Raw genomic sequence first — 56,890 nt, 5'->3', positions numbered from 1 at the left:
TACTGTTCAGCCAGTGCGGGCGCAGCACGGCGATCGCGTAGATGCCGAGCGTCGTCACCCAATAGAGCGGCACGATACGGACCAGGCGCTTGCGGAAAAACGTGCGGCCTTCGCCTGGTGCGACCCACGACATGATGAACCCGCTGATCACGAAGAAGACGTCGACGCCGGCCTGACCGAATGGCAGCACGTGCATGTGATAGGCGACGACCGCGAGGGCCGCGAATGCACGGGCGGCCTGGATATTGGGAAAGAACGCGCGGGGTGGCATGCCGTCGTTACGCATGTGATCCTCCAGACGTGGCTGCTTGCGGGGTCGCCGGGGAGCGTCGCCGGCCGGCGGCGGCCCGGGATGCGCCGATTGCGCCGGACGCCCGACTCGTCCCGCGCGTCGAACGCGACACGCCAGCGAACTGCATCGCGCACAGCAACGACACGCTCGACAGATGACGCGTGTAGCTACCCAGATCGGGCTCGAACAGCATCGATACGGCCGCGTGCCCGATGACGAGCGCGGCGAGCACGTCGCGACCGGCGCCGCCGTCGCCGCGCGCGCGGCGCCATACGGCGGCCAGCGCGATCCAGACGAACGCCTGCATCGCGAATTCCTTCGGCCCGGGCGAAAACAGCACCGGCAGATTCAGGCGCAGTACCGCATACAGGTAGTCGACGCAGAACGCGACGAACGAAACCGGCTCGAGCGGGTTGCGGAAACTGGTGCGCGCGCCGAAAGGCGATTGGTAGGCGAGATAGTCCGACGCCATGTCGCGCGGATGCAGCAGCAGGTAATACACGTCGTTCGGCAGCAGGAAGATCGCGAGCGGCACGGCCGGAATCAGCAGCATCCTGCGCGGCCACCCGCCGTGCCGGAACAGCAGCACACCGACCGCGACCGCGAGGATCAGCGCGAAATAGCTGCGCACGATGGCTGCGTACGCGCCGTACAGCACGACTGCGGCCGCGATCGCGACGAGCGTGGTGCGGCGCTGCGCGATTCGGGCGAGGACGATGGCCATCAGCACGACGAGCGTGTCCTTGCTCGCGACGAACAGGTTGAAGAACACGCACGGCGCGAGCAGCACGATGCACGCCGCCATCGATCCGGCGCGCGTACCCTGGCCGAGCACGCGCCAGATGCAGAGCGCGCCGATCGACGCGACGAACAGGTGTGTGCCGGTCGTGCCGAGCGCGGCATAGACCTGCGCGACCGCGTCGAACGACGTGCCTTCGTAGGTGCTCGCGCCGCCGATCTGGCTCTGGATCTTCTCCGCGTCGCGAAACACGAACTCGGGCAGGAACGCGCCGGCTTTCGCATAGATGACCCAGTACGCGAGCACGGCCAGCGCGGCGATCGCGCGTATCAAGCCGCGGCTGAGCCGCGGGCCTGCGCAAAGCAGCTTATCCAGCATGACGCAGCTCCGTTGTTTGTGCGGCGAGTCGATGCCGGCGCGCGAGCCGTGCGACACTCAGCGCGAGCATTGCGGCGATCGCGACGCTCGTCGCGAGATGAGCGAATGCGGCGCCCACGACGCCTTCGCGAGCAATCAGTTGCGACGCGAGCGGCAGATACAGCAGTGCGATGGCCGTCAATGCGACCAGCACGATGCTGCCCGCACGCACCGCAATGGCGGCGGTCCACAGGACGTCCGCCGCCGCGCGCAGCACGAACGACGCGAGCAGTACCGCGAGCAGCGCGGCATGACCGGCGTCCGCCGGCTGGTGCGCGAACGCGAACAGATCGCGGCAAACGACCGCGATGGCAGCCGACGCGAGCAGCGTTACCGCCAAGCTGGCTGCCACCGCGCGTCGCACTTGCCGGAGAAACGCGCCGGGCGTGTCGGCCAGTGTGCGCACGAAGCGCGGGCCGGCCGTCGCGACGACCGTCGCGAACGCGACCGTCTGCACGGCATTGGCGATCGACCACGCGAACACGTACTGGCCGAGCGCGTCGGCGCTCACCTGGCCGCCCGCGACGAAGCGTTCCGCATACTGCAGCGCCGCGAGGAGCACGCCCGCCGCATAGAAGGGCAGCCCGCGCAGCCAGACCGGCAGTACGCTCCCCGGATGAGCCTCGCACCCGGGAAAACGGATGCCGTGTACGCGGCGCGCGAACGTGTCGATCCGACGCAGGCATGCGACCACCACGCATGCGTTGACCGCGACCCAGATCGCAAACACCGTCTCGATCGATTGCATCGCGCCGGAAAGCAGTCCGGCGCAAGCGATGCCGGCCCATGCGCCGGTGCGCACGAACAGCAGCAGCGAAGCGGCGCGTGGTTGGTGCAGCGAGAACAGCCATCCGTTTGCCTCGAACGCCGCGTGCTCGGACAGCGCGACAAGCAGCACGCTCCAGGCAAGCGATGCCGGCAGCCCGAATCGTGCGAGCAGCGCGGCGGCGGGCTCGTTCAGCGTCGCCACGGCAAGCGCGGCGGCGAGCAGGACATAGAGCGCGCCATAGACGACGCAGAGGCGACGCGCGTGAGCGATCGCCGGCATCGGGTTGGTTTCGCTCAGGCGGCGGTTCAGTTCCGGACTGAAGCCGAGGCCGAGCACTTTCGACGCAATGACCGATGCGGCCACCGCCAGCCCGTACGCGGCAATCGCGTCGAAGCCGAGCGTGCGCGCGACGACGATCGCGAGCGCGAATTTCAGGCCGAGCGCCGAGAAGCGCAACAGAAGGCGTGTCAGCATCGTCCACCTTCGTCGATGCCGCCTGCGGCGCGCAGCGTATCGATCACGCGCACGCGGGCCGCACGGATGCCGGCGAAGCCGGTTTGTGCGGCGTCCCAGAACGCGGCCGTCGCGCCGGGCGCGAAGATCGTATCGAAGACGTCGGCGGGGTCGAAATCCGCGCCGTTGGCGACCCAGTCATTGAGCCGCATGTCCGAGTAGGCGCCGAAGCCCTTGCGTTCGTAGCTGACGTGGAACGCAGGGACGCCGTGCAGGATCGATTCGAGCGCGCCGTGCAGCCGCACCGACACCGTGACGTCGGGCCGGTCGTGCTCGAGCAATGACCTGAGCGGCACCGGTGTTTCGCGGATGCCGAGGCTGCGGTAGTACGCGAGATCGTCGTTGCCTCTGCCGGTGCTCTGTACCGCGAAGCTGATCCGGCACGATGCGTTCGCCTGTTTGACGAGCCGCCGGATCGACGCGTCGTAGCGTGCGCGTTGCGCGGCGGACCACGCAGGCGCGCGGCGCAGCACGAATGCGATGTGCCGCACATCGTGATTCGCGCGCGCCGCGCGCTGCAGGATCGCATCGCTGCGATGCTCGAAATCGAGCACGGCGAGATCGGGGGCGCGACGCGTGTTCGGATTCTCTGCGAGGAAGGCTGCGGAACGGTCATCGCGAACGAACACGGTGTCGAATCCGGCAAGCAGCGAGCGCTGGTGGGCGCCGACCGGATGGGCCGACAGTACGGGCCCGATGCTCTGCGGCAGATACACGGCTGGCTTGCCCGATGCGCGCGCCGCGCGCATCTGCAGCAGGTGCCCGGCTTCGAGCTTGAGCGCCTCGACGGGATTGCGCGCGCGCAGGTATCCACCGCCGACGCCGACGATCAGGTCGGCCCGGTCGAGCAGTTCGACGGTCGGGCGCAGCCGGCCATTCGCGCGCACGGGCAGCGCGGCGCGGGCGGCCGCTGTGAGCCGGCGCCAGCCGCGATCGGCAAGCACCGGGGCCGGGCGCACGTCGTCGTGGCCGGCAAACGACGCGGGATCGGCGGCGACGACCGACACGCGTGTCGCGTCGCCGAACGCCTCTCGCAGCAGCGAGACGGACAGGTCGACCAGCAGGCCGTCGCCGGTGTTGCAGGCGCTGTACGCGTGCAGCAGCGCGACATGAGGGGATGAAGTCATGCGGGGTGTCCTTGTACGAGTGCGCGATACAGGTCGTGCGTGTGCCGCACCATCGTCGCGGCGGAGAATTGCGCGAGCGTCGCCGCGCAGTGGTCGCGCATGGCGTCGCGTCGCGCTGCGTCGCGGGCGAGCGCGACGACGGTGCGGGCGAATTGCGTCGTGTCGTCGTCGTTCGGCACGACTTCGCCGATGGCGTGCCCTTCGACCAGTTCGGTTACGCCCGCAACGCGCGATGCGACGATCGGTACCTGGGCGGCCATCGCTTCGAGGCACACGTAAGGAAACCCTTCATAGCGGCTCGGCAGCGCGAACAGGTCGAATGCGGAGAAATATCGGCTGGCGCGATCGACCGGGCCGACGACATGAAGATTCGGCGGCACGTCGTCGGCCTCGGGGCCGGCCGCGGCCGCGAAGTCGCCGGGGCCGATCGCGACGAGGCGCACGTCGAGTCCGCACTGGCGATAGACGCCGCGCGCGATCCGCACGAGCCGGTCGACGCCTTTCTGGTGGCTGAGGCGCCCGACGAAGCCGACGACGATCGCGTCGTCCGGGAGGCCCAGCGCCTGCCGTGCGGTGCGGCGCGGCAGTGTCGCGGACGCCGCGACACCATTGGAGATCGTCGCGACGCGATGGGCGGGGATGCCGAGCGCGTCGTGCAGATGCCGCGCTTCGTCGCGCGAGACGGCGACGATCCGGTGCGAGCGGAAGTGGCCGAGCAACGCTTCGATCGTGCCGTACACGCGGCGCTGCAGGCCGCTCAGGGTCGGGTTGAGCGTGTAGATCGCGTGCGGGGTATACACGTGCCGCCACGGGCCGATGCACAGACGCGCGACTGCGCCGGCCTTCGAACTGTGGCTGTGCACGATGTCCGGACGAATCCGCAGCAGGCACCGATACACGTGCGCGACGGCCCACGCATCGCGCCAGCCGACGGCGCGATGCATGGGGACATGGTGCACGCTCGCGCACAGCGCCAGCACGCGCGCATCGAGGATCGTGCCGTCGAAGCGCGGGCCGCGCGGCACGATCAGGTGAAGTTCGACGTCGCCGGTTTTGCTCAGTCCGTCGATCAGGTCGGCAAGATGGACGGCCACGCCGCCGCCCGCCGCCTCGACGACGAGTGCGACACGAAGCGGTCGAATGCGGGGTGCGCGCGACGGGACGGATGTGCCGGCCGCTGGCGATGCGGCGGGGCGCGTTGCTTGACCAGCGGCTCGGCGTTCGAGGTGTCGGAGATCGTTCATCGCGGTGCGCCTCGCCGAAAGCGCGCGACGAGCGAGCGCAGCGACCGTCCGATCGACAACGTCAAGCCACGACGCGGTGGCGTGTAGCAATACTCGGTGTAGCGATACGCGCCATAGCGCGAACCGTAGCGGCCCGAGCGCGGATCGACGCCGTTGAGCAGCACGCCGCTCGCATCGACGCCGTTGTGCGCGAGACGCCGGATCGCTTCCCCGAGTTCGGCCACGCGCGTCGACGCCGCGCGGGCCGCGAGCAGCACGGTGCCCGCATGGCGGCCGAGCACGACGGCGTCGGTGACGGCGAGGATCGGCGCGGCATCGATCACGACGCGGTCGTAGCGGGCCGACAGCGTGTCGAGCAGCGTGCCGACACGCTCGTCGACGAGCAGTTCCGCCGGATGCGCGGGGATCGCGCCGGTCGGAATGAAGTCGAGGTTGGGGATCACGTCGCGGCGGATCGCCGCGTCCGGCGTCGTGGTGCCGGACAGCAGCTCGGCGAAACCCGCCTCGCGCCCGACGCCGAGCGCGTCGTGCAGGTAACCGCGGCGCAGGTCGCCGTCGACGAGCAGCACGCGCTCGCCGTTGGCGGCCAGCAGCGCCGCGAAGTTCGACGCGACGAACGACTTGCCGGCGCCGGGCACGGGGCCCGTCAGCAGCAGCACGTTGTTGGGCGCGCGCTGCATCGCGAAGCGCAGCGCGGTGCGCAGGCTGCGCAGGCTTTCGACTGCCGGGTCGTGCGGCTGGAGCACGCTCAGCAGGTGCGGCCCCGGCAGCCGTTGCGCGCTGCGCCGGGCGACCTGCCGCTGGCCGGACGATGCCGGAACGGTCGCATAGACGTCGATGCCGAGCGGCCGCTCGATCTCGTCGGCGCTGCGCACGCCGCCGAACAGATAGTCGCGCACGAACGCGAGCGCGACGCCGAGCGCGAAACCGAGCAGCGCGGCGGCCGCGATCACGACGGGCCGGTTCGGGCGCACCGGGTCTTCGGGTGCGATGGGCGTGTCGACGAGCCGGACGCTGCCGGTCTTGCCGGCCTTGACCAGTTCGAGCTGCTGCGCGTTGGCGAGCAGCGCCGTGTAGAGATCGGTGTCGACCTTCACGTCGAGCATCAGGCGCACGGCGTTCTGCTGCAGGTCGGGCAGGCGGCCGACCTGGCGTTCGAACGACTGCTGTTCGCGTGCGAGCGTCGCAATCTGCGCGTCGAGCGCGATCATGTCGGGATGGCCCGGCGCGAAACGCGCATTCATCGCGTCGCGCTTCTGCTCCAGTTCGAGCCGGCGCGTTTTCGCATCGGCCGATTGCTGGAGGATCAGCTTCGCTTCCTCATCGAGGTCGATCGCGCCGTTCGCATTGCGCATGTCGGTGTAGCGCTGTTCGGCGTCCTGCAACTGCTTCTTGAGCACCGGCAACTGCGCGTTGAGGAACGCGAGCGATTGCGCGGCGTCGGCGGACTTGCGCTCGATGTGCTGGCGCACGTAGTGGCTCGCGAGGGCCTGCAACTGCGCCTGCACGCGCTGTGGGTCGGCGCCGCGCAGCGTCGCGACGATCACGCCCGATTGCTTGATCTTTTCCTGGACGTCGAGCCCGCGGCGCAGCGCGTCGATCGTGCCGGCACGCGATTCGCGCATGAGCGTGAAGCGGGTGTCGGGAAGCGCGTCGATGCGGGTGACTTCGATGGCGATCGGGCCGTAGGCGGTCGCGAACGATTCCGGGTGACCGAACGTACCCGTGACCGGCTTGGGCAGCGCGGCACCCGTCAGCCGGTAGCGCCACGAGTCGAGCAGCGAGAGTTCGAAGCGCTCGCCTTCGAGCGCCTTCGGCACATCGAAGCGCGCCAGTGTTGCGCTTTCGGTGCCCCACGCATAGCCGCCGATGCCCAGCAGGCCGGGGCGTGCGATTCCCGTGTTGAAGCGCGACACGAATTCGCCGATCACCGGGAAGCGCTTCGGCTGCACGACGATGTAGCTGCGCAGCTCGTCGACCGCACGCGTGACGACGAGCCGCGACGCGAGAATCTGCGCCTCGGCCGCGGCGCTCGACTTGATGTCGAACAGCGACGACACGTCGCCGAGTGCGCTCTTGGCGGCCGACGTGTCGCCGCTGTCCTCGACCTGCACCATGATGTCGGCCTGGTACTGGCGCGGTGCGAGGAACGCGTACAGCGTGCCGGCACCCATGCAGGCGGCGGTGACGGCGGCGATCAGCCAGCGTCGGGAAACGAGCACGTCGATCGCGCCCGCGAGATCGAGCTCGGCGTCGCGGTCGTGCGCATGCTCGTGGGAAGGTGTGGATGTCATCGGTTCGAATCGGAAAGGGCAAGTGTGGGAGGGGCGGCCGGCGCGATGCGCGCGCACCATGCGTCGACGCCGCATTCGATGAGCCGCAGGCTGTGCTCGAACGACGCGCGCGGGCCCAGATAGGGATCGGGGACGTCGAAGCCGTGCGCGCGGCCGGTGGACGGATCGGGCATGCCGAGCCGGAACACGCGGCCGCGCATCGCCGGCAGGCGGCGTTCGAGCCGCTGTTGCTGGTCGGCGTCCATCGTCAGGATCAGGTCGGCGCGTATCGCGAGCCCGGGCGGCACGCGGCGTGCGCGGTGCGCGGCGATGTCGAGGCCGCGCTCGCGCATCAGGTCGACCGCATGCGGATCGGCCGGCTGGCCGTCGCGCGCGCCGAGGCCGGCCGATTGCACGTCGACGCCCGGCAGCCGCGCGCGTAACAGCGCTTCGGCCATCGGGCTGCGGCAGACGTTGCCGATGCACACGACGAGCAGCGTCGAGAGCGCGCTCATTTGACGGCGAGCGCCGCGGTGGCGCTGGTATTGACGCCCGGCAACAGCAGGCTGAGCACGCGGCTGAAGCGCACGAGGCCGTTGCCGTCGACGTAGACGATGTCCTTCGGCTGCAGCTCGAACTCGTTCGCGAGCACCATCGACACCGGCGAGCGCGCGTCGAGATGGAACACTTGCGGGCTGTCCGTGCCCGATCCGCGGATCACGAACATCTGGGCTGCGTCGGCCGTGCCGGCGTTCACGCTGCCGGCCTGGGACAGCGCGTCGGACAGCGTCAGGCGCCCGTCGCGCAGCGGCACCGCGAGCGACGGCTTGTTGACTTCGCCCATCACGTACACGCCGTAGTCGCTGCGGGCCGGCACGTGAAGGAGATCGCCGGCGGCGAGCACGACGTCGGCCGGATTGCGGCCGTTGCGCAGCATCCGGCTCAGGTCGAGCGGATAGGTCACGCCGTCGCGCACCAGCGTCATGCGGCTCTGGTCGGCGGCCGGACTGAGGCCGCCCGAGCGGCCCAGCGCCTCGTACAGCGTCATCGGCACGTCGTTGACGGGCTGGGCGCCCGGCGTGCGAACCTCGCCGTCGATGTAGACCTGCTGCGAGCGGAACGACGCGACGCGCAACGTCACCTGCGGGCCGCGATACACGCGCGACAGCGCGGCGACGATCCGCGCCTGCGCGGCGTCGGCGGTCAACCCCGCGACGTGCACGGTGCCCGCGAACGGGAACGACAGGTTGCCTTTCGGATCGACGACGAAGCCGGATGCCGGATCCGCCGCGCGCGGCGCGTTCTGCGGCGCGGGGCCTTGCGACGCCGCGAGTTCGGGGTGGTCCCACACGGTGATCTGCAATACGTCGCCGGGGCCGATCCGGTATGGGCCGGGCGATGCGACAAGCCGATCGGACTGCACGGTTTGCCGGCTCGCCGATTGCGCATCGAGTTCGCGAATCAGGCCGGCATCGATCGGCGTGATCCGGAACGCGGGGGCACCGCTGGCGGCATGCGCGTCTGCCGCGTCGGACGGCGGGCTCATCCGCATGCCGGGCGCGAGAACGCAGGCTGACAGCGTGACGCTTGCGGCCATGGCCAGCAGCAAACGCATGCAACGCGGATGGGAGGTATCGGATCGCTCGGGTGTCGGGTTTGTCATCAGTTATCCTTAGTGATGGGCGGCGCTTCGAAAGGCGCGCGTTGCGTGCAGGTCAGTACGCGTTGTGATGCACCCAGCCGCGCAGAACGGTGGCCGAGACGATCCGCATGTCGAGCGAGAACGACCAGTTGCGCAGGTAATGGAGATCGGCCTCGACGCGGCGCTGCATCTTCTCGATCGAGTCGGTTTCGCCGCGCAGCCCGTTGATCTGGGCCCAGCCCGTGATGCCCGGCTTCACGCGATAGCGATGGATGTAGCCGTCGACGATCGGCTGATACAGGTTGTCGTGCTGGAGCGCGTGCGGGCGCGGCCCGACGACGGACATCTCGCCGCGCAGCACGTTGACGAACTGCGGCAGTTCGTCGAGGCTCGTGCGGCGCAGGAACGCGCCGATGCGCGTGACGCGGGGATCGCCGCGCGTGGCCTGCCGCACTTCACGGCCGTCGTCGTGCAGCCGCATCGTGCGGAACTTGAGGATCGTGAAGGTGTGGCCGTTCGCGCCCTGGCGCTGCTGCCGGAACAACGCAGGGCCCTTCGACGAGAGACGCACCGCCGCCGCGATCGCGAGCAGCAGCGGCGCCGTGCCGATCAGCACCGCGGCCGCGAAGAGGCGATCGAAAACGGCTTTCTGAAGCAGCGCGCGGGACGACAGCGGCGACGCAACGAGATTGATCGCCGGCGCGCCGACGAGGTCGACCATGCCGCCGTCGAACATCGTCATCGCGCTGACGTCAGGCATGAGCCGGATGTTGACGAGATCGTTTCGAAACGCATCGATCACGGCCATCACGGTGCGCGTGTCGCCAATCGGCAGCGCGAGCCAGACTTCGGAGATCGCGTGCGCGCGTACGTGCTGCGCGAACGCGTCAAGCGCATCGAAGTGCGGGACGTCGGCGCGGACATCGGGGCGGGCATGGTCGGGATCGAATGTGGCGGCGGCGCGGAATCCCGCCGACGGCATCCGCGCGATCCGGTCGCGCACCGCGTCGCAATGGGCGCCGGTGCCGACGATCGCGACCGGATGGCCGCCTGCGGGCGGATGCCCGATCCGCCCGAGCGTTCGGCTGGCGACGAGCCGAGGCACGCAGAGCGCGGCGCCGCTTGCGGCCGTCCAGAGGAGGTACCAGTTCGCCGGGATGCTCGACTCGGGCGCCAGCGTGTGCATCACGAGCGCCGCGCAGCCTTGCGCGAGCAGCCACGCGAGTACGGTGAGGATCGCCGCGCGGCGTTTCGTCCGTCCGTCCGGCATCCGGTAGATGCCGAACGCGGGGAACAGCATCAGCGCGAACGTCGCCGCGCAGGCGACGGCAGCCAGTTCGGGCGATCGGTCGGTGCCTGTATCGGGCAGCACCAGTGCCGCGGCCAGCGCGCCGATCGAGATCAGCGCGACATCGGACACGCGTGCGAGCGATCCCCCTGCGACGGGCGACTCGTGTGCTTGCCGGATTTCGAATGGCGTATCCATATACCCCTGCCCCTGTCGATTGGTCGGATGGGCGGTGCGTCGTGCGTTTTCGATGCCGATGCGTTGCCACCCCCGGATCGGGCCGAGGGGCGGCGGTCTTGCAGTGCATGGGATGGGCAATCGATGGACGACGACGGCGCCTGACTTTGTCGGCCGGTTGCGCGCGTGCATCGGCAGTTTTGGCCGTGCTGTTGCGGGCGAATGTTTGCGAAACGTTGCAATCGACTCGACCGTGTCAATTTTCGGTAAGCAGGGAGGTGATTTAAATAGAACGCCTACTAAATGGGACACGTGAGGCTTAGTACAGGTACGAATGATTTGAGAGCACGTCCTATGGTCAATGTTTTTTGACAGACAAGTCGCGTCCGATGCTGGCGATGATCAGCGAGGAGGAAACGGGGGATGCCGCGTGCGAAGCGGCTGGGGGAGGGCGTGAAAGCGGCTGAGCACCGCGATGGGACGGAGCAAGCGGCAGCCAGAGGACGCAGGACGTGTCACAACGAAGAAACGGCGCCGTCCCGATGTCGACAAAGTCGACCGGGCCGGCGCCGTGACGGCGCGCACGCGGGCGCGCCGGATCGCGATCGCTCGGGCGTTACCCGGCGCGGAAAATCTCCGCATACGCACTCAACGCCGGCACCCCGCCGAGATGCGCATACAGCACCTTCGACCCCGGCTCGAATTCTCCGTTGCGCACCTTGTCGATCATCCCGTGCATCGATTTCCCTTCATAGACGGGATCGGTCAGCACGCCTTCGAGCCGCGCGCACAGCCGGATCGCTTCCAGCGTGCCGTCGTTCGGCAGGCCGTATTCCGGGCCGGCATAACGCGTGTCGAGCACGACGTCCTGTTCGTCGATGCGGCGCCCGAGCTCGACGATTTCAGCGGTATGCCGCGCGATGCGCGTGATCTGCGCATGGGTCTTTTCCGGTGTCGCCGACGCGTCGATGCCGATCACGCGGTCCGCGCGCCCGTCGGCCGCGAAGCCGACCACCATCCCCGCCTGCGTGCTGCCCGTCACCGAGCACACGACGATGTAGTCGAACTTGAAACCGAGCTGCGCTTCCTGCGCACGCACTTCTTCTGCGAAGCCGACGAAGCCGAGCCCGCCGAGCGGATGCTCGGAGCAGCCGGCCGGCACCGGATACGGCTTGCCGCCCGCCTGCCGCACGCTTTCCATCGCCTCTTCCCAACTGCGGCGAATGCCGATGTCGAAGCCGTCCGCCACGAGCCGCACGTCGGCGCCCATCATGCGCGACAGCTGGATGTTGCCGACCCGGTCGTACACGGGGTCGTCGTAGTTGACCCAGTGCTCCTGCACGAGCACGCATTTCATCCCGAGATGCGCGGCGACGGCCGCGACCTGGCGCGTCTGGTTCGACTGGACGCCGCCGATCGATACGAGCGTGTCGGCGCCCTGCGCGAGCGCGTCGGGGATCAGGTATTCGAGCTTGCGGGTCTTGTTGCCGCCGAACGCGAGGCCGCTGTTGCAGTCCTCGCGTTTCGCATACAGCTCGACCTTGCCGCCGAGGTGCGCACTCAGGCGCTTGAGCGGCTGGATCGGGGTCGGGCCGAACGTCAGCGGATAACGGGGGAAACGTTGCAGGTTCATCGACTCGGGTCTCCGGAAAGGCAGGGTGGGTACGGGAAGGCGCAGTTTCGGCAAGCGCCGGCACGCGGCCTCCCGATGGAAAAATGATAGGCAAGCACGCACGAAATGAGCTTGCGAAATAAATGCCATCGGCCTACGTTGATAATGAATCGGGCGATGTAGAAGCAATTACGGATCGAAGAATTGGAGAGTGACGCAATGAAATTAAGCAGAAATGCCGTGGCGCCGGCCGACGCGGCGCCCGCGCTCGACCGCATCGATCGCGCGATCCTCAGGCAGCTTCAGCAGGACGCGTCGATCTCGAACGTGAGCCTCGCCGCGAAGGTGAAGCTGAGCGCGCCGGCGTGCCTGCGGCGCGTCGAGCGGCTCAAGGAGATGGGGATGATTCGCGGGATCGTCGCGCTGCTCGACCCGAAGCCGCTCGGGGCCGGCATGCTCGTCGTGATCGGCTTCGTGCTCGACCGGTCGACCCCGGAGGCGTTCGCCGCGTTCGAGAAGGCCGCGCAGAAAGTGTCGGGATGCGTCGAATGCCACGTCGTGACCGGCGAGTTCGACTACTTCATGCTGGTGCGCACGCGCGACAACGAGAGCTTCAACCGGCTGCATGCGGAGCAGCTGATCTATCTGCCGGGCGTGCGGCAGGTGCGTTCGTTCATGGTGCTCAAGGAGATTCTGTCGACGCACGCGTTGCCGGTGTAGTGGGGTTCGGCGGCGGGTGGTGTGGCGCGCGAGGCATCAATGACCGTCGGTGGTCACGACATGCAACGGCCGATCCATGCAAAAACGCCGCGCAGGTCGCGCGGCGTTTTTGCGTCAGCGTTGCCAGGGCGGCGTATCCGGCGATGTGTCGTGCCGGTAGCGTTCGCGCGCGGCCCGCACGATGGCCGGGTCGATCTCGTGCCCGTCCGCCAGCGCCTTCAGCGCCGCGAGCACGATGCTTGCACGATCGACCTCGAAGAACGCGCGCAGCGCGTCGCGCGTGTCGCTGCGGCCGAATCCGTCGGTACCCAGCGTCACGTAGCGGCGCGGCACGTACGCGCGGATCAGTTCGGGCACCGCGCGCACATAGTCGGTCGCGGCGATCACGGGCCCGCGCGTCGCGGCGAGCGCGCCGGTGACATAGGGCGTGGCGTGCGGGTGGTCGTCGTCGAGCCGCGCGCGACGCTCGGCCTCCATCCCGTCGCGCTGCAGTTCGGTGAAGCTCGTGACGCTCCACACGGCCGCATCGATGCCCCAGTCTTCCTTCAGCATGCGTTGCGCGGCGATGACTTCGCCGAGGATCGCGCCCGCGCCGAGCAACTGCACTTGCGCGGTCGCATGCGATTCCGCCGCCAGCGGATACATCCCGTTCAGGATTCCTTCGCGCAAGGCTTGCGCATCGCCGCCGGGCAGCGAAGGCTGCGCGTAGTTCTCGTTCGTCACCGTCACGTAATAGAACACGTCGCGCTGCTGCTCGACCATCTCGCGCATGCCGGCATCGACGATCGTCGCGACTTCATACGCGAACGCCGGGTCGTACGCGCGGCAGTTCGGAATCGTCGATGCGGCGAGGTGGCTGCTGCCGTCCTGGTGCTGCAACCCTTCGCCGCCGAGCGTCGTGCGCCCGGACGTCGCGCCGACGAGGAAGCCGCGCGCACGCTGGTCGGCGGCGGCCCAGATCAGGTCGCCGATGCGCTGGAAGCCGAACATCGAGTAGTAGATGTAGAACGGCAGCATCGGCAGGTCGTGCACGCTGTACGACGTCGCGGCGGCGATCCACGACGAGATCGCGCCCGCTTCCGAAATGCCTTCCTCGAGAATCTGGCCGCGCGTGTCCTCGCGGTAATAGAGCATCGAGCCGAGATCCTCCGGCTCGTAGCGCTGGCCGAGCGGCGAGTAGATGCCGACCTGCCGGAACAGGCTCGCCATGCCGAACGTGCGCGCTTCGTCGGCGACGATCGGCACGACGCGCGGGCCGAGCTCGCGATCCTTGATCAGCGCGGCGAGCATGCGCACGAGCGCCATCGTCGTCGACATCTCGCGGCCGGCCGCATCCAGCGCGAACGCACCCCAGGCCGGCATCGAAGGGACGGTCAGCCCGTCCGATGCCGCCATCCGCCTTCTGGGCAGATAGCCTCCCAGGGCAGCCCGGCGGGCATGCAGGTAACGCATTTCCGGGCTGTCTTCCGCTGGCTTGTAAAACGTCAACTGCTCGACGTCGCTGTCCGACAGCGGCAACCGGAAGCGGTCGCGAAACGCTTTCAGATCGTCGACGTCGAGCTTCTTCTGCTGATGGGTCGTCATCCGGCCCTGGCCGGCCGCACCCATCCCGTATCCCTTCATCGTTTTCGCGAGGATCACCGTCGGCTGGCCGCGGTGCGCGAGCGCTCGCGCATACGCGGCGTGCAGCTTGCGCGCGTCGTGGCCGCCGCGGCGCAGGCGGTCGATCTCCGCGTCGGTGAGCTGCGCGGCGAGCGCTGCGAGCGCAGGGTCCTGGCTGAAGAAGCGCGCGCGGTTGTATGCGCCGTCGTTCGCGGAGAAGGTCTGGAACTGCCCGTCGACGGTATGGGCGAACGCGCGTGCGAGTGCGCCGGCGTGATCGCGCGCGAACAGCGGATCCCAGTCGGAGCCCCACAGCACCTTGATCGTGTTCCAGCCGGCCCCCGCGAATTGCGCCTCGAGTTCGTCGATCACGCGGCCGTTGCCGCGCACCGGGCCGTCGAGCCGCTGCAGGTTGCAGTTGATCACGAACACGAGGTTGTCGAGCCCCTCGCGCGCGGCGAGCGACAGCGCGCCGAGCGATTCGGGTTCGTCCATCTCGCCGTCGCCGAAGAAGCCCCACACGGTGCGGCCCGCGGTGTTCGCGAGGCCGCGATGCTGCAGGTAGCGCATGAAGCGCGCCTGGTAGATCGCGTTGATCGGGCCGATGCCCATCGAGCCGGTCGGGAACTGCCAGAAATCGGGCATCAGCCACGGGTGCGGATACGAGCACAGCCCGGGCCCGGTGATTTCACGGCGATAGTGCGTGAGGTGGTCCTCGCCGAGAAAACCTTCGAGATACGCACGTGCATAGACGCCCGGCGACGAATGCGGCTGGAAGTACACGAGATCGCCGCCCGGGCCGCTTTCATCGCCCGCGCCGGCCCGCGCTGCGCGGAAGAAGTGGTTGAAGCCGACTTCGAACAGGTCGGATGCCGACGCGTAGCTCGCGATGTGGCCGCCGAGCTCGCCGTACGCACGGTTCGCGCGCACGACCATCGCGAGCGCGTTCCAGCGCAGCGCGGCGGACAGCCGTTCCTCGAGATCGGCGTCGCCCGGATAGGGCGGCTGCTCGTGCGCGGCGATCGTGTTCACGTACGGCGTGACCGGGCCGCGCGGCGCCGCGAGCCCGCGGGTGTGCGCATGCGCGGCGAGCCGGCCGAGCAGGTACTGGGCGCGCTCCTTGCCGACGTGCGCGACGACGGCGTCGAGCGCCTCCAGCCATTCGGCGGTTTCTTCAGGGTCGGTGTCGTTGTGAGCGCCGCCCGCGCGCCGCGTGGCGTCGATACCGTTCGACAGGTCCGTCATCGCAGGTCTCCCGCGCGCCGGTCGGGAGCGGCGCGCATCAGTGGCAATCGGTCGGATCATGCTACCCGCCGATCCGCAAAATATGCGTCTGATTTCATTCGGATTTCACGCGCCGATAGTGTAAATATTCCGGTTGTGGCCACTCTTCCGGAATATTTCGACCATGAGTTCAAACCCGCGGCGGCTCGACCGCATCGACATCGGCATCCTGAACCAGCTGCAGCAGAACGCGCGGGTCACGAACGCGGAACTCGCGCGTGCGGTGAACCTGTCGGCCACGCCGTGCTTCAACCGCGTGCGCGCGCTGGAGAAGCTCGGGCTGTTCCGGCAGCAGGTCACGCTGCTCGACCCCGAGCCGCTCGGGCTGCGGATCAACGTGTTCATCCAGGTCAGCCTCGAGAAGCAGGTCGAGGACGCGCTGCAGCGCTTCGAGGAAGCGATTTCGCAGCGGCCCGAGGTGATGGAGTGCTACCTGATGTCGGGCGACGCCGACTACCTGCTGCGCGTCGTGATGCCCGACATGCGCACGCTCGAGCGTTTCATCATCGAGCGCCTGACGACGATCCCCGGCGTATCGAACATCCGGTCGAGCTTCGCGCTGAAGCAGGTGCGCTACAAGACCGCGCTGCCGCTGCCGGCGGCGGGGCTCACGCTCGTCGATCCGGACGAAGCGGCATCCGACTGGAGCTGAGCGGGGCGTCGCAGGCGCGCCTGCCCGCTTTTCGGCTGCCGGCTGCAGTCGGAACCATGACAAAGCGCCGACGATTGCCCGACGCCGTCGAAAGGGGCCGCGTGCGGCACGACGGATCGCTGCCGCGGCGGCGCGCAGGGCGCTTGCATCGTCACGACGCCGCGCGGGACGATCGCGTATGCTCGTCCCGTCAGCGGCAACGGCGGCCGCCGTTGCCGGATCAATCGTGTGACGACCGATCAATGAGCGAGGGCATGATGGCTAGACAGACGATGGCGGAATACCTGGCGAAGACGCTGGCGGCAGCGGGCGTCGAGCGCATCTGGGGCGTGACGGGCGACAGCCTGAACGGCCTGTCGTTCAGCTTGAGCCAGATCGGCTCGATCCGCTGGATGCATACGCGGCACGAGGAAAGCGCCGCGTTCGCGGCCGGCGCGGATGCCGCGTCGACCGGGCGGCTCGCGGTGTGCGCGGGCAGTTGCGGCCCCGGCAACCTGCACCTGATCAACGGCCTCTACGACTGCCACCGCAATCATCAGCCGGTGCTCGCGATCGCCGCGCACATCCCGTCGACCGAGATCGGCCTCGGCTACTTCCAGGAAACGCATCCGCAGGAGCTGTTCCGCGAGTGCAGCCATTTCGCCGAACTCGTGACCAACGCATCGCAGTTCCCGCGCGTGCTCGCGCGCGCGATGCGCACCGCGATCGACGAACGCGGCGTCGCGGCGATCGTGCTGCCGGGCGACATCGCGCTGGGCGACGGCCCGGACGAAGCGCCGGCATGGAGCGAATCGGCGCCGCCGTCGATCCTGCCGGCCGACGCCGATCTCGACCGGCTCGCGGCGCTGCTCAACGCGTCCGACGCGGTCACGCTGCTGTGCGGCAGCGGCACGCAGGGCGCGCACGACGAGGTGGTCGCGCTGGCCGACACGCTCGGCGCGCCGGTCGTGCATGCGCTGCGCGGCAAGCAGTTCGTCGAATGGGACAACCCGTTCGACGTCGGGATGACGGGGCTGATCGGCTTCAGCTCGGGCTATCACGCGATGGAATCGTGCGACACGCTGCTGATGCTCGGCACGGATTTCCCGTACCGGCCGTTCTATCCGTCGAACGCGAAGATCGCGCAGATCGACTGGAAAGGCTCGCAGCTCGGCCATCGCGCACCGCTCGCGCTTGGTCTCGTCGGCACCGTGAAGGAAACGATCGCGGCGCTGCTGCCGCGCCTGACGCGCAAGACGCAGCGGCGTTTCCTCGAGAATGCGCTGAAGCACTACGCGGCCGCGCGCAAGGGGCTCGACGATCTCGCGGTGGCCGAGCCGCCGGGCCGCGCGATTCATCCGCAATACCTGACGAAGATCGTCGACGAAGTCGCGGCGGAGGACGCGATCTTCACGGCCGACGTCGGCACGCCGACGCTGTGGGCCGCGCGCTACCTGACGATGAACGGCAAGCGGCAACTGCACGGTTCGTTCAATCACGGCTCGATGGCGAATGCGATGCCGCAGGCGCTCGGCGCGCAGGGCGCGCATCCGGGGCGGCAGGTGGTGTCGCTGTCCGGCGACGGCGGGCTGTCGATGCTGCTCGGCGACCTGCTCACCGCACGCCAGCTCAAGCTGCCGGTCAAGATCGTCGTGTACAACAACAGCCTGCTCGGCTTCGTGTCGATGGAGCTGAAGGCGGCCGGTTATCTGGACACGAACGTCGACCTGAGCCCGACCGATTTCGCGGCGATCGCGAAGGGCGCGGGCATCTTCAGCGTGCGGGTCGAGCACTCGGAGAACGTCGAGGAAGCGCTGCGCACGGCGTTCGCGCATGACGGGCCGGCCGTCGTCGACGTCGTCACGTCGAAGTACGAGCTCGCGATGCCGCCGAAGATCGAGCTCGCGCATGCGAAGGGCTTCAGCCTGTTCATGCTGCGCGCGATCCTCAGCGGGCGCGGCGACGAGATCGTCGAGCTGGCGAGAACCAACCTGCGGTGAGACGGGCCGCGCACGGGGCGGGCGTCGGCCGTTGATCCGGTACGAATTGATCAGGGGAATCAGGGTCAATCTTCACGTCGCCTTAAGTTTGCGTTTCCTAGAATCGATTTGATCGTCGCGCTTCCTGCGACGGACCGATTCGTCCAGGAGGATGCGCATGCCAAAGCCCCGTGTCGCCGTAGCCCTGTTCCATGAAGTCTTCGGCGCGTCGTTGCCGGTGGCGCAATCGCTCAAGGGCCGCCCATGATCTGGCCGAACGCGTGGCGTGTGTCGGCACTGTTCGTGCGCGAGTGGGTCGGCCGTCCGGCCGCGGTGGGCGCGTTGTGCCCGAGTTCGCGGCAGCTGGCGCGCGAGATGGCCGACGCGGTGCCGGACGGCGATGGGCTCGTCGTCGAACTCGGCGGCGGCACCGGCGCGATCACCGCGGCCTTGCTCGAACGCGGCGTCGCGCCACGGCGCCTCGTCGTGGTCGAGCGTTCGCCGGCGTTCGTCCAGCACCTGCGGCGACGCTTTCCGGGCATCTCGATCGTGTCGGGCGATGCACGGCAGCTCGAACGCCTGCTGCCGCCCGATGCGCGCGTCGACGCGATCGTGTCGTGCCTGCCGCTGCGCACGTTGCCGCGCCACGACGTGACGGCGATCGTCGGCCAGTGCCATCGCGTGCTGTCCGCCGACGGCGTGATGATCCAGTTCACGTACGACCTGCGGCCGCCCGGCCGTCACCCGCTCGGCGATTCGGCATTCGTTGCCTGCGACAGCCGGATCGTGTGGGCAAACATTCCGCCAGCGCGCATCGTGACCGTGCGCAACATCGCCGCCGAACACGCGGAATGACGCCGCAGCACGCGCGGCGCCCGATGGTGGCGCCTCGCCGTCGCCTTTCATAATTCATTCGACACCTTCCAGTTTCCATTCACATTGCCGTCACATCGGGTTCCTACCATCGCCTTTCATTTCGAAAGCATCAACGGCGGGGAGAACCGGCACCATGAATCGAATCAAAACGGCGGCGCTGCTGTGCGCGGGCGCCTTTGCGCTCGCCGGCTGCGGCAGCGATGACGGCCCGACCAGCACGTCGCCCACCCAGCCGCCCGTTCAGACGGCCGCGCGCAACGTGATCTTCTTCCTCGGCGACGGCATGGGGATGACGACGCTCACCGCCGCACGCATTTACGGCGTCGGTGAAGACGGCGCGCTCACGATCGATACGCTGCCGGAAACCGCGTTCGTGAAGACCTATTCGAACGATGCGCAGGTGACGGACAGCGCGCCGTCGATGTCGGCGTACATGACCGGCGTGAAGACCAACAACGAAGTGATCTCGATGTCGCCCGACACGAAGGCGATCGAGCCGAGCGCGAGCCTGACCGGCAATTGCGGCGCGAACAACGGCAAATCGGCGACGACGCTGCTCGAGATCGCGAAGGCGAAGGGCATGGCCACCGGTGTCGTGACGACCACGCGCGTCACGCACGCGACACCCGCCGCGACCTACGCGCACGTGTGCCATCGCGACGCCGAGAACGACATCGCGGCGCAGCTCGTGCCGGGCGGCGCGGGCTACAACGGTGCGCTCGGCGACGGCGTCGACGTCGTGCTCGGCGGCGGCACGCAATTCTTCGTGCCGAAGGACGGCGGCGGCAAGCGCACCGACGGGCGCAACCTCGTCAACGAGCTGAAGGCGAAGGGCTACGCGTTCGCGCAGAACCGCGACGACCTGCTGGCGGCCGATGCGACGAAGAGCGGCAAGCTGGTCGGCCTGTTCTCGTCGAGCCACATGAGCTACGACCTCGATCGCGGCGCGACGAAGGAGCCGAGCCTCACCGACATGGCGACGCGCGCGCTCGACGTGCTGCAGAAGAATTCGAACGGCTATTTCCTGATGGTCGAAGGCGGCCGGATCGACCACGCGCTGCACGACACCAATGCGAAGCGCGCGCTGCAGGACACGGTCGCGTTCGACAACGCGATCAAGGCGACGATCGACAAGGTGCGCAAGACCGATCCCGACCTGAAGAACACGCTGATCGTCGTCACGGCCGACCACGACCATACGCTGGTGCTGAACGGTTATGCGGCGCGCACCGGCAAGACCGAAGCGGGCAAGGCCGGCGTGCTGGGCGTGCTGCGCAACTACCAGACGGGCGCGGTCGCGAAGGACGCGGACGGCGCGCCGTACACGATCATCGGCTTCGGCAACGGCGAGAACCGCGTGCAGGGCAGCCGCGCGGGCACCGCGCTCACCGACGCGGTGACGGGCGCCGACGACTATCGCCAGGAGGCGGTCGTGCGCATGGACAAGGGCAACGAGACGCACGGCGGCACGGATGTGTTCCTCGGCGCGATCGGCCGCGGCGCGGATGCGTTCCACGGCGTGATCGAGAACAACAAGGTCTTCGAGCTGGTGCGCAACGCGGTGCAGCTGTGAGCGCCGACTACACGGGTACAGGGGAATACAGGATGTCGACCATCAAGTGCATCGCGGCGGCGCTGGCCGTCGCGGGTTTCGCATGCGGCGCGGCGCAGGCCGCCGGCCAGGCGAAGAACGTGATTTTCTTTCTCGGCGACGGCATGGGGCCGACGACCGTGACGGCGAGCCGGATCTACAAGGTCGGTGAGTCGGGACAACTGACGATGGAGAAGCTGGCGCGCACCGCGCGCATCAAGACCTTCTCGAACGACGCGCAGACGACCGACAGCGCGCCGTCGATGGCCGCGTACATGACCGGCGTGAAGATGAACAACGAAGTGCTGTCGATGTCGTCCGACACGCGCGCGGTTGCGCCGGGCAGCGACGCGAACGGCAACAAGACGGTCAACAACTGCGCGCCGGGCAACGGCCAGCCGGTCGCGACGCTGCTGGAACTGGCGAAGGCGCGCGGCAAGGCGGTCGGCGCGATCACGACGACCGAGCTCACGCACGCGACGCCTGCCGCGACCTATTCGCACATCTGCCATCGCGACGCGCAATACGACATCGCCGCGCAGGCGGCGCCGGGCGGCGCGGGCTACAACGCGGCGCTCGGCGACGGCGTCGACGTGCTGATGGGCGGCGGCCGCAACCACTGGACGCCGTTCGATCCGGTGGCCAACAAGCGCGGCCGCGCCGACGGGCGCAACCTGCTCAACGAGATGAAGGCGAAGGGCTACACGGTCGTCGCGACGAAGGATCAGCTCGCGCAGGCCGGCAACGGCAAGCTGGTCGGCCTGTTCAGTTCGACGAGCCATCTCGAGTACGAGCTGGACCGCGTCGCGGGCAAGGGCGAAGGGCCGTCGCAGCCGAGCCTTGCCGAGATGACGTCGAAGGCGATCGACGTGCTGTCGAAGAATTCGAACGGCTATTTCCTGATGGTCGAAGGCGGCCGGATCGATCACGCGCTGCACGGCACCAACGCGAAGCGCGCGCTCGAGGACACGGCGGCATTCGACGAAGCGATCCGCGTCGCGCTGTCGAAGGTCGACCTGTCGAACACGCTGATCGTCGTGACGGCCGACCACGACCACACGATGACGATCAACGGTTATTCGAAGCGCGGCAACCCGATTCTCGACATCAGCCGCAACTATCGCGACGGCCAGCCGAGCAAGGACGCCGACGGCAATACCTACACGACGCTGGTGTTCGGCAACGGCGCGAACCGGCCGAACGTGCGCGCGTCGGTCGATTCGGCCACCGCGACGAACGATGCGTATCTGCAGGAAGTGGGCGTGCGGATGGGCGGCGCGGGTTCGGAAACGCACGGCGGCGGCGACGTGATGCTGTTCGCCGACGGCGCCGATGCGAAGGCGTTCAAGGGCACGATCGACAACACGAAGGTGTTCGGTCTCGTGCGCTCGGCGTTCGGTTTCTGAGGCGGGTGATGGCACGATGAACAGGAACGCGCGATGAAACGCCAGATCTTCTGTGCGCTCGCCGGCGGGATGATTGCGCTGCCGGCTTGTGCAGCGGCCGATCTCGACGCCGTGCTGCTGCACGAGAGCCGCACGGTGACGGCCGACGGCGTGACGCGCACGACGCTGTATCGCGAACGGATGGTGCGGCGCGACGGGCACGTGTGGGTCGAACGCGTGCTGCCCGCCGCGTCGGCCGGCGGCGGGCAGGGTGACGATCACGATCATGACCACGATGCGGGCCCGGGCCGCCGCGCCGGCGTGCAACCGGCGGCCGCCCACGCGGGCCACAGGCATTTCAACTTCCAGGCGGCTGCACGGCATGTGACTTACGACGGCAAGACGGCCCGCATCGAGTACGTCGATGCGGCGAACCGGACGGTCGTCAGCGTGCCGCCGGCCGAGTACGAAACCACGGGTTTCGACGGCTCGTGGGACAACGCGTACTACGTCACGCCGCCGTCGCAGCTGAAGCGGCTCGCGGTCGCGAAGCGCGGCGACGCGCCCGGCACCCTCTGGTACGAGCAGGCGGTCGATACGCCCGGCGCGCGCGGCGTGAACCGGATCCTGTGGAGCGAGACGCTGCAGGCGCCGCTGTCGGTCGAATACCGGAGCGCCGACGGCCGCGTCGTGCGCAAGCTGACGTTGACACCGGCGCCGGCCGCGCGGCGCGAGCCGCCGCCGTGGACGACGCTCGCCCGCTACGCGCGCAAGGAATACGCCGACTATCTGGATTGACCGGCGGGCGGCGACGCGCTACCGATGACCCGACGGCTTCGGCCGATCGTGCGATGCGTACGCGGGGTTTGCGGTCAGGCCGGCCGGTATTGTCATCGCGATACGGCCGGGCGCTGGCCGCTTTTTTCTTTTTCCGAAGTCGTGTCACCCGACAGGGGCGGCCGACGATCCGCTAGAACCGCGCGCCGTCCGGCACGCGCGTTGACGGCCGCGATGCGACCCGCTTGATGAAGCGGTCGAGCGGTGTCGCATAGCCGCGCGCGATCGCCGCGCTCAGCACTGCCGACAACGCCAGATACGCGATCAGCAACAGCAGCCGGGTGTCGCCATGCGTGGCCGACGGCGGCCAGAACGTGCGCAGCCCGCCGAGCACGATCAGGTGAAACAGGTACAGCTCGTAGCTCAGCGTGCCGGCCCGGCGCAACGGCGCGAGCAGGCGGCCCGGCGCGCGCGTGCCGTTGACGTGCGCGCCGATCAGCAGCACGGCCGTGCCGAGCGCCATCGCGGTGACGCCGGCGACGTGGCTTTCCGCGATCGGCCAGGCCAGATACAGCGCGGCCATCGCCGCCGCGACGAGCCCCTGCACGAGCGGCGCGGCGAGCCGCTGCCAGCGTTTGCGCTCGGCCAGCAACGCGGTGCAGCAGCCGATCGCGATCCCGTCGAACGACGCGAAGTACGCATAGAGGAACCCGCCTTCGTCGCCGGCATGCGTGAAGCGGTACACGGGCCCGATCGCGGCGATAACCACCCAGAACGCGACCAGCCGCGCATCGCGGCGCAGCGCGATGCACAACAGCGGAAACGACAGGTAGAACACCTCTTCGACAGACAGCGACCACAGCACGCCGAGCGCGTAGTTGACCCACCCGTATGCGCTGATCAGCACGTTCATCCAGAACGTCAGCGACGCGAGATTCACGAGCCAGAACGACACGGCGATGCCCTCCGGCGCGTGGTTCCGGAAGATCGGCACGCCGGCCGCCGCGAGGCCGTTGACGAGCGCGAGCAGCAGGAGCAGGCACGGGACGATGCGCGCGACGCGCGACACGTAGAACGCGCGCACGTCGACCGCGCCGAGGTTGCCCCAGCGGTGCCGCGCATTCGACGTGATCAGGTAGCCCGAGATCGCGAAGAACATCGTCACGCCGTAGTTGCCGTTGCGCACCACCGCATGCACCGTTTCCCAGCCGAATACGCGCGCGAGCGACGTCTCGCGCAGCGAGTAGGGGATGTTGAAGTGATGCAGCAGGACGAGCACGATCGACATCCCGCGCAGCAGGTCGATCCGCGCGTTGCGCGGGCCGGCGCTCATTGCGGCCTGCCCGGTTCGGCGAGGGCGGGCAGCGTCGCCAGGAACGTGTCGCGTGCGCGCAGGCCGGCGTTCGGCGTCCGCCGCTCGTCGTCCTGTATCAGGTACGCGAACGCGAGCGTGCGTGGCCCTTTGGCCGCCCAGCCGACGAACCAGCCGTACGCATGCGACGCATCGTACTTGCGCCCCGGCGACCCGGTGCCCGTCTTGCCGTGCACGATCCAGCCGCCGGGCCGCGTGTCGATCAGCGTGATGCGCTCGGTCATGTCGTACGCGTGCGCGCTGACGGGCAGTGTCCGGTTCGCGATCTTGCGCATGAAGCCGACCTGTTCGAGCGGCGAGATGCGCAGCGATGAATTGACCCAGGCGCCCATCACGCCGTTCAGTTCGCCCTGCGGGCTGGTCGCGTCCGCGTTGCCGTAGCCGAATGCGCTCGTGTATTGCTGGAAGCGCGCCTGCCCGAGCGCCTGGGTGACCTGCTGCGAGTACCAGAACACCGACAGCTTCATCCAGCGCGCCGGATCGGTCGGCTCGCGCCACGGCGCGCCGCCCCAGTCGGGGTAGCCGGTGTGGAAATCGAGCGTCGGTGTGTGCGCGTCCTTCAGGACGCCCGCATCGAAGCCCATCAGGCTGATGGCGACCTTGAACGTCGACGCGGGCGTGACGCGGGTCGCGCAGTCGCCTTGCTGCACGAGCACCTGGCCGGTGGTGGCGTCGGCGACGACGGTGCAGACCGGGCGGGCATGGGAAGTCGCGGCGGCCAGAAGGCCGGCGGCGAAGGTGAACAGCGCGCGGCGCCAGTGCTTCAAGTGACACTCCTCGGGGATGGGCGGCAGGCGCACGGCGCGGGTGAAAGGCGGCGGGCCGTGCGTAATGAAGGCGACGGCCGGCATCGAGGAAGGCGGGGATGGCGGCCGTTGCGCAGGCCCACAGTGTATCGACGGATCGTCGTCCGTTGACCTGTCACGGTTGACGGGGCGATTGTGCGCCTGCTTGCTGTCCGTTGCGGCGGCGCCGGCCGGTCACGCGTGGCGGCGCGCATGAAAAAGCCCGCCGGCAGGCTTGCGCTTGCGGGCGGGCGAAGACACCTCGGGCCGACCGGCGCGGGTGTCGCGTGAAGAACGGAGAACCGGGTTGCGTCAGAACTTGTGGCGCAGCGCGAGACGCACGGCCACCTGGTTCGACGTCGACGACGGCGCGTCGGTGCCGGGGATGAACGCGTTGTCGAGGATCGAGTTCGTCTTGTCGCCGGCGATGTGCTGGTACGCGGCCTGCACGTACACGTCGGTGCGCTTCGACAGGTTGTAGTCGGCCATCAGCCCGACCGAGTGGATCTTCGGTTTCGCGTCGCCGGTCGACGCGTCGTATTTCTCGAGCGACAGCACGTACTGCGCGCCGACCATGAACGCCGGCGTGACCTGGTACGAACCGTTGACCTCGAAGTTCTGGTACTTGATCGCGCTGACCGTCGCGCCCGGTGCGATGATCGCGCCCGGCGTGCCGAGGTAGCCGTTGCCGGTCGGGTTCTTGTAGTTCGAGTTCGTGTACGCGAAGCCGACCGTCGCGGGCCCGAACGTGTAGTTGATGCCCGCGCCGAACACGCGCATGCGCTCGGCGATGTAGCTCGCGTCGTTCGCGGTGATCGCGCCGGCCGAGCCGTTGCCCGGATGGTTCGCCTGCAGGTACGCGGCGCCGATCAGCAGCCCGTTGTTCTGGTATTGCGCGCCGAAGCTGTACGCGCGGTTGTCCGAGAAGTTCGTGCTGTTGCTGAAGCTGTACGCGCCGCCGAACGTGAAGCCGCCGAAGTTCGGGCTCGCGTACTTCACCGTGTTGTCGAGGCGGAACGAGTTGTCGGTGTTGTCGTTGTCGAACGGGTGCGCGAGCAGGTAGCCGCCCCAGTTGCCGTTGGCCGTGGTCGGCGCGAGATAGTCGACGACGGAGTCGTACTGGCGGCCGAACGTCAGCGTGCCGTACTGCGCCTGGCTCAGGCCGACGTACGCCTGGCGGCCGAACATGCGGCCGCCCTGGTTGAGCCGGCCGGAATTCACGTCGAAGCCGTTTTCGAGCTGGAAGATCGCCTTCATGCCGCCGCCCAGATCCTCGCTGCCCTTCAGGCCCCAGCGGCTGCCCTGCGCGTAGCCGCTCGCCATCTCGTAGACGTGGCCGGTGCCGACGTTGTTCGTGTAGTTCAGGCCTTCGTCGATCACGCCGTACAGCGTGACGCTGCTCTGCGCGAACACGGGGGCGGCGAAGGTTGCCGTTACGGCGAGCGCCGTCAGGGTCTTTTTCATTGAGAGATCTCCGGGATATCCAGCTTCTTGTATCGGTTGTCGTGGGCGCGACCGGCGAGGCGCGCCCCGTCATCCGGGGCGTTTCCGGCGCAGCGCGCGCGGCGCCGGAAACGCGCGATGCGCGGCGGCGCGGCGACCGGCTGTGCCGGGTCGTGTCTCCTCCGATGACACCGCGCATTCTTCCCAAGCCGAAGAGGAACCGAAAGCGAGTAATTTCGATGGATGGGATCGGGTTCGCCAATGGGGTCGCGACCGGCCGTTTCGACAGTCGAAACCGTGTGCGCGGCGCCGCGGGCCAACGCCGGTCTGGCCATCGCCGGACGGGGCGCGACGCAGCCTGGCGGGGGCCGTGCGCAGGCGAGGGAAATCGGACGAGAGGCCCGCCAGGCGGGCCTGGCGGCGCACCCGGAGATCGATTGGCGCTGCCGATAGCCATGATCGGAATTACTCGTTTCCCTAAACATATTGGCGGCTGAAACATGCAGGCTGACCGGACGTGGCTGGATGCACGATTCGCCGGTCGCCGCGCATGCCGCGACGCACAAACAACAGATTCGATTTGGAGACGACCCACCATGCAGATTCGACGACTGAAAACGGTCCTTCTCGCCGCCGCGGCGATCCTGTCCGCGCCCGCGGCCCACGCGGCCGGCGGCGCGTGCGCCGACGGCAAGACGGTCCATTTCGCGGGCATCACGTGGGAGAGCGGGTCGTTCGCGACCGAAGTGCTGCGGCAGATCATGGAGAAGGGCTACGGCTGCAAGACGGACGTCGTGCCGGGCAGCACGGCCGCCACCGAAACGGCGCTCGCGCGCAACGACCTGCAGATCTGGGCCGAGCAGTGGACAGGCCGCAGCGAGATCACCGCGAAGGCTGTCTCGTCGGGCGCCGTGAAACTGATCGGCGACACGCTGCCGGGCGGCACGACCGAAGGCTGGTTCGTGCCCGACTACGTGGTGAAGGGCGATCCGGCGCGCAACATCAAGCCGGTCGCGCCCGGGCTCGTGTCGGTCGACGATCTGCCTAAGTTCAAGCAGGTGTTCGCCGACGAGGAGGAGCCGGACAAGGGCCGCTTCCTGAACTGCCCGACGGGCTGGGACTGCGAGCGTGTGAACACGCGCCTGCTGAAGGTGCTGAAGCTCGACCAGTCGTACACGAACTTCCATCCGGGCACCGGCGCGGCGCTCGACGCGGCGATCGCGTCCGCGTACCAGCGCGGCGCGCCGATCGTGTTCTATTACTGGGGCCCGGCCGCGCTGATGGCGAAGTACAAATTCACCGCGCTGAAGATGCCGGCCTATAACGACGCATGCTGGAAGACGCTGCGCGACGAGAGCGGCACGCACCAGTGCGCGTCGTCGTACATGGTGTCGCGGCTGACGGTCGGCGTGTCGAAGCCGTTCGCCGATGCGAATCCCGATCTCGTCGGCGTATTCGGCAAGGTGCGTTTCCCGATGGACTTCCTGAACCAGACGATCCTCGAGATGACGACGAAGAAGATCGACGGCGCGGCGATGGCCACGCAGTTCCTGAAGACCCGCCAGGACATGTGGAAGCAGTGGGTGCCGACCGACGTCGCGCAGAAGATCGCCGGCAGCCTGAAGGGCGCGTAACCTGCGCGCGGCGGCGGGCCCGCGCCCGCCGCCGCCGTCACGCGCCTTCGCGGCGCGACGGAGAATCAACATGAACGGCTTCTTTCTGCACCTGTCGATCGCCGACTGGGTGAACAGCGCGCTCGAGACTTTCGTCGCGCAATACGGCGACAGCTTCCATCACTTCAGCGTGCTCGTGTTGCGCTACCTGCTCGTGCCGCTCGAAGGCGCGCTGCGCGTGGCGCCGCCGTGGCTCGTGCTGCTGGTCGTCGGCGCGATCGCGTGGAATGCGACGCGCCGCATCGGCCTCGGCGCGCTTTTCATGCTGCTGCTCTACGCGATCGGCTGCTTCGGCCTGTGGGACAAGCTGATGCAGACACTCGCGCTGATGCTCGTCGCGACGGTGCTGTCGGTCGCGATCGGCGTGCCGGCCGGCATCCTCGCCTCGCGCAGCGCGTGGCTGCGGCGGATGCTGCTGCCCGTGCTCGACGTGATGCAGACGCTGCCGAGCTTCGTGTACCTGATCCCGGTGCTGATGCTGTTCGGGCTCGGCAAGGTGCCCGCGATTCTCGCGACGATCATCTATGCGCTGCCGCCGCTGATCCGCCTGACCGATCTCGGCATCCGCCAGGTCGATCCGGACGTGACGGAGGCCGCGCGTGCGTTCGGCACGACGCGCTGGCAGCTGCTCGTCAACGTGCAGCTGCCGCTCGCGCGGCCGAGCATCATGGCCGGCATCAACCAGACGACGATGATGGCGCTGTCGATGGTCGTGATCGCGTCGATGATCGGCTCGCGCGGGCTCGGCGAGGACGTGCTCGCGGGCATCCAGACGCTCGACGTCGGCAAGGGCACGCAGGCCGGCCTCGCGATCGTGATCCTCGCGATCGTGATCGACCGGATCAGCCAGGGCTTCGGCCAGGAACGACGCGCGCGCCGCCGGCTCGCGCAGCAGCGCCGGCAGAAAGGCGCGTCGCGCGTGCCGTACCGGCTGCCGCGCAAGGCGCAGCCGGCGGGCGTCGATTCGAATCAGGCGACGCAATCGTCGCGCGCATAGGAACGGAGGCAGACATGGCGACCATCGACGTCAAACACGTGTACAAGCTGTTCGGGCCGCAGGCCGCGCATGCGCGCGTGCTCGACCTGCTGCGCTCGGGCAGGCGCAAGGCCGAGGTGCTGGCCGAAACGGGCTGCAACGTCGGGCTCAACGACGTGAGCCTCGGCATCGAGTCGGGCGAGATCTTCGTGATCATGGGGCTGTCGGGCTCCGGGAAATCGACGCTCGTGCGGCACTTCAACCGGCTGATCGAGCCGACGGCCGGCGAGATCGTGATCGACGGCAGCGACGTGATCAAGCTCGACGCGCACGGGCTGCGCGAGCTGCGCCGCTACAAGGTCAGCATGGTGTTCCAGAACTTCGGGCTGCTGCCGCACCAGACCGTGCTCGACAACGCCGCGTATGCGCTGCGCACGCGCGGCGAGAAGCGGCAGGACGCGGCCGACGCCGCGCGCAACTGGCTGACGAAGGTGGGGCTCGACGGGTATGGCGATCATTACCCGGACGAGCTGTCGGGCGGGATGCGGCAGCGTGTCGGGCTGGCGCGCGCGCTGGCGGCCGATACCGAAGTGCTGCTGATGGACGAGGCGTTCTCCGCGCTCGATCCGCTGATCCGCACCGAGATGCAGGATCAGCTGCTCGAACTGCAGGCGACGCTCGCGAAGACGATCGTGTTCATCACGCACGATCTCGACGAGGCGCTGCGCATCGGCGACCGGATCGCGATCCTGCGTGACGGCACGCTCGTGCAGGTCGGCACGCCGGACGACATCCTGTCGCGTCCGGCGGACGATTACGTGAAGCGGTTCGTCGAGAAGCGCACGAGCGTGAACTGACGCGTCGTGCCCGATCAGGCCGCGCGGTGCGCGGCCGTCGTCAGCACGATCTTGCCGACGTGCTCGCCCGAGTCGATCAGCACGTGCGCGCCGCGCGCGTCGTCGAGCGCGAAGGTGCGGAACACCTGCGGCTTGACCGTGCCCGCCGCGACGTGCGGCCACAGGTGCCGTTCGAGTTCGGCGATGAGTGCGCCTTTCTCCTCCGGCGTGCGCGAGCGCAGCGTCGAGCCGATGTGCGTGAGGCGCTTGGTCATCATCGGCCACACGTCGAGTTCCTTCGCCGGCCCGGCGAGCGCGCTGACCTGCAGGATCCGCCCGTTCATCGCCGCGGCCCGGTAATTGCGCGCGACGTAGTCGCCCGCGATGATGTCGAGGATCACGTCCACGCCCTTGCCGGCGGTGATCCTGTAGACTTCGGCCACGAAATCTTCTTCCCGGTAATGCACCGCGTGATCCGCGCCGAGGCGCAGGCTCGCGGCGCGATGCGCTTCCGAGCCGACCGTCGTGATGACGGTCGACGCGCCCATCGCCTTCGCGATCATCGTCGCCGTGGTGCCGATGCCCGACGCGCCGCCGTGGATCAGCACCGATTCGCCCGCCTGCAGCCGCCCGCGCTGGACCAGGTTCAGCCAGACCGTCAGGAACGTTTCCGGCATCGCCGCGGCTTCGATCATGTCGAGGCCGGGCGGCAGCTTCATCGTCGTGAGGTGATGGGCGACCGCGTATTCCGCATAACCGCCGCCCGTCACCAGCGCGCTGACCCGGTCGCCCGGCGCGAAGTCGCGCACGGCTTCGCCGGTCGCGACGACTTCGCCCGCGATTTCCAGGCCCGGGATGTCGGATGCGCCGGGCGGCGGGTTGTAGAGCCCCTTGCGTTGCAGCACGTCCGGGCCGTTCACGCCGGCGGCGTGAACCCGGATCAGCACTTCGTCGGCTTTCGGCCGCGGCACCGGGCGACGTGCGGTCGCGAGGACTTCGGGGCCGCCGGGGCGGGTGATTTCGACTGCCGCCATGTCGGCGGGAACGGGGGAGAGCGTATCGGACATGTTTGCCTCGGAAAGACAGGTGAGTGATCGGTGAAAAAAGTATAGGCTTGGGCCTTGATGAATTCGCGCAGCGATTTTCACGACCACAGATGCAAATTTGCATCACACCGGGAGAGGGCGCTTGAACTGGGACGATGCACGGATTTTTCTCGCGATCCACCGTGAACGCAGCCTGCGCGGCGCTGCGCGGGCGGTCGGGCTCGACCAGGCGACGGTCGGCAGGCGGCTCGCGGCGCTCGAGCGCGCGCTCGGGGCGACGCTGTTCCTGCGCACGTCGGCCGGGTACGTGCCGACCGCGGTGGGCGAGGTGGCGCTGCGCAACGTGGAGAAGATGGAACAGTCGGCGATCGATCTGGTGCGGCAGACCCAGGGCGTCGACCGGCGCCTCGCCGGCGACGTGCGCGTGACGACGACCGATACGATCGGGCTCGAATTCGTGATGCGCGCGATGCGCAACCTGCACGACGAGCATCCGGACGTGCGCGTGCTGCTCAACACGTCGACGCAGGTGGAGAACCTGGCCAAGCGCGAGGCGGACATCGCGATCCGCACGATCAAGCCCGACAATCCCGATCTGCTCATGCGCCGGCTCGCAGCATGGCCGACGGCGCTGTACGCGTCGGAGGAATACCTGGAGCGGCATGGCGAGCCGGTGCCCGGCACCGGCTTCGAAGGACATGACCTCGTGTGCTTCCTGCCGCACCTGAATGCGCGCAGCCCGCTGACGGTGGTCGGGGAACCGGTGCGCGCGGGGCGGATCGTGTCGGCGCTGAATTCGAATCTCATGCTGCGCGCGGCCGCGCGCGCCGGGCTCGGGCTCGCCGAACTCCCGGTGCCGATCGCCGAGCGCGACGGGCTGGTGCGCGTGTGGCCGGCACGCACGTCGGCGCGGCCCTATGAAGTCTGGATGGTCACGCACAAGGATCTGCGGCATACCGCGCGGATGAGCGCGATGATCGATCACATCGTGCGGGTGTTCGACGAGGTGGAGGCGCGGGGCAGAGCGGGAGATTGAATGCGAATCGAAGGACAGGATGCGGCACGCTGCGACGTGCCGGCGATCTGCGGGATCGGCCCGGGCGGGTGTGACCGGTTCGATGCGGGCGAGCTGCCTTGGGGGCGTGAATGACGAACGGCGGCAGTGATTCTACGGTGAACGAGAGGACTCGATGAACCGATTCAGTGTGGACGGAAAAGCGCTTGGCGATTGGGCGAAGTTTCACGACTACTTCGCGGGCGAATTCGGATTTCCGGGTTACTACGGCCGGAACATGGATGCATGGAATGATTGCATGAGCGACTATTGCTACGAGCACGGCATCGTGTCGCTGCGGATCGACGATGCGGGAGCGTTGAAGGAGCGCAATCCGGAGATTTTCGCCGCACTCGTCGAGTGCAGCGCGTTCATCAATTGGCGAGCAACGAAGGAAGGGGGGGACCCGTTGATCGTGTTGTCCTATTGGGCATAGTCGCGGCGCTCACGTTGCATCGAGTGGCGTCGTGAAGCCGATTGCCGGGACGGCAATCGGCGAACACGCAGCCGCCTCAATGCGTGACCGTTTCCCGTTCGCTTGCGCTCACGGCAGACGCTTCGCCGTGCCCCGCATCCGCCAGGATCAGATCCGCGCCTTTCTCCGCGACCATCATCGTCGGCGCGTTGATGTTGCCCGACGTGATGTTCGGGAACACCGACGCATCGACGATCCGCAGCGCCTGCAGCCCGTGCACGCGCAACGACGCATCGACCACCGACGTCGCCGCGTCCGGCCCCATCGCGCACGAGCCGCACAGATGGTAGATCGAACCCGACTGCTCGCGGAAATACTGCAGCATCGCTTCGTCGGAATCGACCTGCGGCCCCGGCGAGATTTCCTCGACGGTCATCGACTTCAGCGCCGGCGCGCGCATCAGCGCACGGATCACCTTGCTGCCCTGCACGGCCTCGTCGAGATCCTTCCGCGTGGTGAGCGCGTTGACGTGGATCTTCGCGGCATCTTCCGCGCGGTTCGATGCGATCTCGATCGAGCCGCGGCTCGTCGGCCGGCACGGGTTGAACGCGATCAGGAATCCGGAGTAAGGCTCGGGCTTGATGCTCGCGCGGTCGCTCTTCGGAATCCGGTACGACAGCGGGTTGAAGTAGAGCTGGAGGTTCGGTTCCTGCGCATCGTCCGTGCCGCGGAAGAAGCCGCCGGCCTGGTTCACGCTCATCGCGAGCGGCCCGCGCTTCGTCAGCAGGTAGCGCAGTCCGATCTTCATCTTGCCGAGCAGCGTGCCCATCTCGTCGTTCAGCGTCGGCCGGTTCGCCTTGAAGTAGAAGCTCACGCACAGGTGGTCCTGCAGGTTGCGGCCGACGGCCGGCAGCGCATGCACGAGCGGCACGCGCCGGCGCGCGAGCAGCGCCGGATCGCCTACGCCCGACAACTGCAGCAGCTTCGGCGTATCGACCGCGCCGGCCGCGAGGATCACCTCGCGCACGGCGACGAGCGTTTCGTCGCCGTGCGCGCCCGCGACGACCACGCCGGTGGCGCGCGTGCCGTCGAAGGTCACGCGCCGCACGAGCGCACCCGGGCGCAGCGTGAGGTTCGCGCGGCCCAGCGCGGGACGCAGGTACGCGAAGCTGCTGGAGCAGCGTTCGCCGTTCTTCGTGTTCAGGTCGTAGATGCCCGCGCCTTCGAACTGCGCGCCGTTGAAGTCGTCGGTGCGCGGCAGGTTCAGTTCGCCGCAGCCCTTCAGGAATTCGTGGACGATCGGGTGCACGTCGGCCTTCATCGACGTGATGTGAATCGGCCCCGTCGCGCCGTGATGCTGCGGATCGGTCGCGCCGGCCGCGTGGGTTTCGAGCTTGCGGAAGTAGGGCAGCACGTCGTCGTACGCCCAGCCCGGATTGCCGGCGGCCGCCCAGTCGTCGTAGTCGCTGCGCTGGCCGCGCACGTAGACCATCGCGTTGATCGAGCCCGACCCGCCGACCACCTTGCCGCGCGGGCAGTACAGCTTGCGATCGGCGAGTTGCGCCTCGGGCTCGCTGTAGTACATCCAGTTGTAGCGGCGGTTGTAGTAGGTCTTCGTGAAGCCGACCGGCACCTTGAACCAGAACGACGCGTCGCGTTCGCCCGCCTCGAGCAGCAGCACCGAGTGCCGGCCCGATTCGCTCAGGCGGTTCGCGAGGATGCAGCCGGCCGAGCCCGCGCCGACGATGATGTAGTCGTAGCTCATGTCTGTCCTTTGCGCTCAGCCCTTCGCGGGGGCGAGATCCTTCACGTCGACGGGGTGTTCGCCCATCTGCAGGTGCAGCCGTTCGCCCGTGTACGGCGTGTGGCGCCGCACGACGTCCATGTCGAGCTCGATGCCGAGGCCCGGTTCGTTCGACGGGATGATGTAGCCGTCCTCCCAGCGGATCGGCGTCTTCACGACTTCGGCATGGAAACCGCCCCACGTCATGATGCTTTCCTGGATCAGGAAGTTCGGCGTGCAGGTCGCGAGCTGGATGCTCGCGGCGGCGCCCACCGGCCCGTTGTACAGGTGCGGTGCGATCTGCGCGTAGTGCACTTCGGCGAGCGTCGCGATCTTCTTCGCTTCGAGCAGGCCGCCCACGCGCGCGACGTTCAGCTGCAGGATCGACGCGCCGCCCGCCTGCAGCAGCTTGTGGAACTCGTACTTGGTGGTCAGGCGCTCGCCGGTCGCGATCGGGATCGACGTGTGCTTCGCGACCTGCGCGATCGCTTCTTCCTGGCCGGGGGGAACCGGCTCCTCGAACCACAGCGGGTCGTACTTCTCGAGCCGCTTCGCGAGCCGGATCGCCGACGACGGCACCATCTGCCCGTGCGTGCCGAACAGCAGGTCGGCCTTGCTGCCGACGGCTTCGCGCACCTTGCGGCAGAACGTCTCGCAGCGGTCGAGCACGTCCAGCGACAGCTGGTGGCCCGAGTAGGCCGTGTACGGGCCGGCCGGGTCGAACTTCACGGCGGTGAAGCCGAGCTTCACGTTTTCGGCCGCGCATTCGGCCGCGAGATCGGGATCGTCGTAGTCGTATTCGCCCTTCGCGTTCTTCGGGTACAGGTACGTGTACGAGCGCAGCCGCTCGTGGATCTTCCCGCCGAGCAGTTCGTACACGGGCTTGCCGGCGGCCTTGCCGATGATGTCCCAGCACGCCATTTCGAGGCCGCTGACGACGCCCATCATCGTGAGGTCCGGTCGCTGCGTGAAGCCGCTCGAATAGGCCTGGCGGAACAGCCGTTCGACGTGATGCGGGTCGCGGTTCAGCAGGTGGCGTTCGAACACGTCGTCGATGATCGGGGCCATCGCCTTCGGGCCGAACGTCGCCGAATAGATCTCGCCGACGCCTTCGATGCCGTCGTCGGTCTTCAGCTTCACGAAGATCCAGTACATCCCGCCGACATGCGGCGGCGGCACGGCGACGATATGGGTTTCGAGCGAAACGATCTTCATGCGGACTCCTGGATTCGGTGAATGCGGGTGAGACGGTATTTGAGGAAGGCGGCCGCGCCCGCGCCGCAGAGCGCGATGGCCGCGATATAGCCGAAATAGAGCTGGTAGCCATGCGCGCCCGGGAAGGTCTGCGTCACGTAGCCGTTGATCAGCGGCACGAACACGTCGGGCGAATAGCCGAGCACCGAGATCAGGCCGATCGCGAGGCCCGCGCAATGCGCCGGCACCTTGCAGTCGTCGAGCAGCGACCAGTACAGGCCGCGGATCGCGTAGGTGAGAATGCCGATGAACAGCACGAGCACGACGAGCATCGCCTGCGGGCTGTGCGCGGGTGCGGCGATCAGGCCGACGAGCGACAGCGCGGCGAGCAGCAGCGCCCAGAACAGCACCGACACCTTCGATACGCGGTCGCCGAGGAAGCCGCCGCCGATGCCGCCGATCGGGCGCATCCACAGCTTGAGCGTTGTGATGAAGCCGGCCGCCGTCGCGCTGAGCCCGAAATTGCCTTCGTGCAGATAGGCCGAGAAGCTGTAGGTCGCCCAGAACACCTGGTAGCCGCAGAACACGATCGCGGCGACGAGCCACAGCTCGGGGATCGCCGCGAGCGTCTTCAGGTCGGTCAGCACGTTGCCCTGGCGGTCGCTGCCGGTGCGGCGCTTCGCGGCGGCCGCACGGTCGCTCGTGCCCGCCGGATCCTTCACCAGCGCGAGCAGCACGCCGAGCGCGATGCAGAAGAACGCGTACAGGTGCACGACGAGCCTGAAGCCGGCCGCGTCGGTGCCGCCGTGCGCCTGCGTCACGTAGGCGAACAGCGTGATCGCGATCGTCGCGAGCAGCGCTTCGACGAGCCCGCGGCCGCCGTCGAGCAGCCCGAAGAAACGGCCCTGTTCGTCGGGGCCCGCGATCATGTTCACGCGCTTGATCACGGCCGCCCAGAACGTGAGGCCGGTGGTCAGCCCCCAGCCGCCGAAGATCAGCACGAGCGTGTTGAACGACGGCCCGGTCGCGTAGGCGAGCCCGAGCGCGCCCGTCGCGAGCAGCGAGAAGCAGATCAGCCAGCGCGGCGACAGGCGGTCGGCGAGCCAGCCGCTCGGCAGGTAGCTGACGAGGAAGATCGTGCCGAGCGACGAGTACAGGTAGCCGAGCTGCACGTCGTCGATATGGAAGAACTGCAGCATCGTCGGCTGGTACACCTGCCGCAGATACAGCATCGGATAGATCGCGCCCGCGGCAATCACGAGCAGCAGCAGTTGCAGGTAACGTTGCGCGCGGGAATGCTGCGACGCGTGAGCGGCGAGCGCTTCGTCTTGCAACGCGAGCGACGCCGCGGGCGTCGACGGTTGGGTCGGCATGATGTCTTCCTCCATCAGGCGTCCTCGAGGCGGACGCCTGCAGTTTTTTTATGGTCTGGTCGGGTCAGGGCCGGCGCGCGGCGCCGTGCCCTGGTATGCGCGCCGGAAACGGTGCGTGGGTATCGCGGTGTCAGTACTTCATGACGACGAGGCGCGTCTGCGTGAATTCGAGCATCCCGTGCTTGCCGTCGTCGCCGCCGAGGCCCGAACGTTTCCAGCCGGCGTGGAAGCCCTGGTACGGATCGGCCGGCGTGCGGTTCACGTACAGTTCGCCGGCTTCGATCGCGTTCGCGACGGTCATCGCGGTGCGGTAGTGCTCGGTGTAGAGCACCGACGACAGGCCGAACTGGTGGTCGTTCGCCTGCGCGATCGCTTCGTCGATCGTCGCGTAGCGCAGCACCGGCATGATCGGGCCGAAGGTCTCCTCCCGCACGATCTCCATGTCCTGCCGCACGCCGGTGAGCAGCGTGGCCGGGTAGAAGAAGCCGGGGCCGTCGGGGATCGCGCCGCCGGTTTCGAGCGTCGCGCCTGCCGCGACCGCGCGTTCGACCATCCCGTGGATGTGCGCGCGCGCCGATGCGCTGACGAGCGGGCCCATCCGCGTGGCGTCCTCCGCCCGGTCGCCGATGCGTACGGCCGCCATCTTCTCCTTCAGCAGTGCGACGAAACGGTCGTGCACGCTGTCGTGCACGTACACGCGCTCGATCGCCGTGCAGAGCTGGCCACAATGAGTCGTCTTCGACGCGACGAGTGCAGCGGCCGCGCGTTCGAGATCGGCGTCGGGCTCGATGATCGCGGGCGTCTTGCCGCCGAGTTCGAGCGACGGCTTCGCGATGTTCGCCTTGCAGTAATCGAGCACCTTGCGGCCTGCGTTCACGCTGCCGGTCAGCGTGATCATCCCGACTGCCGGGTGCGTGCACAGCGCTTCGGCCGTCGCGTGATCCATCGTCAGGATGTTGACGACGCCCGGCGGGAAGCCCGCATCGTCGGCCGCCTTCGCGATCTCGAACGCGGACACCGGCGTGTGGTTGCTCGGCCGCACGACCACGGTGTTGCCGGCGATCAACGCGGGCGCGACCTTGCGCAGCAGCGTGTAGACGGGATAGTTGAACGGGATCAGGCACGCGACGACGCCGATCGGCTCGCGCTGCAGGAACAGGTTCTCGTCGGGCGTGTCGCTCGGGATGATCTCGCCCTCGATCCGGCGTGCCCACTCGGCGTGATAGCGCGTGATCTGGCCCGCGTAGACGGCTTCGTTCGACGCGTCCTCGACGCTCTTGCCGGATTCCTGCGCGAGCGCCGCGCCGATCTCGGGTGCACGCGCGGTCAGCGCGTCGGCGAAGCGGTGCAGGTACGCGGCGCGCTCGGCGCTCGGCAGCTTGCGCCACGCCTTCTGCGCGGCGGCTGCGGCGTCGACGGCGGCGAGTGCGTCGGCCGGCGTCGCGGCCGGCACGCGCGCGAACGGCGTCTCGGTGGCGGGATTGTGGACGACGATGAACGCGTCGCTTTCCGGGGCGACGAAACGGCCGTTCACGTAATTGCGTTCGGTGCGCATGAAGTGACTCCTCCGATGAATGCAGGCGGATCGCTTCGGGTGGCGACACGCGCGGCACGGGACAGAGGCCATTCTCTTCATGCGTTTAGCGCACGACAAACGACTTATTTTCGTGCCGGGCATGAGAAAAACGCACGTTACTCGGCGAATCGGCCGGCGTCGGCCGTCCGGCAAGGCTGCTGCGGTGGTGGCGGGATGGAGCGCGGGCGGCGGCCCTGTCGTATTTTCGACCGGTCAGCGTGCGGATCTGTGCGGGAGCCGGTAAGGTGTCGCCCGCGGTTGGTGGTTGGTGGTTGGCGGTTGGCGGTTGGTGGTTGGTGGTCGGCGGCCCGCGGTCGGCGGCGGGAGGCGGATCGCGTGTCAGGCCAGCGGCACTTGCGGAAGCGGCGACGACGGTTCGAGGTGGCGCTTCGCGAGCCACACTTCCTGCTGCAGCCAGTCGCGAAACTGGACGATGTGCGGCAGGTTCGTCTGTTCGGGCCGCGTGACGAACCAGTACGACTGATGGCCGTCGACGTGCACGTTGAGCACCTGCATCAGCTGCCCGGTCGCCAGTTCGCGCGCGACCATGTGGCGATCGGCGATGGTGATCCCGAGGCCGTCGATCGCCGCGCGGATCGCGTGGTCGAGCAGGTCGAATTCGTAGCCGCCGCGCGTGTCGACGTCGGCGATGCCGGCGGCCTTCAGCCAGTGCTGCCAGGTCAGGTAGCGCTGGTCGTCGGTGGCGAGCACGTGCAGCAGCGTGAAGCGGTTCAGGTCGATCGGCGCGCCGTCCTGTCGCAGCCGCGCATACAGCGCGGGTGCGCAGACGGCGATATGCTGCTCCTGCATCAGCAGTGCGTTGTCGAAGCCGTCCCATTCGCCGTCGCCGAAGCGGATTGCGCAGTCGAGCACGCGCGATTCGCCGAGACTGTCGTGAATGCGGGTCGTGAGGCTCAGCTCGAATTCGGGATGCGCGTCGCGCAGCCGGCCGAGCCGCGGCATCAGCCAGCGCGCGGCGAAGGTGGGCGGCACGTTCGCGCGCAGGCGATTCAGGTGGGTTTTTTCCTGCAGGCTGCGTACGGTCAGCTCGATCTTGTCGAACGATTGCTGCAGTGCGCGCAGCAGCACGCGGCCGGCCGCCGTCAGTTCGAGCTGGTGATGACGCCGCTCGAGCAGGGTTTCGCCGAGCTGGCCCTCGAGCTGGCGAACCTGGCGGCTCACCGCGCTCTGCGTTACGTTGAGCAGTTCGGCCGCGCGCGTGAAGCTGCCGGTGCGGCCGGCCATCTCGAAGGCTTTCAGCGCGTTCAGCGCCGGCATCTTGCGTCTCACGGGGCGGTGTCGTGTTTGGTGCGGGATGCTTATTGTAGGCGGGCGGCGCGGGCGCGGGGACGATGAATGGAGGCGAACGAGGGGGCGGGCCCTCGGGGGTTTTACGGCGCGGTGGCTGGCGCGCACGGTTGTGATCGGGCAGCCCGCGGGATGGACGGCGGTGACGGCCGGCAACGGCACGAACGACACTAAAGATACGAACGATACGAACGAAGGGGACACACATCATGCGACGCCTGCCATCGTTGATCGCGCTGCGATTTTTCGAGGAGACCGCGCGTCACCTGAGCTTCAACCGTGCGGCGGTTTCGCTGTGCGTGACCCAGGGGGCGGTGAGCCGGCAGATCCGGCTGCTCGAGGAAGCGCTCGGCGCGCGGCTGTTCGAGCGCGATCACAAGGGCGTGCGCCTGACCGAGGCCGGCCAGCGCTTGCTGCCGTTCATCGGGCAGGCGTTCGACACGATCGAGCGCGGCGTCGACGAAGTCGCCGCCACGCGTCCGGGTGCGAAGCGGCGCCTGACGGTGTCGCTGCCGCCGACGTTCGCGACGCAGTGGTTCTCGCCGCGGCTCGGCACGCTCGCGGAGACGCTGCCCGACGTCGAACTGTCGATCCGCACCGAGCCGGCCGACGATTGCCATTGCCACATCCGCTTCGGGCGCACGGCGCGCGCCGGGATGCAGTCGGAACTGCTGATGATGGAGCGGCATGCGCTCGTCGGTGCGCCGCGTTATCGCGGCGATGCGCTCGACGTGCTGCTCGGCCGGCTGCCGTCGCTGCATGTGCTGCACGAAGGCAAGCGCCTGACGCTGTGGGCCGACTGGTGCGAGCAGGCGGGCGTGCCGGTGGCGCGGATCGGCGACGGCATCGAGTTTTCCACGCTCGAACAGGCGATCCGCGCGGCGCGCAAGGGGGCGGGGCTCGCGGTGGTCGACCTGAACATGATCGAGGAGGAGATCGCCGAAGGCAGCCTCGTGCGGCTGTCGCCGGTGCAGCCGATCGGGCCGTTCGGCTATTGGCTCGATGTCGAGCCGGAGAGTGTCGCGGTTGAGCACGTGCTTGCGTTTGCCGCGTGGTTGCGGGAGCAGGTGGGGCGGAAGGGGTAGGGGGCGACCGTGGGACGCGGCTGATCGGAATGCGGGAAAAATCGGATCGGTCCACGCCGGTCACACAGTGCTTCCAACTTTGGCGTCCGTTAAAGATCGTTACCAACGCGAGACCTGTACGCTCGATGTCGAGCCGGGCCAGACGGCTTCTTCCCGTCGTTGCCGGCTACGCGTCGGGGTCGTGTCCGAAGTGCATGAGTGTCTCCCGGCGGCCGCTGGCTTCGATTTCGGCGATCGATTCGACCGGCAACTGGCACTTGGAGAGATCGATACGCCCGACGTTGAAGACGGCGCGTCGAGGCGGGGATGCCGGCATGTCGGCCGGTCGTGTGTCGTGCCCGATGACGGACTGGCGCATGACGCGCGCCAGGCTTCGATGGAGTTCGTTTGCGACGAGCGTATCGAGGAGTTGCCTCGCTTCGGAGACGAGAGCAACACGATGCCGGTTCGCCGGCCGGCCCCGCTTTGCCGTGGCGCGCGCGATCCGGAATCCGGCAATCGGCGTGTGCTTTGCGTTCATTCGTAAATCCCCTTTTCGATCAGGTATCTTTGCAGCGCCTGCACCGATGTGCCGTGCGGTGCGACGTCGAATGACATCCAGCGATGTGATCCCGCCACACGCCAGAAATCTCGCCCGAATCGTGTGGCATAGAGCGCACGCAGCGACCGGAGCGATCCGTCGGCAAGACCGGCCGGGCGCCCCTGGAAATACTGGAACAACGCCGCTTCATCGCTGCACTTGTCGGGAATGGGCGCGTCGAAACCGAACCGTGGCCATGCGTAGTATCCGAGTAGCCGGCGCCCGCCCGGTTTGGGCGCGGCCTTCCGGCCCCCCGCTGCGAATGCAATGATTCGGCTGATGCCCAACGTATCAGATGCCCTGACGATGCGCCACAGCATCGCCGCGCCGAGTCCCGCGATTGCGTTGTCGACGAGATCGATCGTCTTGAGTTCAAGTAGGGACGTGTCCGATTCTCGACGCACCGATACGCGGTTTTCGGATCGGATCCAGATGGTGTTCGTGACCGAGAGCGTCAACCAGCCTCTGCTGTCGAGATAGGCTTGAATCTCCGATCCGGTGGGCGCTCCGCACAACGAAACCAGCAACGCGTCGGGAACGTGACCGTCCACGCCCAGCAACGCGGAAATATCCAGGCCGTTTCGTTCGACCGCGAGCCGATCGTCGAAGTACGTCGTCTCGTACGGCAGGACATGGCTGAGGTCGGCAAGGCGGGCGGGCATGGTTGCGGTCGCAAAGCGGAAAACCCCAGCATATCGCCGCGAATCCGCCGTGCAGAGTCCGCCGAACGGCCAACCGCGAGGCGGAACGCCTGCCGTCCCGCCCGCCTTACGACCAGTCGAACGTCAGCATCGCCACGCGGCTGACCGGTTCGTAAAACAGGAGAATCCAGTCGGCGCCCGCCGCGCGATATTCCCATCCGGTCACGCCGGCGACGAAGCGAAAGCGCGCACCGTCGGGGCCGATCGGCCGGACGTCGTCCGGATCGCTGTCGTCGACCGGGAAATCCGACGTGCCCGACCAGTTGCCCCAGCCGACCGATCCGCCAAGCTGGTCGACGAGATTGCACGGCTTTTCCCGGCTGAAATCGCGCTCGTCCGGCGCGTACCGGTTGGACGAGTAGAGCACGCCGTATTCGGCGAACCGCTTGCGCGCAGCTTCGATGCTGGCCTGTTGCTCGGCGTAATGCGCCTCCAGTTCCTTGCGATAGGCTGCGTCACGCGGGGCGGGCGGGTTTTCCAGATAGAAGTAGCGCGGGTCGCCGAGCAGCGTGTAGCGGTTGTTATCGTCGAGCCGGAACCCGATCCAGTTCGCGCGAAGATAGTCGTTGTGGTACGCGGCCGTGTCCTGCCCGACGAGCCCGTCATAAGGTTCGACCGGGCTGAGCAGGTGGATCCAGCCCTGCCACGACGGATCGACCGTCGCCAGGTCGATCGACACGAGCGGATGCAGATGGCGCGCGAGTGCGGCATCGGGCTCGGCAAAGACGTCGGTGTCCGGCGGGTAGACCTTCAGGCCGGGTTGTGGCGTGACGATGTCTTCAATCATGATCGGTGTCCGCATGGTGGGCGTTCGGCAAGGCTACACGAGTGAGGCGAAACCCGGATGAATGCCGGTGCCGCCGCAGCCTGCCTGAATCCCGTTCCGTCCATTCACCCGATCGGCCGCCGGCGCGGATCGACATTCTTCACATCCTGCACGGCGCGCGGGACTACGCGTCGATTCTGTTCTGAACGAACGCGCGCACTGCATCGCGCCCGGAATGCGCGAACCCGGCCACGGCCGGGTTCGTTCGAATCGCGATGGGCACCGCCGGCGCGCATCGGCGGCGAGTCGAAGCGAAAGCCTCGGGCGTGACGAAGCAGGCGGGCACGCCGCCCGCCTCCCGCGTCAATGCCCCGACGCCTCCTCCAGCGTCAGATGCTTCGTCTCCGGCGCCCACGCGATCGACACGATCATCCCCACCAGCAGCACGCCCGCGAGCGCGAACATCGTCGCGTGAAAGCCGAGCGTCGCGATGCCGGCCGGCAGCAGGAACGTGCCGATCGCCGAACCGAGCCGGCTGCACGCGATCGCGAGACCCACGCCGCTCGCGCGGACTTCGGTCGGGAAGCACTCGGGCGGGAACACGCCGACGAGGTTGCTGAACGCCGACATCGTCAGCGTGAAGATCGCGAACGCGACGATCATCGCGACGGCCGCCGCCGACGGCAGCACCGCGAGCGCGACGAGCGACGCGCACGTCACCGCGAACGAACCGATCAGGAAACCGCGTCGCGACAGCCGGATCGTCAGCCAGATGCCGATCAGCGCGCCCAGCACGAGGAACGCGTTCAGCAGCAGGTCCGCACCGAAGCCCTCGGCGAGGCCGATCGTCTTCAGGATCGTCGGCAGGAACGTGTAGATCGCGAAATACGGAATCACGAGGCACACGAAGAACGCACAGTTGAAAAGCGTGCGGCGGATCAGGTCACGCTGGAACAGCCGCGCGAAGCCGGCATTCGCATGCGGTTCGGCCGAGCCGTCGAGCATCACGTGCGGCCCGAAATGCTTCGCGACGATCGCGCGTGCTTCCTGCACGCGGCCCTTGCGGAGCAGCCAGCGCGGCGATTCGGGTGTACCGATTCGCAGGACCAGCACGATCAGCGCAGGCAAGGCAGCCGATGCGAGCAGCCAGCGCCATGCGTCGGGCGTGGCGTCGCCGTACGCAAGGCCGAGCACATTCGCGGCGACATAGCCGATCGTCCAGATCACGCTGAACGAGCCGAGCAGCGCGCCGCGATGCTTGCGCGGCGAGAATTCGGCGAGGATCGCGTGGCCGACGGTGAAATCGCCGCCCATCCCGAAGCCGATCAGCACGCGCAGTACGCACAGTTCGAGCGGCGACGTGACGAAGAACTGCGCGAACGCGGCCGCCGTGATGATCACGAAGCTCGTCAGGAAGATCTTCTGCCGGCCCATCCGGTCGGACAGCCAGCCGAACACGAGGCTGCCGAAGAAGATGCCGATCAGCGCCGAGCTGCCGATCATCCCCATCCAGAACGCGTCGATCGGCATCTGCCTGCCGAGCGCGGCGAGCGCGTAGCCGATCGTGCCGAGCGTGTAGCCTTCGGTGAAATGCGCGCCGAACGTCAGGCCGGCGATCTTCACGTGGAAACGGTTGAGCGGCACGTCGTCGAGCGCGACGGGGCGGTGCGGCGCATCGGCGCCACGCGACAGCGGCAACGCGCGCGCGGTGCCGGATTGAACGTTGGCTTGGGTCAAGCTGCCTCCTGGATTGTTATCTGGCGCGCGGCGGCGCGCGCAGGCGGCGCGGCGCTGCGCCGCGAGCGCCGTGAAAGGCGCCGCGCGGCCGGGCGGCGCGCGGCGCGGGTCGACCGCGGGGAGCGGTCAGCGGCCGAGGCCGGCCATCAGCGTGTACTTGAGTTCCACGTATTCGTCGAGGCCGTACTTCGAGCCCTCGCGGCCGAGCCCCGATTGCTTGACGCCGCCGAACGGCGCGACTTCGGTCGAGATGATCCCGTCGTTGACGCCGACCATTCCGCTTTCCAGCGCACCCGACACGCGCCACGCGCGGCCGAGATCGCGCGTATAGAAGTACGCGGACAGCCCGAACGGCGTATCGTTGGCCGCGGCGACGGCCTCTTCCTCGGTCGTGAAGCGGAAGCAGCCGGCGACGGGGCCGAAGGTTTCCTCTTCGGCGATCAGCATGTCGGCCGTCATGCCGGTCAGCACGGTCGGCTCGTAGAACGTGCCGCCGAGCACGTGACGCTTGCCGCCGGTGAGCGCGTGCGCGCCCTTCGCGGTCGCATCGGCCACGTGCCGCTCGACCTTGCCGAGCGCCGCCTCGTTGATCAGGGGCCCCTGGTCGACCTCACCCGCGAGCGCGTTGCCAACGCGCAGCGTGCGCACGGCGTCCGCGAGCTTGCGCGTGAATGCGTCGTACACGCCGTCCTGCACGAGAAAGCGGTTCACGCACACGCAGGTCTGGCCCGTGTTGCGGAACTTCGACGCGATCGCGCCCGCGACCGCCGCATCGAGATCGGCATCGTCGAACACGATGAACGGCGCGTTGCCGCCGAGTTCGAGCGACAGCTTCTTCAGCGTGTCGGCCGACTGCTTCGCGAGCAGCTTGCCGACCCGCGTCGAGCCCGTGAACGACAGCTTGCGCACGACGGGCGAACTCGTCAGCGTCTCGCCGATCGCGACCGCGTCGCCCGACACGACATTGAACACGCCGGCCGGCACGCCCGCGCGCTCGGCGAGCACCGCGAGCGCGAACGCCGACAGCGGCGTTTCCTCCGACGGCTTCAGCACCATCGTGCAGCCGGCCGCGAGCGCGGGGCCGGCCTTGCGCGTGATCATCGCGAGCGGGAAATTCCACGGCGTGATCGCCGCGACGACGCCGACCGGCTCGCGCGTGACGACGATCTGCGCATCCGGCTTCGGGCTCGGGATCACGTCGCCGTACATGCGCTTCGCTTCTTCCGCGAACCATTCGAGAAAGCTCGCCGCGTACGCGACTTCGCCGCGCGCTTCCGCGAGCGGCTTGCCTTGCTCGCGCGTCAGCAGCTCGGCGAGCGCGTCGCGATGTTCGAGCGTCAGCTCGCCCCAGCGCTTCACGCGTGCGCCGCGTTCCTTCGCGGTCAGTGCGCGCCACGCGGGGAACGCGTGCGCGGCTGCGTCGATGGCGCGCTGCGTGTCGTCGGCGCCGCCTTTCGCGACTTTCGCGATCGTCTCGCCGGTCGCGGGGTTCAGCACCGGATAAGTTGCATCGCTCGCGCCATGCGGTTCGTGCCATTCACCGCCGATGTAATGGCCGGTCCTCAGAAATTCGTTCATCGTGTGTCGTTCCTTCAGGGCCTCAGTCCGTCGCGAAACTGCCTTGCGCCGGACGCGACGCGCGCGCGATGCGCTTGCCGGCCGTGTAGTCGTTGATCAGGTCGCACGGCGTGTAGTTGCGCTCCAGTTCGTGCAATTCCTCTTCGGTGAGCTGCGTCTCGAGCGCGCCGAGCGCACTGTCGAACTGCGCGACGGAATCCGCGCCGACCAGCATGCTCGCGACGCCGGGGCGGCTCAGCACCCACGCCTGCGCGATCTGCGCGGGCGGCACGCCGCGGCGCTTCGCGACCTTCGCGACCGATTCCGCGATCGCGAGCGATGAGGCATCGCCGTACATCTGCGCGGTGAAGAAGTCGGTCTGGTTGCGCGTCGATTGCGGCTCGCAGGTCAGCAGGCCGCGCGCGAGCGGGCTGAACACCGACACGCCGACGCCCTGGTCGATGCAGTACGGCACCATCTCGCGCTCCTCCTCGCGATACGCGAGGTTCAGCTGCAGCTGCATGTTGATCGGCTTGTCCCAGCCGTGTCGTTCGCAGGCCTGCATGATTTTCGCGAACTGCCACGTGTACATCGTCGATACGCCGATATAACGCGCCTTGCCCGCGCGCACGATGTCGTGCAGCGCGCTCATCGTTTCCTCGACGGGCGTGTTCACGTCGAAGAAGTGCAGCATGAAGATGTCGACGTAATCCATCCCGAGCCGCTTCAGCGAAGCGTCGATGCCGTCGAGCACGTGCTTGCGCGAATGGCCGCCCGCGTTCGGGTAGCTGCCCATGTCGTAGCCGACCTTGGTCGTCACGACGAGCTCCTCGCGGCGCGCGTTGCGCTTCAGGATGCGGCCGACCACTTCCTCGCCGACGCCCGTCGAATAGAAATCGGCGAGATCGATGAAGTTGACGCCGGCGTCGAGCGCGCGGCGCACGATCGGCTCGCTCTGCGCTTCGTCGAAGATCCAGGGTTTCCAGTCGGGGGTGCCCATGTTCATCGTGCCGAGACACAGGCGGGACACCTTCAGGCCGGACTGGCCGAGGCGGACGTATTCCATGCTTCCTCCAGGTGCGGCCTTGTGTCGGCCGCTTGTCGTCTTCAGTTTTTCTTCGGGGTGTAGAACGGGTTCGACACGTCGCGCGCGGCGGCGAATACCGCGTCGCGATGCGGCAGCCCTTCCATCGCGGCGACGATCGCGGTGCGGCACGCGCGATAGTTGTTCTCGAACACGGCATCGAGATCGTCGGCCTGCGGGTTCACCCAGTTCGCCGACACGACGACCCAGTCGTTCTCCGCTTCGGGCGGCAGCGTGCCGTTCTCGAGCGCTTCGGCGACGGCCTTCGCGATGCCGGCCTGCGACGCGCCCCACGTGGCGTTGCCGTGGAAATCGCCGGCGATCTGCGCCTTGTTGACGTACAGCGTGAGCGGCTTGGTCGGCACGCCCGGCTGCGCGATCACGACGAACGGCGCATGGCCGGCCGATGGCGTCGCGAGGGCCGTGGCGAACGCCTGGCCCGCGGGGCCGTTGCGCGGGCCGACCAGCACGTTGATGTGCGCGAGGTTGACGCCGGGGCCTTCGAAGCCTTCGCCGATGTAAAGCTGCCTGGGTTGGGATGCGGTCATTGCGATGTCTCGTCGATGAGGTTGGGTGTGAGGCGATTGTGGTGGGCCGCGGCGCGGCCGGTGAATCGATGTTTCCTGATCGGGCTATGAGTTTTCGTCGTCTCCGGGAAAGCCCTTGGCCCGTCACGCGGACGCCCGCCGGGCGGGCCTCGGCCGGTGTCGTGACGGCGGGCGGGGCGGGATCGGCGGGTGGGCATTCGCGTACCGGCTCCGGGTTTGTCATACCCGGGCAGGGGTTGGAGGGCCGGGCGCATCCGGACAACAATCGGCGTACTCCGAGCCCTATCTTTCGTCTTCCCTTCTTTTTTCGAAAGCGAGTAATTCCGATGGCTGCCATTCAAAGGCCCGATTGGTCGAAGCTCAGTTCGCTCGATCCGGAACTGATCCGGGCATTCGTCGCCGTGGTCGAGAGCGGCGGTTTCACCGCGGCGGCCCGGCAACTGCATCGCACGCAGTCGACGATCAGCCTGCGCATCCGCACGCTCGAGGAGCGGCTCGACACGCACCTGTTCATGCGCAACAGCCGACGGCTCGAACTGTCGCGCGACGGCGAGAATTTCCTGATCCATGCGCGCCGCATCATCCAGGTGCAGAACGACGCGATCCTCGCGCTGAAGCAGGCGAGCAGCGATCGCGGCGTCGTGCGCTTCGGGCTGCCGGAGGACTACGCGGAGCTGTGGCTGCCCGACCTGCTGAAGTCGTTTTATGCGATGCGGCCGGGCGCGCGTTTTCACGTGCATTGCCGCACGTCGCTCGAACTGCTCGAACGGCTGCAGGCCGGCGAGCTCGACATCGCGCTCGTCGTGCGGCACGGGCCGAACGCGGGCGGGCGGCTGCTCGGCCGGCACGATGTCGTGTGGGCCGCGCACCGCGATTTCGTGCTCGGCCCGCAGGCGTCGGTGCCGCTCGCGCTGTTTCCGGAGACGTGCTGCTACCGGCAGCGCGGGCTGCAGGCGCTCGCGACGGCCGGGCGCCCGTATCACGTCGTCTATACGAGCCAGAGCCCGACCGGCATCAAGATCGCGGTGAACCACGGCGCGGCCGTGACGATGATCGACCGCTGCACGCTGCCCGAGAACTGGCGCGTGCTCGACGAGACGGACGGGCTGCCGCTGCTGCCGGCGGCCGATCTCGAACTGCATCGCTCGCCGGGCATCTGCGATCCGCTGACCGACGATCTGGTGTCGCTGATCGAATCGATGGTCGACGAGCGGCGGCGCGCGTCGCTCGAAGCGTTCGCGTAGCGCGGCGGCCGACGCACGGCGTGATGGGCGCGAACCGTGGCGGGCGGCGGGTGGTCGCGACGCGCGCATCGCGACCGCACGGCCGGCGGCCAGCCGCTGGCCGCTGGCCACTGGCCATTGACGTGTTATGTCCCCCGTGCCATTTTTTGCACGGACGGCCCGTTTTTTTGCACGACGTTTATGCGGTCTCTTCTAAGCTGGGGACGTGTCGAACAGCCGAGACGGCTTCCGTCCGCTCCATGACCTTCATTCATCCCGTTCCCGCCTTCGATGTCGCCGGCCGCCAGTTGCGCGCCGGCGCACCCGACAACGTCATTCCGTTCCCGCCGCCGCGCCCGCGCCTGCAGTTGCCCGTCACGCTGACGGCCGACTCCGGAGAACACGCGCACGCGCGGCTCGCGGCGCTGCTGCATTCCCCGCTCGGCGTGTACGTCGTCGGCGCGCGTGCCGTGCGCGACGTGGTCCACGTGCACTTCGACATCGCGCCGGAAGACCTGGATTTCACGCTGCGCATGCTGATCGCGCAGCAGGCCGATGCGGTGATCGGGCCGGTCGCGCGCCGGTTGCGCGTGGGGCCGACGGCACGGTGAAGCCGGGAACGGCTGTTGCTCGTGGATGGTGGTTCGTTCCTTGATGGCTTGTCCGATCCGCCGCCCGGTCGCCGGTCGCCGTGCCGTCTGCCGTCAGGCGGCGGACAGGCGCGCGATGCTGCGTGCGCGGTGCCGATCATGCATGCGGAGGAGTCATGGATCTATTGGAAGCAGTCCCTGTCGTGCGGCCGGCGAGCGTCCGGTTACGGACGGCGTCGCTGCCGTCGGGCCAGCAACTCGAGCGTCAGCTCGTGACGACGGTGCGCGTGGCCGAAATGCTGTTGCATCAGGCGATCGTCGTGCCCGACCGGCATCAGTGGTCGGTGGACACCGAGCGGGTCGACGCGGCCGGCGGGCCGCTCGCAGCCTGGGAGCGCTTCGTGACCTGGCGGATCGGCAAGGTGTTCGCAGCGACGGTCAGCCCGGCCGCGCGCGTCAACGATCGCGACCAGGTCGCGGTCGAGATCCGGCTCTGTCTGCCCGAACAGGACTACGTGGCCGGGCGGCGCGTGAGCACCTTCGGCCGCCGCCACGGCAACCGCTTCGGCGCGACGCTGTCGGTCACGTCGGGCGCGCAGTGGGGCTGGCAACGCGCGGAGCACATTGCGCCGGAACACACGCAGGTATGCGGCGATACGCTGGAGGCGCTTGTCGATCGGGTGGCCGCGAACGTCAACGCGGCACTGGGCGCGGCCGGTTTCGGCGCGATGCGCTGATCACGCGTCGCCGGTCTGCCCGGTCTGACGCTGCAGGTCTTCCATCAACTGCTCCGCGAGAAAGTCGCACGGCGGCCGCTTCGATTTCGTGCTGCGCGCGAGGATCAGTTCGAGCGGCGGCAGGTCGGGCAGCCCGTGCGCGCGGCCGAGCATCGACAGTTGCGCGGGAATCGCGCAGCGCGCGAGCGGCGCGACCGCGAGGCCGGCCTCGACCATGCTGAGCAGCCCGAGCAGGCTCGGGCTTTCATACGAGGTGCGGTACGGCACCTTCGCGCGTTCGAGGCTGCGGATCGCGTTCTCGCGCGCGACGCTGCCCGGCATGAACACGGCGATCGGCAGCGGCCGCTCTTCCCACACGCGCGGCCCGTTCGTCATCGCGGCCCACGCCATCGGCTCGTGGCGGATGAAGTCGCCGGACAGCCCCTTGATGCGCGTGCCGCAGACGAGATCGACGGTGCCTTCCTTGATCAGCGGCGCGAGCGCGCTGCTCGGCAGCCCCATCACCTGGATCTCGACCTTCGGGTAGGTCGCCGAGAACTTCTTCAGCACCGACGGCAGCAGCGACGACGCATAGTCGTCCGGCACGCCGATCACGACCTTGCCGGTCACTTCCGGCCGCACCACGGCCGCCCACGCCTCGTCGCGCAGCGCCAGCATTCGTCTGGCGAATCCCAGCAGCACCTCGCCTTCACGCGTCAGCACGATGCTGCGCGGCTTGCGCACGAACAGCGGCCGCCCGATCGCGTCTTCCAGGCTCTTGATCTGCATGCTCACGGCCGACTGCGAACGGTTCACGGCCTCGGCCGCGCGGGTCATGTTGCCGGTCTCCGCGACGGCGACGACGGTGGCGAGCACGTCGTGATCGAGCATCTTCATGGGTATCAGGAAAGCTGAACGTAACGATCAACATTATGCGTTTTTATTGTTGCTGTGTGTCTGCCATAGTGCGATCACGCTGACGTTTCGCCCGAGGGCGGCGCGGCGTTCGGGCCGGACGATCCGGCGTGCGGGACTGAACAGGAAAGCGTGGTGTATCGATGATGGACCATCCGTTGCGCGCCGCGCTGGCCGCGGAATTACATGCCCGGCCGTTCCTGCGGCTCGCCGAAGCCGTGTCGCTCACGCATTACGCGATCTACGCGGACGGCCAGCCCGACATCCACGAAACGCTGCTGCACGCGCTGTGCCGCGATACCGGCATCGCCGCGCCGCACGAAGGCGCGACGCATTACGCGGTGCAGTCGCCGAGCGGCTGGCACCTGAAGTGGGAGCGCCACACAGAATTCTCGACCTTCACGTTCGTCGCGCCGCGTCGCGACACCGGCTATTTCGACGATCTCGCGATCGAGGGCATTCCGGCCGCGTGGTTCGAGCGGCTCGCCGGCATCCGCTTCGTCGCGGTGCGCATGGAGCTGCTGACGGGCGACGCCGCGCGGCTCGTCTGCGGCGACCTGCGCCGCTGGATCGACGGGCCCGCGCTCGTCGGCAGCAACGTGCTCGGCGGCGGCAAGGTGTTCTGCGACTGGCATGTGCGCGACGACGGTTTCATGCGCTTTCTCGTCGTCGACGAGGATTTCCGCGAGGAGCAGGGCGGCCGCCTGCTGCAGCGCCTGCATGAAATCGAGACGTACCGGATGATGGCCCTGCTGGCGCTGCCCGTCGCGCGCCAGATGAGCCGCGAGCTCGACGAGATCCACGCGGCGCTCCATGCGCTGATGCAGCGGATGGACGCGAGCGGCGCCGACGGCGACGACACCGCGTTGCTCGTCAAGCTCACGCATCTGGCGGTACGGGTCGAGTCGCTGTCGGGATCGGGCGCGCGCTTCAGTGCGTCGCGGGCGTACGAGAAGCTCGTGCTGGCACGCATCCACGAGCTGCGCGAGGAACGCATCGAAGGGATGCCGACGATCGCCGAATTCATGGAGCGGCGTTTCGCGCCGGCGATGGAAACCTGTCGCAGCGTATGGGCACGCCACGAACAGATCGCCGCGCGGATCGCACGGGCGGTCGACCTGCTGCGCACGCGCGTGAACCTCGCGCAGGAAAAGGACGTGACGCGTTTGCTGGCCGGGATGGAGCGCACCGCGCGCAACCAGCTGCATCTGCAGCACGCGGTCGAGGGGCTGTCGGTGGCCGCCATTTCGTACTACGTGCTGTCGCTCGCGACGGCGGCGTTCAAGGCGCTGCACGTGATGAACCTGCCGGTCGATCCCGAACTGGCGGAAGGCCTGCTGATCGCGCCGGTCGTGTTCGCGGTGATTCACATCACGCGGCGCACGCGCGCGCAGCTGGCGCGATCGGAAGCCGCGCATGACGGCGCACATGACGGCGCGGCTGTGCATGCGGCGGCGTTGAAGCGGGTCGGTTAGAACATCGAAAACTTGATCAGGTAAAGGAGTGGAGATGACTTTTTCGCAGAAGCAACCGGAGTTCTACAGCGGTTTCGATGCCGCGTTCGACGAACCGGCACCGGACGACGCGGGCGTGCCGGAGGCCGCGCGCGTGACGTCGTATCAGGCCGTGCTGCAGGAGCCGATGACGTCGCTCGTCGGGAATACGATCGATCGGCCGGACGTCGCGGCGGTGGCGATTCTCGGTTACAACTGACGCAGTGCCGGGCGGGTGGGCTGCGCAGTCCCTTCCCGATTACCCGGCGGCACGCATGCGCGGCATCGTCGGGTACGCCACCCATCGGGCGTCGATCTTGCGGCCGGGTAGAAAGTGAAACTCGATATAACCGTCGCGCCGGTTCGGCAAAGCCGGCACGGCGACGTCGGTTTCGACGATGTCGGGCGCCTGGTTCCGGGCGTCTTCTTCAGGCGTCAGATCGTACGTGATCCTGACGTGCCAGGTCTTCTTGCCGCGCGGCACGCTCATGCAGCACATCGTGCCGCCCCCGCCGCCGAACTGGCGCGCGTGCACGCTGCCCGCGCCGAAGCCATCCACCACGAAACTGTAGACACCACGATCGGTGTAGTTGAATCCCACGACGCGATACGGGCCGTCGGCGCGCGTCTGTGCGTGGATCCACCAGGCCGCGCCCGCCAGCAATGCCGCGACGGCAACCGGGTTGAGTATCAGGCGGCGTAGCAGGTTCGGCATGTCGGTGTTCCAGTGAGTCGGTTCGGCGGCACGATCGGTCGCCGGTAGCGCCAGGGTGCGTGTCGTGCACCCCGGCGGCCGAGGTCATCGCGCGCGCCTGACGGGCCCCGCCCCATGCGCCAGCGCCAGTTCGACGAACGCGCGCGCGGCCGCGCTCCGGTATGCCCCCTTTCGTTGCAGCAGCACGGCCGTGCGCCGCAGGACGGCCGGATCGAGCGCGATGGCGACGAGATCGTCGTGCCCGCTCGCGATCGTCGCGGGCAGCAGCGTCGCGAGGTTCGTGCGGCGCACGATCTCGATCACGGCCCCCAGCGAATTCGCTTCCATCGACACGCGCGGCCGCACGTCGTGTTCGCGGAAATAGCGGTCGATCTGCACGCGAGTCGCGAACTCGGCCGTGAGCAGCACGAGCGGCGCGTCATGCAGCGCGCGCAGGCCGGCCTTGCGTTTTCCGGCGAGCGCATGCCGGCGGTTCACGACGAGCGCGAGCGTTTCGACCAGCAGCGGTTCCGCTGCGATATCGGCCGTCTGCACCTCGTCGAACGCGATGCCGACATCGAGCTCGTCGTCGACGAGCAGCGCCTCGATGCGTTCCTGCGACATCTCGCGCACCGACAGCGACACCTCCGGATAGCGGCCGTGAAACGCCTCGACCAGCGGCCCGACGAGATAGCTCGTGAAGGTCGGCGTGACGGCGATCCGCAACGAGCCGCGGCTGAGATCCTGCGCGTCGTGAATGGCACGCCGGCCTTCCGCGAGATCGTGCAGCGCCTGCCGCGCATAGCGGAAATACACGTCGCCGGCGTCGGTCAGCCGCGTCACGCGCCCGGTGCGGTCGAACAATTGCGCGCCGAGCGTCTCCTCGAGCTGGCGGATCTGCTGGGACAGCGCGGGCTGCGACACATGCAGCGCGGCGGCCGCGCGCGTGAAGCTGCGATGCTCGGCGACGGCCAGGAAGTAGTGGATATGGCGCAGCAGCATGGCGGTTCCTATAAGTCCTGCTTATCCGGTGGATCATAAATCAGTCTTTTACCTTATTGGAAGCCCGGCGTAACCTGCTCTTCATCGATTCCACCCGCACCGGAGAACACGCGATGAAGGACATCATCGAAGGCTTCCTGAAGTTCCAGCGCGACGCGTATCCGGCACGCGCCACGCTGTTCCGCGATCTCGCGCGCAGCCAGCATCCGCGCGCGCTGTTCATCTCGTGCTCGGACAGCCGGCTCGTGCCCGAACTCGTCACGCAGCGCGAACCGGGCGACCTGTTCGTGATCCGCAATGCCGGCAACATCGTGCCGTCGTATGGCCCCGAGCCGGGCGGCGTGTCGGCGTCCGTCGAATACGCGGTGGCCGCGCTGCGCGTGACCGACGTCGTGATCTGCGGCCATTCCGATTGCGGCGCGATGACCGCGATTGCCACCTGCCAGTGCATGGACCACATGCCGGCCGTCGGCCACTGGTTGCGTTATGCCGATTCGGCGCGCGTCGTGAACGAGGCGCGCACGCATCGCAGCGAACGCGAGCGGATCGACTCGATGGTGCGCGAGAACGTCGTCGCGCAACTGGCGAACCTGAAGACGCACCCCGCCGTGCGGCTCGCGCTCGAAGAAGGGCGGCTCGCGCTGCACGGCTGGGTCTACGACATCGAATCGGGCTGCATCGACGCCCATGACGGCGCGACCGGCCGGTTCGTCTCCCTGGCGGACCATCCCGAGGTCCGCGCCATGCCCGCGACGCTTCCCGTCGCGGCCTGAATCGCTCCCACCCCACCACGAGGAATTGCCATGATCCAGTCCCAGCACAGCCAGACCGCCCGCCATGCGCTCGCGGAGACCGTCGTTCTCGCGAAAGCGCGCAAGAACCTGTCGTTCGCGCAACTCACCGAAGGCACGGGCCTGAGCGAAGCGTTCGTGACGGCCGCGCTGCTCGGCCAGCATGCACTGCCGGCCGATGCCGCGCGCAATGTCGCCGACAAGCTCGGCCTCGACGACGACGCGGTGCTGCTCCTGCAGACGATCCCGCTGCGCGGCAGCATCGACGATCGCGTGCCGACCGACCCGACGATTTACCGCTTCTACGAAATGCTGCAGGTGTACGGCACGACGCTGAAGGCACTCGTACACGAGAAGTTCGGCGACGGCATCATCAGCGCGATCAATTTCCGGCTCGACGTGAAGAAGGTCGACGATCCGGAAGGCGGTTCGCGCGCGGTGATCACGCTCGACGGCAAGTACCTGCCGACCAAGCCGTTCTGACGCCGGCGCGGCGCCGCGGTAGCGGTGCCGCGCAGGTTCCCGCCCGACGTGCATCGGCCGGTTGAAGCCGCCGCACGTTCCCGCCATGCCGTTTCAACGAGGACGCAGCCATGGATTTTGTGAAACGCACGATCGATCTTGCGATGAAGAACGTGGAAGAGGGCGGCCGCCCGTTCGCGACGGTGATCGTCCGCGACGGCGAGATCGTCGCGGAGAGCCCGAACCTCGTCGCGCAAACCAGCGACCCGACCGCGCACGCCGAGATCCTCGCGGTGCGCGACGCGTGCCGCAAGCTCGGCACCGAGCACCTGACCGACTGCGAGATCTATATTCTCGCGAGCCCGTGCCCGATGTGCCTCGGCTCGCTGTACTACTGCAGCCCGAAACGCGTGGTCTACATCACGACGCGCGAGGACTACGCGCCGTTCTACCGCGACGACCGCAAGTATTTCGAGCTCGACACGTTCTATGCCGAATACGCGAAGCCGATCGAGGAACGCCGGTTGCCGATGGTGCAGCAGAAGCATGGCGGCGCGATCGACGTGTACCGGCGCTGGAAGGAACTGAACGCGAAGTGACGTGACCCGCGCGGCGCACAGGCCGCGCGTTGCAGCCGCCCGGCTGCTCGTTTTCCCCACCCTCCGTTTCGTCTTCCGTGTCATCCGGCGGCGCCCGTGCCGCCGGGGCGCCCGCGCTGCCGCGCGAGGCGGGTCGTGCCCCCGTTTTCCCGCCTTCCCAAACATCGATCCCGTTCAATGTCCGGAACGGAAATCCGCGATCCAAAAGGTTTTTGACGGGTTTAAAAATTCGCACTGTAGACGACGAAAACGTGCGGAAAGCCCGATGAAAACCGATGAAATCTTCATGACAGCCAGCGGGGTAGCCGCGGTCGTTCGCGACTGATCGCCATCGATCGCCGTGCGTTTTCCCTGCCTGTTTCGTTGCGCCATTCGTTCCGGACGAGGAATCGCACGATCCCTCTCCGCCAGCGCCGCTCGACTGCCGCCGGTCGCGCGTGACGCCTGAGATTCGCTTACCTGCTTGAAACGGACCATCATGAAACGGGATTCATTCAGTACACCTGATGCGATGCATCGACCGACAACGCACATGCTCGAGCCGAACGACACGTTCGTCCGCATCGAAAACGTCG

Annotated in this window: 52 protein-coding genes (1 of these 52 cut by a window edge); 21 read left to right on the top strand and 31 right to left on the bottom strand. The window is 68.0% G+C overall.

From position 1 onward, the window contains the following. The 10 genes from L810_RS22230 to L810_RS22185 all read right to left on the bottom strand — a co-directional run. Positions 1-286, bottom strand: the start of a protein-coding gene (locus L810_RS22230) for an acyltransferase family protein (RefSeq protein ID WP_021160557.1). It extends 737 nt beyond the left edge of the window; the window shows 286 of its 1,023 coding nt (coding positions 1-286); it begins with the start codon at positions 284-286; the stop codon falls past the left edge of the window. Further along, a complete protein-coding gene (locus tag L810_RS22225) occupies positions 279-1,409 on the bottom strand; it encodes a hypothetical protein (RefSeq protein WP_021160556.1) in 1,131 nt (376 codons plus the stop codon). The genes L810_RS22230 and L810_RS22225 overlap by 8 nt, the downstream gene beginning before the upstream one ends. After that, positions 1,399-2,691, bottom strand: coding sequence for a lipopolysaccharide biosynthesis protein (locus tag L810_RS22220; protein WP_021160555.1), 1,293 nt, complete (start codon positions 2,689-2,691; stop codon positions 1,399-1,401). The genes L810_RS22225 and L810_RS22220 overlap by 11 nt, the downstream gene beginning before the upstream one ends. After that, positions 2,685-3,857: a polysaccharide pyruvyl transferase family protein gene (locus tag L810_RS22215; protein ID WP_021160554.1), complete on the bottom strand. Its 1,173-nt coding sequence runs from the start codon at positions 3,855-3,857 to the stop codon at positions 2,685-2,687. The genes L810_RS22220 and L810_RS22215 overlap by 7 nt, the downstream gene beginning before the upstream one ends. Then, positions 3,854-5,101, bottom strand: a complete 1,248-nt coding sequence (locus L810_RS22210) for a glycosyltransferase family 4 protein (protein ID WP_021160553.1) — start codon at positions 5,099-5,101, stop codon at positions 3,854-3,856. Before L810_RS22210 ends, L810_RS22215 begins: the two co-directional genes overlap by 4 nt. Beyond that, positions 5,098-7,395, bottom strand: coding sequence for a polysaccharide biosynthesis tyrosine autokinase (locus L810_RS22205; protein WP_021160552.1), 2,298 nt, complete (start codon positions 7,393-7,395; stop codon positions 5,098-5,100). Before L810_RS22205 ends, L810_RS22210 begins: the two co-directional genes overlap by 4 nt. Continuing rightward, entirely contained in the window at positions 7,392-7,889 is a 498-nt protein-coding gene (locus L810_RS22200) for a low molecular weight protein-tyrosine-phosphatase (RefSeq protein WP_021160551.1), read from the bottom strand. Before L810_RS22200 ends, L810_RS22205 begins: the two co-directional genes overlap by 4 nt. Then, on the bottom strand, positions 7,886-9,037 hold the full coding sequence (locus L810_RS22195) for a polysaccharide biosynthesis/export family protein (RefSeq protein WP_021160550.1): 1,152 nt from the start codon (positions 9,035-9,037) through the stop codon (positions 7,886-7,888). The genes L810_RS22200 and L810_RS22195 overlap by 4 nt, the downstream gene beginning before the upstream one ends. 52 nt (positions 9,038-9,089) lie before the next feature. After that, entirely contained in the window at positions 9,090-10,502 is a 1,413-nt protein-coding gene (locus tag L810_RS22190) for an undecaprenyl-phosphate glucose phosphotransferase (RefSeq protein WP_021160549.1), read from the bottom strand. A 595-nt stretch (positions 10,503-11,097) separates the two neighbouring features. Continuing rightward, a complete protein-coding gene (locus tag L810_RS22185) occupies positions 11,098-12,114 on the bottom strand; it encodes a 1-aminocyclopropane-1-carboxylate deaminase (RefSeq protein WP_021160547.1) in 1,017 nt (338 codons plus the stop codon). A 198-nt stretch (positions 12,115-12,312) separates the two neighbouring features. Here L810_RS22185 and L810_RS22180 point away from each other — a divergent pair, with 198 nt between their 5' ends. Further along, positions 12,313-12,813 (top strand): Lrp/AsnC family transcriptional regulator, encoded by a 501-nt coding sequence (locus L810_RS22180; RefSeq protein ID WP_021160546.1) that lies wholly within the window; start codon positions 12,313-12,315, stop codon positions 12,811-12,813. A gap of 114 nt (positions 12,814-12,927) precedes the next feature. Here L810_RS22180 and mdeB read toward each other — a convergent pair whose 3' ends face one another. Next, positions 12,928-15,660 (bottom strand): alpha-ketoglutarate dehydrogenase, encoded by a 2,733-nt coding sequence (gene mdeB, locus L810_RS22175; protein WP_021160545.1) that lies wholly within the window; start codon positions 15,658-15,660, stop codon positions 12,928-12,930. A gap of 163 nt (positions 15,661-15,823) precedes the next feature. Here mdeB and L810_RS22170 point away from each other — a divergent pair, with 163 nt between their 5' ends. From L810_RS22170 to L810_RS22145, 6 genes are all read left to right on the top strand, one after another. Further along, positions 15,824-16,351: an Lrp/AsnC family transcriptional regulator gene (locus L810_RS22170; RefSeq protein WP_021160544.1), complete on the top strand. Its 528-nt coding sequence runs from the start codon at positions 15,824-15,826 to the stop codon at positions 16,349-16,351. Positions 16,352-16,608: 257 nt separating this feature from the next. Then, positions 16,609-18,330 carry a ubiquinone-dependent pyruvate dehydrogenase gene (poxB, locus tag L810_RS22165; protein ID WP_042975697.1) on the top strand — a complete coding sequence of 574 codons (1,722 nt, stop codon included), beginning with the start codon at positions 16,609-16,611 and terminating at the stop codon, positions 18,328-18,330. A gap of 243 nt (positions 18,331-18,573) precedes the next feature. Next, positions 18,574-19,164 carry a class I SAM-dependent methyltransferase gene (locus tag L810_RS22160; protein WP_021160542.1) on the top strand — a complete coding sequence of 197 codons (591 nt, stop codon included), beginning with the start codon at positions 18,574-18,576 and terminating at the stop codon, positions 19,162-19,164. A 154-nt stretch (positions 19,165-19,318) separates the two neighbouring features. Then, positions 19,319-20,758, top strand: coding sequence for an alkaline phosphatase (locus tag L810_RS22155; protein ID WP_021160541.1), 1,440 nt, complete (start codon positions 19,319-19,321; stop codon positions 20,756-20,758). A 32-nt stretch (positions 20,759-20,790) separates the two neighbouring features. Continuing rightward, positions 20,791-22,182 carry an alkaline phosphatase gene (locus L810_RS22150; RefSeq protein ID WP_021160540.1) on the top strand — a complete coding sequence of 464 codons (1,392 nt, stop codon included), beginning with the start codon at positions 20,791-20,793 and terminating at the stop codon, positions 22,180-22,182. A 33-nt stretch (positions 22,183-22,215) separates the two neighbouring features. Further along, complete coding sequence (locus tag L810_RS22145) at positions 22,216-22,959, top strand: hypothetical protein (RefSeq protein ID WP_021160539.1); 744 nt, start codon at positions 22,216-22,218, stop codon at positions 22,957-22,959. Between the two features lie 172 nt (positions 22,960-23,131). Here L810_RS22145 and L810_RS22140 read toward each other — a convergent pair whose 3' ends face one another. The 3 genes from L810_RS22140 to L810_RS22130 all read right to left on the bottom strand — a co-directional run bounded on the left by L810_RS22140 (position 23,132) and on the right by L810_RS22130 (position 26,559). Then, positions 23,132-24,271 (bottom strand): acyltransferase family protein, encoded by a 1,140-nt coding sequence (locus tag L810_RS22140; RefSeq protein WP_021160538.1) that lies wholly within the window; start codon positions 24,269-24,271, stop codon positions 23,132-23,134. Beyond that, the gene (gene blaOXA / locus L810_RS22135; RefSeq protein ID WP_021160537.1) at positions 24,268-25,077 is read right to left on the bottom strand and encodes an OXA-1043 family class D beta-lactamase; all 810 of its coding nucleotides are present in this window, start codon (positions 25,075-25,077) and stop codon (positions 24,268-24,270) included. Before blaOXA ends, L810_RS22140 begins: the two co-directional genes overlap by 4 nt. Before the next feature lie 330 nt (positions 25,078-25,407). Next, positions 25,408-26,559: a porin gene (locus L810_RS22130; RefSeq protein ID WP_021160535.1), complete on the bottom strand. Its 1,152-nt coding sequence runs from the start codon at positions 26,557-26,559 to the stop codon at positions 25,408-25,410. 575 nt (positions 26,560-27,134) lie between these two features. Here L810_RS22130 and L810_RS22125 point away from each other — a divergent pair. The 3 genes from L810_RS22125 to L810_RS22115 all read left to right on the top strand — a co-directional run bounded on the left by L810_RS22125 (position 27,135) and on the right by L810_RS22115 (position 30,044). Further along, complete coding sequence (locus L810_RS22125; protein ID WP_021160533.1) at positions 27,135-28,172, top strand: ABC transporter substrate-binding protein; 1,038 nt, start codon at positions 27,135-27,137, stop codon at positions 28,170-28,172. Positions 28,173-28,242: 70 nt separating this feature from the next. Next, positions 28,243-29,208, top strand: a complete 966-nt coding sequence (locus tag L810_RS22120; RefSeq protein ID WP_021160532.1) for an ABC transporter permease — start codon at positions 28,243-28,245, stop codon at positions 29,206-29,208. A 14-nt stretch (positions 29,209-29,222) separates the two neighbouring features. After that, positions 29,223-30,044, top strand: a complete 822-nt coding sequence (locus L810_RS22115) for a quaternary amine ABC transporter ATP-binding protein (protein WP_021160531.1) — start codon at positions 29,223-29,225, stop codon at positions 30,042-30,044. 14 nt (positions 30,045-30,058) lie between these two features. On the opposite strand, the gene L810_RS22110 is transcribed toward L810_RS22115, so the two are convergent. Beyond that, positions 30,059-31,090: an NAD(P)H-quinone oxidoreductase gene (locus L810_RS22110; protein ID WP_081712890.1), complete on the bottom strand. Its 1,032-nt coding sequence runs from the start codon at positions 31,088-31,090 to the stop codon at positions 30,059-30,061. A gap of 121 nt (positions 31,091-31,211) precedes the next feature. On the opposite strand from L810_RS22110, the gene L810_RS22105 reads away from it, so the two are divergent. Further along, on the top strand, positions 31,212-32,105 hold the full coding sequence (locus L810_RS22105; RefSeq protein ID WP_021160529.1) for a LysR family transcriptional regulator: 894 nt from the start codon (positions 31,212-31,214) through the stop codon (positions 32,103-32,105). Between the two features lie 154 nt (positions 32,106-32,259). After that, entirely contained in the window at positions 32,260-32,559 is a 300-nt protein-coding gene (locus L810_RS22100) for a barstar family protein (RefSeq protein ID WP_021160527.1), read from the top strand. A 76-nt stretch (positions 32,560-32,635) separates the two neighbouring features. On the opposite strand, the gene L810_RS22095 is transcribed toward L810_RS22100, so the two are convergent. The 5 genes from L810_RS22095 to L810_RS22075 form a co-directional block, all read right to left on the bottom strand. After that, positions 32,636-34,303: a GMC family oxidoreductase gene (locus tag L810_RS22095; RefSeq protein WP_021160526.1), complete on the bottom strand. Its 1,668-nt coding sequence runs from the start codon at positions 34,301-34,303 to the stop codon at positions 32,636-32,638. 15 nt (positions 34,304-34,318) lie between these two features. Then, positions 34,319-35,536 (bottom strand): mandelate racemase/muconate lactonizing enzyme family protein, encoded by a 1,218-nt coding sequence (locus tag L810_RS22090; protein WP_021160525.1) that lies wholly within the window; start codon positions 35,534-35,536, stop codon positions 34,319-34,321. Then, positions 35,533-36,888 carry an MFS transporter gene (locus L810_RS22085; protein ID WP_042975694.1) on the bottom strand — a complete coding sequence of 452 codons (1,356 nt, stop codon included), beginning with the start codon at positions 36,886-36,888 and terminating at the stop codon, positions 35,533-35,535. The genes L810_RS22090 and L810_RS22085 overlap by 4 nt, the downstream gene beginning before the upstream one ends. Positions 36,889-37,018: 130 nt before the next feature. Continuing rightward, entirely contained in the window at positions 37,019-38,443 is a 1,425-nt protein-coding gene (gene aldA, locus L810_RS22080) for an aldehyde dehydrogenase (RefSeq protein WP_021160523.1), read from the bottom strand. 360 nt (positions 38,444-38,803) lie between these two features. Next, complete coding sequence (locus tag L810_RS22075; protein ID WP_011356424.1) at positions 38,804-39,742, bottom strand: LysR substrate-binding domain-containing protein; 939 nt, start codon at positions 39,740-39,742, stop codon at positions 38,804-38,806. 239 nt (positions 39,743-39,981) lie between these two features. Here L810_RS22075 and L810_RS22070 point away from each other — a divergent pair, with 239 nt between their 5' ends. Continuing rightward, positions 39,982-40,857, top strand: coding sequence for a LysR substrate-binding domain-containing protein (locus L810_RS22070; RefSeq protein ID WP_021160522.1), 876 nt, complete (start codon positions 39,982-39,984; stop codon positions 40,855-40,857). Between the two features lie 166 nt (positions 40,858-41,023). Here L810_RS22070 and L810_RS22065 read toward each other — a convergent pair whose 3' ends face one another. The 7 genes from L810_RS22065 to fae form a co-directional block, all read right to left on the bottom strand. After that, positions 41,024-41,377, bottom strand: coding sequence for a hypothetical protein (locus L810_RS22065; protein WP_021160521.1), 354 nt, complete (start codon positions 41,375-41,377; stop codon positions 41,024-41,026). After that, positions 41,374-42,099, bottom strand: coding sequence for a hypothetical protein (locus tag L810_RS22060; protein ID WP_021160520.1), 726 nt, complete (start codon positions 42,097-42,099; stop codon positions 41,374-41,376). Before L810_RS22060 ends, L810_RS22065 begins: the two co-directional genes overlap by 4 nt. Before the next feature lie 106 nt (positions 42,100-42,205). Beyond that, entirely contained in the window at positions 42,206-42,925 is a 720-nt protein-coding gene (locus tag L810_RS22055) for a hypothetical protein (RefSeq protein ID WP_042975691.1), read from the bottom strand. Between the two features lie 342 nt (positions 42,926-43,267). Beyond that, positions 43,268-44,602, bottom strand: a complete 1,335-nt coding sequence (locus tag L810_RS22050) for an MFS transporter (protein WP_257008939.1) — start codon at positions 44,600-44,602, stop codon at positions 43,268-43,270. A 165-nt stretch (positions 44,603-44,767) separates the two neighbouring features. Beyond that, a complete protein-coding gene (locus L810_RS22045) occupies positions 44,768-46,219 on the bottom strand; it encodes an NAD-dependent succinate-semialdehyde dehydrogenase (RefSeq protein WP_021160516.1) in 1,452 nt (483 codons plus the stop codon). Positions 46,220-46,241: 22 nt separating this feature from the next. Next, positions 46,242-47,264 (bottom strand): aldo/keto reductase, encoded by a 1,023-nt coding sequence (locus tag L810_RS22040; RefSeq protein ID WP_021160515.1) that lies wholly within the window; start codon positions 47,262-47,264, stop codon positions 46,242-46,244. A 41-nt stretch (positions 47,265-47,305) separates the two neighbouring features. Continuing rightward, positions 47,306-47,830, bottom strand: a complete 525-nt coding sequence (gene fae, locus L810_RS22035) for a formaldehyde-activating enzyme (protein WP_021160514.1) — start codon at positions 47,828-47,830, stop codon at positions 47,306-47,308. Positions 47,831-48,156: 326 nt separating this feature from the next. Between fae and L810_RS22030 the strand changes: the two genes are divergently transcribed. The 3 genes from L810_RS22030 to L810_RS22020 all read left to right on the top strand — a co-directional run bounded on the left by L810_RS22030 (position 48,157) and on the right by L810_RS22020 (position 50,380). Continuing rightward, complete coding sequence (locus L810_RS22030) at positions 48,157-49,074, top strand: LysR family transcriptional regulator (protein ID WP_021160512.1); 918 nt, start codon at positions 48,157-48,159, stop codon at positions 49,072-49,074. Between the two features lie 239 nt (positions 49,075-49,313). After that, positions 49,314-49,664 (top strand): hypothetical protein, encoded by a 351-nt coding sequence (locus tag L810_RS22025; protein ID WP_021160511.1) that lies wholly within the window; start codon positions 49,314-49,316, stop codon positions 49,662-49,664. A 155-nt stretch (positions 49,665-49,819) separates the two neighbouring features. Further along, a complete protein-coding gene (locus tag L810_RS22020; RefSeq protein WP_021160510.1) occupies positions 49,820-50,380 on the top strand; it encodes a hypothetical protein in 561 nt (186 codons plus the stop codon). On the opposite strand, the gene L810_RS22015 is transcribed toward L810_RS22020, so the two are convergent. After that, positions 50,381-51,256 carry a LysR family transcriptional regulator gene (locus tag L810_RS22015; protein ID WP_021160509.1) on the bottom strand — a complete coding sequence of 292 codons (876 nt, stop codon included), beginning with the start codon at positions 51,254-51,256 and terminating at the stop codon, positions 50,381-50,383. A 161-nt stretch (positions 51,257-51,417) separates the two neighbouring features. Here L810_RS22015 and L810_RS22010 point away from each other — a divergent pair, with 161 nt between their 5' ends. Further along, positions 51,418-52,749, top strand: coding sequence for a DUF3422 family protein (locus L810_RS22010; RefSeq protein WP_021160508.1), 1,332 nt, complete (start codon positions 51,418-51,420; stop codon positions 52,747-52,749). 34 nt (positions 52,750-52,783) lie between these two features. Beyond that, positions 52,784-52,987: a hypothetical protein gene (locus tag L810_RS22005; protein ID WP_021160507.1), complete on the top strand. Its 204-nt coding sequence runs from the start codon at positions 52,784-52,786 to the stop codon at positions 52,985-52,987. 39 nt (positions 52,988-53,026) lie between these two features. On the opposite strand, the gene L810_RS22000 is transcribed toward L810_RS22005, so the two are convergent. Together L810_RS22000 and cynR are read right to left on the bottom strand one after the other, a co-directional pair. Beyond that, positions 53,027-53,482 (bottom strand): DUF3304 domain-containing protein, encoded by a 456-nt coding sequence (locus tag L810_RS22000; protein ID WP_021160506.1) that lies wholly within the window; start codon positions 53,480-53,482, stop codon positions 53,027-53,029. A gap of 84 nt (positions 53,483-53,566) precedes the next feature. Further along, positions 53,567-54,463, bottom strand: a complete 897-nt coding sequence (gene cynR / locus L810_RS21995) for a transcriptional regulator CynR (RefSeq protein WP_021160505.1) — start codon at positions 54,461-54,463, stop codon at positions 53,567-53,569. A gap of 113 nt (positions 54,464-54,576) precedes the next feature. Between cynR and L810_RS21990 the strand changes: the two genes are divergently transcribed. The 3 genes from L810_RS21990 (at position 54,577) to L810_RS21980 (ending at position 56,315) form a co-directional block, all read left to right on the top strand. Continuing rightward, entirely contained in the window at positions 54,577-55,236 is a 660-nt protein-coding gene (locus L810_RS21990; RefSeq protein ID WP_021160504.1) for a carbonic anhydrase, read from the top strand. Between the two features lie 30 nt (positions 55,237-55,266). Further along, entirely contained in the window at positions 55,267-55,737 is a 471-nt protein-coding gene (gene cynS, locus L810_RS21985) for a cyanase (protein ID WP_021160503.1), read from the top strand. Positions 55,738-55,847: 110 nt separating this feature from the next. Beyond that, positions 55,848-56,315 carry a nucleoside deaminase gene (locus L810_RS21980; protein ID WP_021160502.1) on the top strand — a complete coding sequence of 156 codons (468 nt, stop codon included), beginning with the start codon at positions 55,848-55,850 and terminating at the stop codon, positions 56,313-56,315. A 174-nt stretch (positions 56,316-56,489) separates the two neighbouring features. Here the strand turns inward: L810_RS21980 and L810_RS47440 are convergent. After that, positions 56,490-56,890, bottom strand: a 401-nt coding sequence (locus L810_RS47440) for a hypothetical protein (protein WP_218921739.1), incomplete at its 5' end; no start/stop codon positions are given.

The sequence above is a fragment of the Burkholderia sp. AU4i genome, assembly GCF_000466765.1.
GTDB lineage: Bacteria > Pseudomonadota > Gammaproteobacteria > Burkholderiales > Burkholderiaceae > Burkholderia > Burkholderia cepacia.
The sequence above is the reverse complement of the archived record's forward strand: the minus strand, read 5'-3'. Positions and strand labels throughout refer to the sequence as shown.

Bases quoted from the DNA above. Each gene is read 5' to 3' on its own strand.
- L810_RS22160 (WP_021160542.1), top strand. From the start codon at position 18,574: ATGATCTGGCCGAACGCGTGGCGTGTGTCGGCACTGTTCGTGCGCGAG.
- L810_RS21990 (WP_021160504.1), top strand. From the start codon at position 54,577: ATGAAGGACATCATCGAAGGCTTCCTGAAGTTCCAGCGCGACGCGTAT.
- cynR (WP_021160505.1), bottom strand. From the start codon at position 54,463: ATGCTGCTGCGCCATATCCACTACTTCCTGGCCGTCGCCGAGCATCGC.
- aldA (WP_021160523.1), bottom strand. From the start codon at position 38,443: ATGCGCACCGAACGCAATTACGTGAACGGCCGTTTCGTCGCCCCGGAA.
- L810_RS22060 (WP_021160520.1), bottom strand. From the start codon at position 42,099: ATGCCCGCCCGCCTTGCCGACCTCAGCCATGTCCTGCCGTACGAGACG.
- L810_RS22140 (WP_021160538.1), bottom strand. From the start codon at position 24,271: ATGAGCGCCGGCCCGCGCAACGCGCGGATCGACCTGCTGCGCGGGATG.
- L810_RS22185 (WP_021160547.1), bottom strand. From the start codon at position 12,114: ATGAACCTGCAACGTTTCCCCCGTTATCCGCTGACGTTCGGCCCGACC.
- L810_RS22065 (WP_021160521.1), bottom strand. From the start codon at position 41,377: ATGAACGCAAAGCACACGCCGATTGCCGGATTCCGGATCGCGCGCGCC.
- L810_RS22130 (WP_021160535.1), bottom strand. From the start codon at position 26,559: ATGAAAAAGACCCTGACGGCGCTCGCCGTAACGGCAACCTTCGCCGCC.
- L810_RS22030 (WP_021160512.1), top strand. From the start codon at position 48,157: ATGGCTGCCATTCAAAGGCCCGATTGGTCGAAGCTCAGTTCGCTCGAT.
- L810_RS22055 (WP_042975691.1), bottom strand. From the start codon at position 42,925: ATGATTGAAGACATCGTCACGCCACAACCCGGCCTGAAGGTCTACCCG.
- L810_RS22015 (WP_021160509.1), bottom strand. From the start codon at position 51,256: ATGAAGATGCTCGATCACGACGTGCTCGCCACCGTCGTCGCCGTCGCG.
- poxB (WP_042975697.1), top strand. From the start codon at position 16,609: ATGGCTAGACAGACGATGGCGGAATACCTGGCGAAGACGCTGGCGGCA.
- L810_RS22210 (WP_021160553.1), bottom strand. From the start codon at position 5,101: ATGAACGATCTCCGACACCTCGAACGCCGAGCCGCTGGTCAAGCAACG.
- L810_RS22090 (WP_021160525.1), bottom strand. From the start codon at position 35,536: ATGAAGATCGTTTCGCTCGAAACCCATATCGTCGCCGTGCCGCCGCCG.
- L810_RS22115 (WP_021160531.1), top strand. From the start codon at position 29,223: ATGGCGACCATCGACGTCAAACACGTGTACAAGCTGTTCGGGCCGCAG.
- L810_RS22120 (WP_021160532.1), top strand. From the start codon at position 28,243: ATGAACGGCTTCTTTCTGCACCTGTCGATCGCCGACTGGGTGAACAGC.
- L810_RS22180 (WP_021160546.1), top strand. From the start codon at position 12,313: ATGAAATTAAGCAGAAATGCCGTGGCGCCGGCCGACGCGGCGCCCGCG.
- L810_RS22215 (WP_021160554.1), bottom strand. From the start codon at position 3,857: ATGACTTCATCCCCTCATGTCGCGCTGCTGCACGCGTACAGCGCCTGC.
- L810_RS22075 (WP_011356424.1), bottom strand. From the start codon at position 39,742: ATGCCGGCGCTGAACGCGCTGAAAGCCTTCGAGATGGCCGGCCGCACC.
- L810_RS22070 (WP_021160522.1), top strand. From the start codon at position 39,982: ATGCGACGCCTGCCATCGTTGATCGCGCTGCGATTTTTCGAGGAGACC.
- L810_RS22220 (WP_021160555.1), bottom strand. From the start codon at position 2,691: ATGCTGACACGCCTTCTGTTGCGCTTCTCGGCGCTCGGCCTGAAATTC.
- L810_RS22125 (WP_021160533.1), top strand. From the start codon at position 27,135: ATGCAGATTCGACGACTGAAAACGGTCCTTCTCGCCGCCGCGGCGATC.
- L810_RS22145 (WP_021160539.1), top strand. From the start codon at position 22,216: ATGAAACGCCAGATCTTCTGTGCGCTCGCCGGCGGGATGATTGCGCTG.
- L810_RS22025 (WP_021160511.1), top strand. From the start codon at position 49,314: ATGACCTTCATTCATCCCGTTCCCGCCTTCGATGTCGCCGGCCGCCAG.
- L810_RS21980 (WP_021160502.1), top strand. From the start codon at position 55,848: ATGGATTTTGTGAAACGCACGATCGATCTTGCGATGAAGAACGTGGAA.
- cynS (WP_021160503.1), top strand. From the start codon at position 55,267: ATGATCCAGTCCCAGCACAGCCAGACCGCCCGCCATGCGCTCGCGGAG.
- fae (WP_021160514.1), bottom strand. From the start codon at position 47,830: ATGACCGCATCCCAACCCAGGCAGCTTTACATCGGCGAAGGCTTCGAA.
- L810_RS22195 (WP_021160550.1), bottom strand. From the start codon at position 9,037: ATGACAAACCCGACACCCGAGCGATCCGATACCTCCCATCCGCGTTGC.
- L810_RS22045 (WP_021160516.1), bottom strand. From the start codon at position 46,219: ATGAACGAATTTCTGAGGACCGGCCATTACATCGGCGGTGAATGGCAC.
- L810_RS22000 (WP_021160506.1), bottom strand. From the start codon at position 53,482: ATGCCGAACCTGCTACGCCGCCTGATACTCAACCCGGTTGCCGTCGCG.
- L810_RS22190 (WP_021160549.1), bottom strand. From the start codon at position 10,502: ATGGATACGCCATTCGAAATCCGGCAAGCACACGAGTCGCCCGTCGCA.
- L810_RS22005 (WP_021160507.1), top strand. From the start codon at position 52,784: ATGACTTTTTCGCAGAAGCAACCGGAGTTCTACAGCGGTTTCGATGCC.
- L810_RS22225 (WP_021160556.1), bottom strand. From the start codon at position 1,409: ATGCTGGATAAGCTGCTTTGCGCAGGCCCGCGGCTCAGCCGCGGCTTG.
- L810_RS22085 (WP_042975694.1), bottom strand. From the start codon at position 36,888: ATGCCGACCCAACCGTCGACGCCCGCGGCGTCGCTCGCGTTGCAAGAC.
- L810_RS22095 (WP_021160526.1), bottom strand. From the start codon at position 34,303: ATGAGCTACGACTACATCATCGTCGGCGCGGGCTCGGCCGGCTGCATC.
- L810_RS22170 (WP_021160544.1), top strand. From the start codon at position 15,824: ATGAGTTCAAACCCGCGGCGGCTCGACCGCATCGACATCGGCATCCTG.
- L810_RS22040 (WP_021160515.1), bottom strand. From the start codon at position 47,264: ATGGAATACGTCCGCCTCGGCCAGTCCGGCCTGAAGGTGTCCCGCCTG.
- L810_RS22205 (WP_021160552.1), bottom strand. From the start codon at position 7,395: ATGACATCCACACCTTCCCACGAGCATGCGCACGACCGCGACGCCGAG.
- L810_RS22020 (WP_021160510.1), top strand. From the start codon at position 49,820: ATGGATCTATTGGAAGCAGTCCCTGTCGTGCGGCCGGCGAGCGTCCGG.
- L810_RS22200 (WP_021160551.1), bottom strand. From the start codon at position 7,889: ATGAGCGCGCTCTCGACGCTGCTCGTCGTGTGCATCGGCAACGTCTGC.
- mdeB (WP_021160545.1), bottom strand. From the start codon at position 15,660: ATGACGGACCTGTCGAACGGTATCGACGCCACGCGGCGCGCGGGCGGC.
- L810_RS22010 (WP_021160508.1), top strand. From the start codon at position 51,418: ATGATGGACCATCCGTTGCGCGCCGCGCTGGCCGCGGAATTACATGCC.
- L810_RS22150 (WP_021160540.1), top strand. From the start codon at position 20,791: ATGTCGACCATCAAGTGCATCGCGGCGGCGCTGGCCGTCGCGGGTTTC.
- L810_RS22155 (WP_021160541.1), top strand. From the start codon at position 19,319: ATGAATCGAATCAAAACGGCGGCGCTGCTGTGCGCGGGCGCCTTTGCG.
- L810_RS22110 (WP_081712890.1), bottom strand. From the start codon at position 31,090: ATGTCCGATACGCTCTCCCCCGTTCCCGCCGACATGGCGGCAGTCGAA.
- L810_RS22100 (WP_021160527.1), top strand. From the start codon at position 32,260: ATGAACCGATTCAGTGTGGACGGAAAAGCGCTTGGCGATTGGGCGAAG.